Here is a 57,671-nt window from a genome sequence, read left to right as displayed (position 1 = left end):
GGGGTTGTTAAATAATTTAATCTAAAAATTATGCTAACCAATAAACTTTTATTAAATTAAGATAATCGTTATTAATTAGTTAAAAAATAATAGTATTTGTTAGATAAATTCTGATTTATTTTTCCAAGACTTTTATTCATTTGTTGCTTATTAACGAAACGAATTAATAAATTTTTTATTAGCAATAATGAATTTTAAAAGTTGTTATTTATATCAAAAAGAGGTGATTTATCACCACTAAACATTTATCAATATATCGATTTATAGACAAAATTTTTAAAATATTTTTTGATGGTTTTAATCAAAATTGCTATAAATTGGGGTTGATTATAATTATTTGTATCACCTGCTTAAAATAATGGAGCTAATAATTAAGTGTTCTGTTATTATATTTACTAATAATAATTAGCGAAAAATGTTGATATGAAAATTCTCTTTGGTGTTCAAGGAACAGGAAATGGCCATGTCAGTCGTTGTAGAACGTTAGCAAAAGCTTTAAAGATAGCTGGCGCTGATGTTGACTATATTTTCAGCGGTCGTGATCCTAAAGACTATTTTGATATGCAGGCCTTTGGCAACTATACTACCTATCGTGGTGTCTCTTTTGCGACGCTTAATGGGAAAATTAATTTTCGTAAAACAGTACAACGAATTCGAGCTTTTCGGCTAGTAAAAGATGTACGTGAACTCGATTTATCAAAATATGATTGTATCATTAGCGATTTTGAGCCAGTTAGTGCTTGGGCTGCCCACCATCAGCATCGAGACTGTTTAGGTATCAGCAATCAGGCAGTATGCCAATATCTCAAGCCTAAAGAATATGGCATGATAGCAAATGTGATTATGAAGTATTATGCACCTGTCACTAATCCTATTGGCTTACATTGGTTTCATTTTGGACATAAATTGATTCCGCCAATGATTGACACTTTTGATGTTACACCAACTGAAGATGGAAATATTATTGTTTATTTGCCATTTGAAGCATTAGATGAAATTACACAATTGTTACAACAATTCCCAGATCATCAATTTATCTGTTTTCATCCAGGTATAAAGCAACTGTCTCAACAAAAAAATATCACTTTTCAACCTCTTGGTCGCGATAATTTTACCCATGCTTTAGTGAGTTGTTCTGGTATTATTACCAATACTGGTTTTGCCTTAATTTCTGAAGCTTTAGTTTTAGGTAAAAAGATTTTGACTAAGCCTGTATCAGGGCAATTTGAGCAAATCTATAATGCACAGTGTTTACACACTTTAGATATGGCAACTGTTATGGAGAATCTGAATAGTATCAAACTTAAGTATTGGTTGGGCTTATCTTCTCCTAAACCAACAATATATCCTGATGTAGCAACTGAATTAGCAAATTGGATAGTTTCCGGACAGACAGAGCCTTTACTTTCTCTAAGCCGTAGGCTTTGGAGTCAAACCATTTTTCCAGAAAATGTGAATCAACGAATTAAATCTTTAGGGTACGTGTAATTACTATGATTTTAAGTGTTATTGTTGCTATGGCACATAATCGTGTTATTGGCCTAAATAATCAAATGCCTTGGCATTTACCTGCTGATTTGGCGTGGTTTAAAAAAAACACGCTCAATAAGCCTGTTATTATGGGGCGAAAAACGTTTGAATCAATTGGTAGACCACTTCCTAATCGTCACAACATTGTTATTTCAAGACAAATAGAGCCCACTGATAATAAAATTTCTAATGTAAGCTGGGTAAAATCGATTGATGAGGCAATATCCCTTGCCCAAGCGCAACAACCCGATGAAGTTTTTATTATCGGTGGCGGTAATATTTATCAGCAAGTCTTGCCATTAATTGATCGGCTCTATTTAACGCATATTGATGCTGAGTTGCAAGGAGATACCTATTTTCCCGATTATTTACCCGAGCAATGGCAAGTAATTTATCAACAAGATCACCAAGCCGATGAAAAAAATAGTTATCCATATCAATTTCAAATTTTACAACGAAAATAACGTGTAATGCATTATCGCCACTTAAGCGTGGCGATAAATAAATTGTTAGCTTTGAAAACGTTTGGCTTCAATAACATCAGGTAGTTGCTTAATTTTATTGAGTATACGATTTAAAGAATCTTGATCAAAGATTTCCATATCTACCTCAATGGTCGCTAATTGTTGCTTCATATCAGAACGGCTTATTAGGCCAAGCACATTAACTTTTTCGTTAGCCAATATGGTGGTGATGTCTCTTAATAAACCGCTGCGATCATTGGCAACAATTTGGGTAACCATGGTATAACCTGAGTGAGTATCATCATTCCAAACGGCGTTAGTGATGCGTTCAGGAGCATGATTTTTTAATTCTTGTAACTGTTCGCAATCTGCCCGGTGGATTGAAATGCCGCGGCCTTGCGTTACAAACCCAGCAATAGGATCACCAGGGATAGGACGACAGCAATTAGCAATGGTGTACATTAAGTTGCCGACACCTTCAATAATGACTTCACTGCCTTTTTTATTCCCCGTTTTGTTGTTATTCTTAGTTTGTATAGTTGATTTTTGGGCTATTTGTTTTAAGACGGCTTCGTCTTCTTGTTCCGCAGTCGGTTTATTAAATTGAGCATTAATAAAATTAACTAATTGATTAATTCTAATATCACCACTACCAATGCCTGCAAGCACTTCGTCAAATGAGTGGGCATTGTATTTATTGATGAGTATTTTTTCGACACTTTTTAAAGTAATATTTAACGACTCAAGTTCATTTTGTAAAATTTGTTCGCCGGCGGCAATGTTTTTATCGCGATCTTGTTTTTTAAACCAAGCTTGAATTTTAGCTCTTGCGCGACTGCTGTTAACAAATCCTGTATTTGGATTCAGCCAATCGCGACTTGGATTAGGTTGCTTTTGAGTAATGACCTCAACTTGGTCGCCCATTTTTAAATTGTAGGTAAAAGGTACAATGCGACCACCTACTTTAGCACCAATACAACGATGCCCGACATCACTGTGGATATGATAAGCAAAATCAAGCGGAGTTGAGCCGGCAGGTAAATCCACCACATCGCCTTTCGGCGTAAAAACATAGACTCGATCATCAAAAATTTGGCTACGTACGGCTTCTTGAATTTCACCACTTTCAGACATCTCTTGTTGCCAAGTTAGAAGTTTACGTAACCAAGAAATTCGCTGATCATAAGCAGTCATTTTATCGGTACTGCCTTCTTTATATTTCCAATGCGCAGCAACACCTAGCTCTGCGTCATTGTGCATTTGTTCTGTTCGGATTTGAATTTCAATCGTTTTATGTTGTGGTCCATAAACAACCGTATGAATGGATTGATAACCATTAGGTTTTGGATTAGCAACATAGTCGTCAAACTCTTTGGCGATATGTTTATAATGGCTATGAACGATACCTAAAGCGTTATAACAATCTTCAATACGATCGCAAATAATCCTTACTGCACGAATATCATAAAGATCTTCAAATTGCAGATGTTTACGCTCCATTTTGCGCCAGATACTATAAATGTGTTTAGGTCGACCATAAACTTCTGCACGAATATGATCTTTATTCATTAAATCTTGTAGATGTTCAACAAATTGATCAATATACAGCTCACGATCTAAGCGCTTTTCATGTAGCTTTTTAGCAATAAGGCGATATTCATCAGGATATAAGTAACGGAAACAAAAATCTTCAAGTTCCCATTTTAGTTGACCAATACCTAATCGATTTGCAAGTGGTGCATAGATATTAAAGCACTCTTTAGCCGCTAAAACCTGCTCTTCTTGTGGTGCCGAGATTAAATCTCGCAAATAAGTAATGCGTTCAGCTAATTTAATGACGACACTGCGAAAATCATTGACCATAGCTAATAACATGCGACGAATACTATCAATTTGTTCAGTTGTCGCACTGCCATTACGAATTGCTCGTAAATGGCGAATTTCTTTCATTCTTACGATGCTGGAAATAATATTTGAGATTTCGCGGTCGAAATCCTCTGGAATATCTTCTCGACGAATAATTTTGGTATCAACAAAAGGAAGTAATAACGCGGCACACAGACTATTAATATCCATATTGAGCGTTGATAAGATTTCGACCATTTCAATTGCATTTTGGAAGCAGTGGATCTGTTCTGGCGCACCGGCACTGTTTTCAAAACAAAAATCCCAAACTTCTTTGAACTTTTTATAAGAGGTCGGATTGGTTAATAATAATTCTTGACTGGTCCATCTTTCAATATCAAATTGTGCAAGAGAATAATGCTCTTCACTGTGTTGATGGGCTCCTCTAACTGATACCATAATTATTATCCTACTTCGTTAGTAGCAACATTGATTCAATGTGCTTGGTTTGCGGAAACATATCCAAAATAGCAACTTGAGCAATTTTATATCCTTTATCAATAAATTGCTTACAGTCTCTTGCTAGAGTAGCAGGGTTGCACGAGATGTAAACAATCTTTTCAGGTGCTATTTTCACAATTTCTGCTGCAGCATTATAAGCGCCTGCTCTTGCAGGATCTAATAATACTTTTTCAAATGTAGCATGGTTCCATGTGTTAAATTGCTGTTTATCATCTAAATTATTGATTAAAAAATTTGTTTTAGCACAAATTTCTTTGTTATTTAATTGTGCATTGAATTTGGCTTTTTTAACCAGTGCACTGATGCCTTCAATCCCAGTAACCGATTTGCTTAATGTTGCCATTGGCAATGAAAAATTACCCATTCCACAAAATAGATCTAATACATTATCTGTTGGTTTTAATGTTAACCATTCCAAAGCTTGATTAATCATTTTTTGATTAATTTTGCTGTTTACTTGAATAAAATCAAGTGGACTAAAGGTTAACTTTAAATGATTGATTAAATAATAGTGTTCTTTGTTTCCAGTGATATGGACTAACTCTTCACCATAAAAATAGAGTGAAATGTTCTGCTCTTGGGCAAACTGTTTCAATAACTCGGTATCTTGAGATGCCATTGGCAAGGTATGCCTTAATACAATAATCACACCACTATCGACGGCGATTAATTCAATGTGGCCGAGTGCTTTTTTTTGGGTAATTTTGCGTAAACAATTTTGTAATGGGGCAAGTAATAAATCTAATTGTTCAACTAATATCGGACAATGCTCAATATTGATTATTTGACTTGATTCTGCTTGACGAAATCCAATAAATAATTCACCTTTAACTAGATTAATTGCTAATCTTGCCCGCCTGCGATAATGGTAAGGTTGATCTGCAATAATTTGGGGCGAATCTTTAATAACACTTGCTAAATGTTGTCCACTCTCTTTTTGTAATAAGTTGATAAGCGCCGAGTATTTGGCTTGCTGTTGTAAATGCGATGAGATATGTTGTAGTTCACAACCGCCACATTTTTGATAATATTCACATTGAGGTTTAACCCTTTCGTTACTTTGATTGTAATATTTTATGACGGTTGCTTTAGCATAATTTTTTTTATCTTCGGTCAACTTAATATCAACGGTTTCATCAGGCAAGGCTGATTTGATAAAAATTGTTTTTCCGTTATGGCTAGCAACGCCTTGTCCAAATGCATCAAGTGACGAAACGGTAACGGTCAATTTTTGTGAGGTGTGCTTTTTTTTAGGTGGGGTGTAAAATTTAACCATAATCGTAAGTTTAAAATCTAAGTAAGTCTTTGTAACAATTCTTTTTTAACATGAACAGGCACTAAATTGGTAATATTGCCGCCATGGTAAGCCACATCTTTAACAATAGTTGATGAAATAAAGCCCATTGCAATTGATGGCATCAAAAATATAGTATCTAAATCTGGCTTTAATGCGCGATTCATTTCAGCTAATTGCCTTTCATACTCAAAATCATGCGTTGTACGCACACCACGAACAACTACAGTCGCATTATGTGTTTGAGCAAAATTAGCCATTAAATTATCGAAACCAATCACTTCAACATTTAGTAGGTGTTCAACCGCAGTCGAAGCTAAATTAACCCTTTCTTCTAATGTGAAAAGGGTATTTTTATTAGGGCTTTCTGCTACCGCAACAATTAAACGAGGAAAAAGTAATGACGCTCGGGTAATGAGATCAATATGCCCATTAGTAATTGGATCAAAAGTTCCAGGAAAGATAGCGGTTAAAGTTTTGCTTTTCATTTATTAGTTTATCCATTAGCAAAGATATGAATATCATACCTAATTTTAGCTTGGATTGTTAGTAAACTAGCCAAAAATCTTGTTTAAATTTAGCGGTAATCTAAAATAAAGTAATTGAATATTGTTAATTTTAGAAGTTATTGATTGAAATAAATGATATTGAAGTGATTGGACTAATTAAAAGGGGTATGATAATTTTGTTGTTAATTTTACCCTATACAGGTAGTGCTAGTATGATCGAAAAAAGAGACCATTTGATCGGTTCTTGCTATTTAGATGAAAATATTTTTATCAGAGAAGTTAAATTAAAGAATAATAAACATAAACAAGAACCATTGTTATTAGTTCATGGTGCTCGAGTCCCAGGTATTGGTTCGTTTGATTTACCTGTTCAAGGAGGATCGTTAGCAGAAGATTTGGCTCAGGCTGGGTTTGATGTCTATATTATTGATTTGCGAGGCTATGGTAAATCAAGTCGTCCTAAAGAGATGTCTCGACCTGCAAGTGAATCTAAACCATTAGTCCGTACGCCCGCAGCAATTGATGATTTAAAGTGCGCTGTGAATCAAATATTAAAATGGACAGATTCCCAAAAAATAAATATTTTGGGTTGGGCTACAGGTGGGCATTGGGCTGCCGCCTATGCTGAGCAACATAATGATAGTGTTAATAAGTTGATTATTTATAATTCATTATATGGTGCTGTTGACGATCATAAATTATTAGGTAAAGGCTCAGTATTTGAAGATAAATTAAATCCAAAACAATTCAATCACAGTATTGGTGGTTATCAATTAAATACTAAAGAAAGTTTGTTTCAGGCTTGGGATTTAAGTATTCCTTTGGTTGAAAAAGATTTATGGCGGGATTCTTTAGTTGCTAATGCTTATGCTCAAGAGGCGATGAATTCTGATCCTGAATCTTTTTCTCATATACCTCCTCAATTTCGCTCACCAACAGGGGCAATGGCAGATAGTTTTGAATTAGCTATTGGTCAAAAGCAGTGGCAAGCCAAACATTTATTGATGCCGATATTAGTTATTTTCTCGCAAAATGACTTTTGGAGCCGTAAAGCGGATGCTTTAGCTATTGTTAATGAAGCTAAGCAAGCACATTTGTTAGAAATACCCGATGGCACACATTTTGTGCATTTAGATCGTGCTGAAAAAGGGCGAAGTTTATTTGTTTCTTCTGTAATTGATTTTCTTAATTCAGATAAATAAATTTAAAGAGTTTGTTATTTTGTTTTAATTATAAAAATTCAATAACAATCCACCAATATATATTGTTTATAAGTATAAAAAGCCTTTACTCTATTTTTTTATGATGGATGAACACAATAATTGTTCATCCATAATTAGTTACCTCATAACTTATCTATCATAAATTGATAACAAATTTGATGATGATAAGTTTGATTCGGTTCCAAAAAACAGCTAGGTTGTGGCCAATCGGGATGATTTGGACTATCTGGTAGAAACTGCGCTTCTAATGCGATACCCGCAAAATTGTGATATTCGCCATTATGTCTATTCGGCGTATGTTGTAAAAAATTACCCGTATAAATTTGTAGTGCCGGTAAAGTCGTTGTCACATTCATCTTCACTTTTTTATCGGCGGATATTAGTTGAGCGGCAATGGGTTGTGATTTATCTAATAAATAAGCATGATCATAACCACCAGTGATTTGCCTATCTGGGCTTTGTAGTAATTTATCAGAGATTAGTCTTGGTATGCGTAAATCCATATCATTTTGGCTAACATTAACTAAATCACCGTTTGGGATGCCGTCGCGATCGACGGGTAAATAAAAGTCAGCATTCACTTGTAAAGTGTGATTAAGGATATCTTTGCTGGTTTCTCCATCCAAATTAAAATAAGCATGATTGGTTAGATTGACTGGGGTCGTTTTGGTCGTAATAGCATTAAAAGAGATAATAACTTGATTGTCATCGGTGAGTTTATAGGTTACTTCAACCTTGAGTTCACCTGGATAGCCTTGATCTCCATCAGGTGAAATCAAGGCAAATGTGACTTGCTTGTCAGATTTAGATTGAATATGCCATAGTTGTTTATCAAATCCTAATTTGCCACCATGCAGCTGGTTTACCCCTTGATTTGCGCTAAGTGAGTAACTTTTTTTATTGACCTTAATGGTTGCGTTTGCAATTCGGTTAGCATATCGACCAATAGTAGCACCTAGATAGGCATCTTGTTGTGCGTATTGTTCAAAAGTTTTGCAACCAAGTAATACTTCTCGGTTTTGTTCTGCAATGGGTAATTCACATGAAAGCCAGGTTGCTCCCCAGTTTGAGAGCTTAATTATCATACCTTGTTTATTTGAAAGTGTAACAATCTGTTTTATAGGCATAAAGCGTGCACTCCTTTGCTTGGTTTGCAGACATAAAAATCTTCTTTGATACCAAATTTTTTAAAATAATTATCATTAACCACAGCTTTGACATCGTCGACTTTATTTTTTGGAACTAGTGCGACAACACAGCCTCCAAAACCGCCTCCTGTCATGCGTACACCACCTTGCGCACCAAGGATGTTGTGGATTATTTCAACAAGATAATCAATGGCTGGCACAGTGATTTCAAAATCATCACGCATAGAATTATGACTTTGCGCCATAAGGTTTGATAACAATGTATAGTCGCTGTTTGCTAGCGCTAAAGCAGCTTTTAAGGTGCGTTCGTTTTCAGTAATTATGTGACGAGCGCGTTTAAAAACAATAGGATCAAGCTTATTTTCAATTCGTTTCAATTCATCTAAAGTTACATCGCGTAACGCTTTTACTCCTAGCGCTTTAGCTGCTGTCTCACATTGTTGGCGACGAGAGTTGTATTCGCTATCGACTAAACCACGTTTGATATTTGAATTGATAATTACTACGGCAAAATCTTTGGGTATTGAAACAGGATATGATTCTAAAGATCGGCAATCAATCAATAAGGCATGTTGTGCTTGCCCAAGAGCAGAAATCAGTTGATCCATAATACCGCAATTACAACCGACAAATTGATTTTCAGCCTCTTGACCTATCAATGCTAATTGGGTGCCATCTAATGGCAAATCATATAAAACTTGGAACATTTTTGCTACGGCAACTTCAAGGGATGCTGATGAACTTAGTCCTGCACCTTGTGGCACATCACCACTAATAGCTAGATCAACCCCTTGAATAGTATTAGTATGTTTTTTTAAATGTTTGACTACACCACGTACATAATTGGCCCATTGGTGTTTTGAATGTTTTTCAATTGGAAAATCCAATGAAAATTCGTCTTGCTCATTATCATAGTCAACTGCAATAACTCGAATCAGATTATCTGAACGTTTATGACAACTGATTACTGTTTGATAATTAATAGCACAAGGTAGGACAAATCCGTCATTATAATCAGTGTGTTCCCCAATTAAATTTACGCGGCCTGGTGCTTGTATGAATGTATCTGGTTTATAGCCAAATTTAATTTCAAATGCTTGCGAAGTTTTATTGATTAATTCTTTCATTTATCTATCCTTTATATTTTTATAATGCATATCACTTACATTACGCAGTCTTTCGGCTGCCTGTTCTGGCGTTAAATCACGTTGTACTTCGGCTAGCATTTCGTAACCGACCATAAATTTTTTGACTGTCGCTGAACGTAACAAAGGTGGATAAAAGTGAGCATGTACTTGCCAATAGTCATTTTTATTTTGCATAAATGGTGCACCATGCCAACCCATTGAATAAGGAAAAGAACAGCGAAATAAATTATCATAACGACTGGTTAATTTTTTGAGTGCAATAGCTAAATCACTTTGTTGATCGTTTGTTAATTGGGTTAATTGTGGAATATGTGTTTTAGGTAACAGTAGTGTTTCAAATGGCCATATTGCCCAAAAAGGAACCACCGCTAACCAGTATTTAGTTTCAACAACAATTCGATCACGATTTTTTAGTTCTTTTTCAACATAATCAACCAATAGATTTCGCTGATATTTTTCATAATAATTACGCATATTAAGATCTTCACGCGCAATTTCATTGGGTAAAAAACTATTTGCCCAAATTTGTCCATGCGGGTGAGGATTTGAACACCCCATTATTGAGCCTTTATTTTCAAAAATTTGTACCCAAGGATATTTTTTGCTTAATTCTTGTTGTTGACTGATCCACGTTTTGATCACACCTTCAATGGCAGATAAATCCAGTTCCGGCAAAGTTTTACTGTGATCAGGTGAAAAACAGATAACGCGACTGGTGCCTCTGGCACTTTGCATTTGAAACAGTGGATCGTTGTTATCTGGTGAAATAGGTGTATCTTCGATTAACGCAGCAAAATCATTGGTAAATACAAAAGTCCCCTTATAATCGGGATTGATATCACCCGTGACTCGCTTGTTACCTGCACATAAAAAACAAGTTGGATCGTGACTTGGTTTTTGTTCGTCATTTATCTCTTCTTGTTGTCCTTGCCAAGGGCGCTTTGCTCTATGTGGTGAAACAAGTACCCATTGATTAGTCAATGGATTATAACGACGGTGAGGATGATCAGCTGGGTTAAAAATATCCATTTTTGCCTCTTTAAGTATGATTTTGCTGCTATTATTATCGAACTTCAATTCAATCAGGGTAACCTTGTGGATTATTAGATTGCCAATTCCATGAATCTTTTACCATATCATCAAGCGTGAGTTTGGTTTTCCAGCCTAATATTTGCTCGGCTTTGTTAGCATCGGCCCAGAAAGCGGGTAAATCACCTGCTCGGCGTGGTGCAAAATGCCAATTAAGTGGTTTACCAGATGCTTTTTCAAAAGCTTTGATAACTTGTAAAACACTGTAGCCAACACCAGAACCTAAATTATAAATGTGAATTCCAGATTTATTTTGATCAGCTTTAAGAGCGGCAATATGTCCGTCAGCCAAATCTACAACGTGAATAAAATCACGTACACAAGTACCATCTTCAGTTGGATAATCATTACCAAATACAGCAAGTGAATCACGTTTACCCACCGCAACTTGAGTAATATATGGCATCAGATTATTTGGAATTCCTAGAGGATCTTCTCCCATTAAGCCACTAGGATGAGCACCAACTGGGTTAAAGTAACGTAGTAGTGTTAGTGACCAATCAGGTTCGGCAACGGCTAAATCCATCATGCATTGCTCAACCATAAGTTTACTTTTACCATATGGACTAGTAGGTAATCCTTGAGGTAGTGTTTCAACATAAGGAACGGGTGCTAATTCACCGTAAACCGTGGCTGAAGAACTGAATACCAATTGTTTAACTCCTGCATCACGCATCGCTTTCATTAAAACAATGCTGCCGTACACGTTATTTTCATAGTATTCAAGAGGTTTGTATACTGATTCACCAACAGCTTTTAAACCAGCAAAGTGAATAACGGCTTTAATATCATGCTCTTTAAAAATTGTAGCTAATAATTTTGCATCACAAACATCTCCCTGGTAGAAGATAACAGGTTTTCCTGTGATGGTTTGTATCCTTTCTAATACTGAAGCTTTGCTATTGAATAAATTATCAATAATAATTGGTGTATATCCTGATTGAATTAGTTGGACACAAGTATGACTACCTATATATCCACAACCACCAGTTACTAATATTTTCATATAAATACCTTAATTTAAGCTAATTATGTTTTTTCAAATCTGAATTAATTACCTGATTCTTCATTTTTTGTATATTTAACAACATTCCATGGTCCACGTCCTGATAATGTAAATGAAGAAAGCAGTGTAAAACTAAATGCGATGAAGCCAAGGACTAAATAAGTTCCATCAAAGCCAATTTTAACATACATTAAACCAGCAAAAGAAGACATAAACATGATAGATAATTGTTTTGCAAAACAAAATGCAATTAAGTAAACGGTTGCTGATAAGCGGATAGGGAAATGTGTAGTGATATATTTAAACGCGCCAACGAGTAATAATGGTGCTTCAAACATATGTAATGTTTTTAATATTATCACTTCAACGGCGGTACTAGCAAATGCTGAGCCAGTTATGCGAATTGACATAATAGCACCAGCAATCAATAAGGTATTTTTACTGCCGATTTTCATTACAATTATTGGTGCAAAAAACATTACTGTAGCATTTAAAAATTCACCAAGCGTTGTGACATAACCAAATGCTTCCCGACCAACTTGTTCACTAGAAAAGAATGAAGTAAAAAAGTTAGCAAACTGTTGATCAAACACATCATAAGTACATGCAACACCAACGATATAAAGCATAAAGAACCATGTTTTACGCATGCGGAGTAAATCTAAAGCCTGTTTTAGATTGAAAGGTTCTGGCTTATTTAATCCCATTTGTTCAATAACGTCAGTTGTTGAGGTTTTTGCTGGGTCGGCGATCTTGACTAAAACTAGAAGAATCAGTGCAAATCCAGAACATAACCAATAAACCGCATTGACGTTTTTTGATATCATAATCCCAACAAATGAAGCACAAATTGCCCAACCAAAACAACCAAACATACGACTGCGACCAAATTCAAAACCACTGCGACGACTGATTTTTTCAACTAATGCTTCTATAGACGGCGCTCCACCACTAAATACCATACCTAGATAAAATCCACCTACAATAGCGCCTAGTGTGACATTAAATTTGAGTAGAGGTCCAAATACAAAAATAAAGAATGGTCCAAACAATACTAATAGCAAGGTAATAATCCAAAGGAGGTGTTTTTTTAATCCCAATTTATCTGAAATCAAGCCAAAAATAGGTTGAAAAACTAAAGCAAATAGCGAGATAAATGAAAAAACGTATCCTGTACTTGCTTGATCTAGTCCAATCATTTTCAACCAAACTGGAAAAAATGGGACATATGCTCCCATAATAAAAAAGTAAAGGAAAAAATATAGGCTGAACACCCAATAATTCTTATTATGCAGTGATGACGTAATGTTTTGATTCATGATGAACTTCCTTTGTTAAGCTTTAAATGACTTAGCATCATTTAGAAATCGTTTACACTTTTATCTAAAAAGTTGTTGATTTAAATTAATGCTATCACTTTATATATCCCAAAAAAGTGATCTAGTTAACATTTTATGAAATCGATTACATTTTTGTTTTTCTGATATTTGTCAAAAAGTTTCAGGTTATGCTAACGTTTCAGTATATTTTTATATTGTTTTTATTATTATCTAAGATAATGACAATCAAAATAGTGGAATTTAATCAATAATTGCTCAAATCAAATAAATTTCTTAATTCTTTCACATTCAGATTTATATTATAAAAAAGTAATTTATGAAACCGATTACAATAATTGGTCGCAAAGGTATTCAATAGAGTGTTTTAGATTAGATTGATTTGATATCTTCTTATGACAAAGATTAAAAATAGCAATTATAAGTGAAATTAAAATTGTTATGATATGAATATACACCATTTATTATTGTGATAGTTAATAATCTGATTGAAGTAATAATTGGGCTTTTTGTATCACAATGACCAGTAAGTTTTTCTTAGTACTGTATTGAATCATAGTGAAAACCAATTTTAAATTTGTTTTTATTTTATCTGACTTTTAAAAAATTAGCTTTCAATAGATCGTTGTGTATAGTTCATCATAAGTAAGTTTTTGGGATAGGCTTATAGTTAGCCATCTTTTATTGGGATAGTTGGCTTGATATTTTATCTTAATTTTTGAAAGAAAAATTTATAAGAGTGGGCAATTATATTTTTGGTTATATATTTAGAAAAAAGATCAAGTTTTCCACCGATGAGTATCGGTGGAAACTATTTATTATATAAAAATTAAAAGACTATTCATTGATATTTAAACGTTTTGCAAAATCTGCCCAATCATAATAACCATCATTATTGACAGAAGCATTTTCTAACTGTAGTTGATAATGTTGTGGTGGATTATTAATATCAATTGCCTGTCCTGTATAAAGTTGTTCAAAACTTTGATAAACGTATTCGGCTTTAAAAAAGTATTTGTCAGAAGAAATATGGCGATAGCGTTGGAAGATAACCATTCCCCCGATTGGTGTATTTTCACATTGGTTTGGAAGTTGGTATGGAGCAAAATCTAAAGCGCCGAGCAATGCTGCAATGGTACTATCATGACCAACGAGTAAATTTACCTTATGCTGTTTATTGTGTAGTAAATCATCTATTTTATTGATTAATAGCTTACTAATGTGTTGAGCAATGGTTTTGGTGTGAAATACTAAATCAATGTAGTGGTTACGAATTTGTATTAATTGTTGCCATTGTTCTCGGCTGGTTATTTTTCCCCATGCAATTTGATCTTTTGGAAATGCAGAATAATATTGTAATAAGAAAGCATCAACTGCACAAATTCCGATAGCTAATGGACCATGTAATTCAGGCTCTTCATTTTTCTTAAAATAGAGTTCATTAGGAATATCCGCAAAATCACACCGATATAGAGCATATAATTGTGATTGTGGATACTCCAGTATATCTGATACCATTTGATAAGCTGGTGCTAAATTTTTAAAAATTGCGCCAGCTTTATCAGCTTCTTCAATATCGTTTAATACTGCTTGTTTTAATTTTGGAGATTCATCTTTTATACTTGGATCAAAAATCGGATCCATTTTTTCAATGGTATATTTGTGATGGATAGGAATGTCATAACCCGCAAAAGCGCCATTAACCAAGAACTGAGCTGTTGCTACCGTTCTTTGAAGACTATTAGCATAAACATAGATATCTGGGTTTTCAGGTTCAATATTAATATTTTTTTGCTCAAGCCATTGTGATAGATAATGTCCAAAGAAGGCTTCTAATGCGCCACCTCGTGTCGTTAAATAACCATAAGCATGATCCCAGCTAGGCCATTTTAATGGGCTGGACTTTTCTAAAAATGCTATCGTGTTTTCTAGCGGTGTACGGATACCGTGACGACTTAATATAACGACTTTGTCTAATTGGTATTGATTGTTGTTCATTTAGTTATCCATCCTTGTTTATACAAATAATTTAAAATGAAATCTCGTTGCCCTTTGATAATTGTTTCTGCAATTTTATCACTCCAACCATTCGTTTTTTGATTAGTTAGTCGATGACCATAGTATTGACGCATCTGAGTATCATATTGTGCTAATAATTGATCATTAATTGGTTGATAGTGATTTTCAAAAAAAACTAATTCTTTCGGTAATCTTGGTTTGATATCTGGATTTTGGTCAGGATAGCCAATACAAAGCCCAAAAAGCGGAAGAACATATTTAGGTAAGGCAAGTAATTGTGTTACTTTCTCAATATTATTGCGTAATCCACCAATATAAACCGTGCCTAAACCTAATGATTCCGCTGCAATAACGGTATTTTGTGCCATAAGAGCCGTATCAATGCAACCCACTAAAAGCTGTTCTGCTTTTTCAAGTGGAATGGTTGGGTCAATTTGAAAATGCCGATTAAAATCGGCACAAAACACCCAAAATTCAGCAGCTTGATTTATATAATTTTGATCTCCAGCATAATGTGCTAATTTTGAGCGATTCTCGCTATCAGTAATTCTAATTATTGTAGCGCATTGTAAAAAATTGGAGCTTGGAGCCGATTGTGCTGCTTGAACAAGTGATTCTATCTGTTCGTTGGTTAACACCGTTGATTGGTAGGACCGAATTGAACGACGATGACAAATTAAATCAATTGTTTTATTTTGCATAATGACTCCTTGTTACGCTATTTTTTTATGAACTGTAAATCCCAAACACCATGACCTAAATTTTGTCCACGTTTTTCAAATTTGGTAATAGGTCGATCTTCTGGTCTTGGAATATAGTCTTTTGTAGCTGATAAATTTTCAAAACCTTCAGCTTCGTTTAAAACCTCTAACATATGTTCAGCATAGTTTTGCCAGTCAGTAGCTAAATGTAAAATACCGTCTATTTTTAATTTTTGCCGAATTAATTGTACAAATTGTGGCTGAATAATGCGACGTTTGTTATGTCTTGCTTTATGCCATGGATCGGGAAAGAAGATTTGCACTTTATCTAACGAATGATTAGGGATCATGTTTTCTAAAACTTCTACAGCATCATGACACATTAGTTTTAAATTAGATAATTGGTTTTCTTCAATAGCCATTAAACAAGCACCAACACCTGGTTTATGAACTTCAATCCCTAGAAAGTTTTTATCCGGCGCATTTCGAGCCATTTCAACTAATGATGCTCCCATACCAAATCCAATTTCTAAAACGGCAGGTTCATTTTCATCAAAGCATATAGGTGAGTTTGAATGGTATTCAATGCCAAATTTTGGCCATAAATTATTTAATGCCTGTTCTTGACCTTTAGTTAAACGACCTTGTCGTAGTACAAAACTTCGGATGGTTCTTTTGGATTGGATTTCTGGGTTATCGCTATTTAATTTTTCGTTCATCACGTTATCTACTTAGCTTATGGAATTTTGTAAAATTGATTAATGGATTTGTACGTTAGTTTACTCGATTTTGGGGTCTCAGCCAAAGTATCTTAAAAGTAAATTTTTTTAATTAGCAATTTTGATATATATTTCAAATATTTTTGATAAATTTTTATATTGTGGTTGAGCATGATAGATAAATAATTATATAATTATGGTCCCGATTTAACCGATTACTAATAAAGTAATCATAATAACATGCTTGAGGATTTCTCGTGCCTGATATGAAGCTTTTTGCTGGTAATGCCACACCGGAACTAGCAAAACGTATAGCTAATCGTCTTTATACTTCTCTTGGTGACATTGTCGTAGGCCGTTTTAGTGATGGTGAAGTAAATGTCCAAATTAATGAAAATGTCCGTGGTGAAGATGTTTTTATTATTCAATCAACTTGCGCGCCAACCAATGACAATTTAATGGAATTACTGGTAATGATTGATGCAATGCGTCGAGCATCTGCTGGTCGTATTACTGCTGTTATTCCTTATTTTGGTTATGCGAGGCAAGATCGTCGAGTTCGTTCAGCTCGTGTGCCTATTACCGCTAAAGTGGTTGCTGACTTTTTATCAACCGTTGGTGTGGATAGAGTATTGACAGTAGATCTTCATGCTGAACAGATTCAAGGTTTCTTTGATGTGCCTGTTGATAATGTATTTGGTAGTCCAGTTATTTTAGAAGATATGTTGCAACGTGATTTTGAACGCCCAATTGTGGTATCACCTGATATTGGTGGTGTTGTGCGTGCGCGTGCGATTGCAAAACTTTTAAATGATACAGATATGGCGATCATTGACAAACGTCGTCAGCGCGCTAATGAAGCAGAAGTGATGAATATTATTGGTGATGTTGCTGATAGAGATTGTATTTTAGTTGATGATATGATTGATACAGCTGGTACGCTTTGTAAAGCGGCCGATGCCTTGAAGGCGCGCGGAGCTAAAAGGGTGTATGCTTATGCAACGCATCCAATTTTCTCAGGCAAAGCCGTCACTAACATTAAAAACAGTGCAATTGATGAAATTGTTGTTTGTGACACAATTCCATTAACCGCTGAAGTTAAGGCATTAAAAAATGTGCGTCAATTAACTTTATCAGGTATGCTTGCTGAGGCAATTCGCCGTATTAGTAATGAAGAATCAATTTCAGCAATGTTTCATTACTAATTGATTTTAACATTATGATTACTAGCCCCTTTTTGGGGCTTTTTCACTTATAGCAATACATATTATCAAATTATCATGACAACTATTAAACTTATTGTAGGACTTGCTAACCCAGGCAATGAATATGCTGCAACTCGCCATAATGCGGGTGCGTGGTTTGTTGATCAATTAGCTGAACGATATCATCAATCATTAAAAAATGAACCTAAATTCTTTGGTTACAGTTCAAGGATAACCCTTTCTGGTCAGGATGTTCGTTTGTTAGTGCCAACAACCTTTATGAACTTAAGCGGTAAAGCTGTGCAAGCTATGGCTACATTTTACCAGATTAAACCAGAAGAGATTCTTGTTGCACATGATGAACTTGATGTTAATCCTGGTATAGCCAAATTCAAGTTTGGTGGCAGTCATGGCGGGCATAATGGTTTGAAAGATATTGCCAGTAAATTAGGTAATAATTTGAATTTTTATCGCTTAAGAATCGGTATCGGTCATCCTGGTGATAAAAATAAAGTAGTAGGTTTTGTTTTAAACAAGCCATCTAAGTCTGAACAAGATTTGATTGATAAAGCGATTGACGAATCAGTATGTTGTACTGAAATTTTGCTGTCTGATGGTATTGAAGCCGCGATGAATCGACTGCATGCTTTTAAAGCCTAGTGAATAGGTTTGATGTTATCTTACCGATAACATGATATTTTTTAATAAAAAATCCACCTATAACAGAAGGTGGATTTAATATACTTTAGTCCATTGCTTTAAGAGAAAAGATGAGCTACATTTCCGCCTTTTTCTGCAATTTTTTTCATTACTGCTTTAATTAGCCATGTATTCATGGCAGCTGTATCATCAGTACTACCTGTATAATCAAGTTCTTTAGCTAATTTTTTACGAGCATCTAAACTGTTATCTAAGCCTAAAAGTTTTAAAAGATCAACAATTGATGTCTTCCAGTTGAGTTTTTCAGGAAATTTTTTAGCTAAGTCTTCAAGAATTGCCATAACATCAACATTTGATGTTGGTGTTTGATTTCCTGAATTTTGTTGATTCTGCTGGTTCTGTTGATTTTGATCTGGTTTAGCTGGTGCTGTATCTTTGTTATTACCTGTTATATTATTGACTTGATTTTTTACAGCATCAGTAACATTGCCTACTGCGGCTTGTGCACTTGGAAATATTTTAGAAAAAATACTATTTAAGATACCCATATTACACCTCTTATGTTTAAACTGCTTTTGAAAAGACTGCTTAACGATATAGATGTAGAAAATACCTTTCTAAGTATAGCGTTTTAGTATGAATTGTGTCAAAGCAACAATAATTTAATAGCATTTTTTGTGATGTTCATATTGCCTGATTCATTCTTACCTTAACTAATAAATATTTTTCAATAAATTTTGTTTTAAGTTTAGAGTAATAAATTAATAATTTTTAGAAGTTATTAATGATATTGAAAATGGTCAAGATGTTATACCAATTTTAATGATTATGTGATTAATATCACATTTTGGATTAATTTTGGAATACTACATTAAAAAATAACGGTAATATTTGGTTTACCAATTTTGGTGTCACTAATTATATTATTGAAATTTATATTACAATTAGAGGTTATTATGAGTGCAATATTGAAGTCAGGAGGATATGTCCGTTGGCTTATGATTATTTTATTTGCAACGGGAGTTATTCTCAATTACGTTGATAGAAATGCCTTAGGCATTATGGCTCAGGAAATTATTAAAGATCTAAATATTACACCTAAAGAATACTCATATATTACAGGTGCTTTCCAATTAGCCTATACTATTTTTCAACCTATTGTTGGATGGTTTGTTGATGTGATAGGCCTACGTATTGGATTTGCAATTATGGTTGTTATATGGTCCATTATGTGTGTACTTCATGCAGGCGCGGGCACATGGATACATTTGGCTATTTTACGTTTTTTTATGGGAGCCGCTGAATCAGTTGTTGCTCCTGCAAATGCAAAAGTCATTAGTTTATGGTTTCCAAAAAAAGAGCGAGCGATAGCTAATGGTTGGAGTATGGTCGGTTTTTCTTTAGGTGCAATGATCGCTCCTCCTTTGATATATACTATTCATCAATTTGGTGGATGGCAATTAGCATTCTTAATTCCAGGTTCTTTAGGAATAATTTGGGCTGGTATATGGCTTTTATTCTTTAACCAACCGTCAAAAAGTCGTTTTCTGTCTGAAGCTGAAAAGAAATATATCCTTTCAGAGCAAGATGATAGCGAAAGTCAGCAAAATAAAAATATTTTTGTTGCTATTAAACAAGTGGTTAGTAAGAAGAAATTTTATGGTATTGCTATTCCTGCATTTTTAGCTGAGCCAGCCTGGGCTGCGGTTAACTTTTGGGTACCATATTATTTGTTAACCGAACGAGGTATGCAATTGAAAGAGATGGCAATGTTTGTGTGGATTCCATTTCTTGCTGCTGATTTTGGTGGCTTATCATCTGGATATTTTTCTAGAATGTTAAATAAACATTTTGGTCTTTCTCGAATAAATGCCGCATGTACAACTTATTTAGGTGCCGCTTTTTTCATGTTATCAATGGCCTTTGCTAGTTTAACTGAAAGCCCTTATACGGCTATCGCATTAATTGCAATTGGTGCATGGGGACATCAAATGTTATCAGCGATGTTAACTATTCAAGTTATTGAAAATTTTTCAGGAAAAGAAGTATCAACAGTGAATGGATTACGAGGAAGTTCTGCTTGGATAGCTAGTTTTTTATTTACTATAATTGTTGGACAATTTGTTGAAACTATTGGTTTTAAACCATTTTTTATTACTATGGGCTTTTTAGATATTATCGGTGCTATCATAATGTGTTCTTTGTTATATCAAAGAGACCACAAAAATAATAGGTAATTTCACATGTTATTTATAGAAACACATCCTAACTATAAATATATAAGAAAAATAGCATGTATATCATGCTATTTTTATGCATAATCATAAAAATAAAAAAGCTCATGATTATGAGCTTTTAAGTACTATAATTAACTTTTACTCGAAAATTGCACGTCTAATTGCATATTCAACGCCACGAATTTCAGCTAAACCTCTTAAGCGTCCTATAGCTGAATAACCTGGATTAGTTTTCTTTTTAAGGTCATCAAGCATCTGGTGGCCATGATCTGGTCGAACTGGTATTAAGCGGTTTATACCGGCTTTTTTGCGCCGTTCTTCTTCAGCAATAAGAACTTTAATTACGCCATACATATCAACGTCACCAGCTAGGTGATCACCTTCATGGAAAGATAATGGATTATCTTCACGAACTGTTGCTCGTAGATGAATAAAATAAATTCGATCGGCAAATTTTTCAGCCATAGTAACTAAATCATTATCGTTACGAACACCATAAGAACCAGTACAAAAGCAAAAACCATTATGAGAGCTATCAATAGTCTCTTTTATCCATTGCATATCTTCAATTGTTGAAACAATGCGAGGTAAACCTAAAATTGGTCTAGGAGGATCATCTGGATGAACGGTTAATACAACACCAACTTCTTCTGCAACAGGTACAATAGCTTTTAAAAAATAAGCATAGTTTTCACGTAATTTAGCTTTATCGATGCCGTCATAAGTTGCAAGATGTGCTCGAAACTGATCAAGTGAATAGCCTTCTTCGGCACCGGGTAATCCAGCAATAATATTTGCCACAAGTTTATCTTTATCCGCTTGTGTCATTGTTTCAAAATATTTTTTTGCTAAAAGAATATCTTCTTGGGTGTAATCTTTTTCTGCATCAGGTCGTTTTAAAATATGGATATCAAATGCTGCAAAGGCAATTTGATCAAAGCGAAGTGCTTTTGAACCATCAGGTAATTGGTAACCAAGATCAGTGCGAGTCCAATCTAATACTGGCATAAAATTGTAACAAACCGTATCAATACCACAAGCAGCTAAATTACGAATTGATTGTTGGTAATTGGCGATATGTTGTTCAACATTACCTGAGTGGGTTTTTATCTCCTCATGAACCGGAATACTTTCAACAACTGACCAAGTTAATCCTTTATCTTCAATCATTTTTTTTCGTTTTTGAATTTCATCAGTTGTCCATATTTCACCATTTGGTATATGGTGCAATGCAGTAACAATTCCTGTTGCTCCTGCTTGCCTGATATCATCTAATGATACTGGGTCACTAGGTCCAAACCAACGCATTGTTTGTTCCATCTAAAATCTCCTCAATGATTCTTCATTTAGTTAAGTCATTCCAAAAGGAAGATCCAGAAACAATGCATATTTCCAGCTATTGATTAACAATAGTGACTGGAATAGAGTCAAATAAATAACCATCAAAATTTGGATCTTCACTGTCAGAAACAGTCATCAATGTTTGTTTAACATTTTCTAGGTGTTGCCACATAGCATGGCGTGCAGCCATAGCATCTTTTAACTGTAACGCTTGTAGAATTTTTTCGTGATCATATAACCACTTTTTTCGGTAGCTATGATCGGTAATTCTACTTTGTAGCTGGTCCCACATTTTACTTGTAGAGCGTTTAGCCCATAGGTCTTCCAATAAATGCTCAAGTATTGAATTTTTGGTAGCTCGAGCTATAGCAATGTGAAACATTTCATCAGCACTATAGTCATCAAGAACTTCTTGTTCTAAAATTTGTCGTTCTTGTTCTAATATCGCTCTTAATTCAACAATATCGGCTTTTACAATTTGTGAAGCTGCAAAAGCGGCAATATTGCTTTCAATTAATTGCCTAGCTTGTAATAACTCAAATGGACCTAAATCTTCTTCTTCAATTTTCCTATCTTTTTCAGATAAGACTTCATCAGGTAAACCAATTACATAAACACCAGAGCCTTTTTTTACTGCAACTAAATTTTCAAGCTCTAACATAATCAATGCTTCACGAACTACCGTTCTACTGACATTAAAGGTTTCAGCAATGTCTCTTTCTGGTGGTAGTCGATCACCGATTCTAAAGGTTCCGCTTTTTAATAATGATTTCAACTCATTACCAATTTCTTGATAAAGTCGATTGACCCTTGACATAATCTATAGTCCTCAGAATAATTTTAATTTTTATTCAGATTATTATACGCTAATTATTACAACTCTTATAAGTCTATAATAATAGAAAATTGTCATGTCCTTTAGATTGGTTTACCAATATTGTTTAGCATTATAGTGTTTTTCGCAACTTCTTCTAAAATATAAACCAAAAAATGTGATAAAAGTCACAAAAATTAAAAAATAAAGATGAAACTTTTATCAACAAGTGAAAACATGTCTTATCAATAAGTACTATCAACTAGTTAATTATGGTGTATTACATGTTAAATTTATTAAATACTTCCCTAACAATTGAACATAAACCTTTATACGATCGAGAAAAAACTATAGCGCGGATTGTACATATAGGTTTTGGTGCCTTTCATAGGGCTCATCAAGCATTATTTACTGATCGTTTGTTAAATAAAGGCAACAGTGATTGGGCTATTTGTGAGGTGAATATTGTTGGCGGTGAAGAGTTAATCAATGATATTCGAAAACAAGACCATCTCTATACAGTACTAGAAAAAGGAGCAACAACTAAACAAGCCTATATTATTGGCAGTGTAAAAGAATCATTATTGGCACCAACAGATGGCATTGAAACAATTTTAGAAAAAATGGCTGATCCTGTTGTTGAAATTGTTTCATTAACGGTAACAGAAAAAGGTTATTGTATGTTACCTGGTGGAATTGGGTTGGATTTAAATAATGAATTAATTAAAACAGACTTAGTTTCACCAAGTAAACCTATGTCAGCGCCTGGTGTTATTGTTGAAGCATTATATAGAAGAATGCAAAGAGGCTTAAAATCATTTACTGCTTTATCATGCGATAACATGCCAGAAAATGGTTTAGTATTAAGAAAAGCCATTTTAGATTTAGCTAATGCACGTGATCCCGAGTTAGCAAAATGGATTGAAACCAATACAACTTTTCCTTGTACTATGGTTGACCGTATTGTTCCAGCCGCAACTCCCGAAACCTTAAAAGAAATTCAAGAAGAGTTAGGTGGAATGTTTGATCCTTGTGGTATTGCTTGTGAACCATTTATTCAGTGGGTTATTGAAGATAATTTTGTTACTGCAAGACCTAATTGGAATGAAGTTGGAGCTCAATTTGTTGATAATGTTGTTCCATATGAAGAAATGAAACTTCGAATGTTAAATGGTAGTCATTCATTCTTAGCTTATCTAGGTTATTTAGCTGGTTATGAGTATATTAACGATTGTATGAATGACGAAAATTATAAAAAAGCAACTTTATCATTAATGATGCAACAACAAGTACCAACCTTAAATGTTCCGTCACACGTTAATTTACAGCAATATGCAGAAAAACTTATTGAAAGATTTAGTAACCCATCACTAAAACACAGAACATGGCAAATCGCTATGGATGGCACACAAAAGTTACCTCAACGCATGCTTGATTCTATCCGTTGGCATATTCAACATAATTCTGATTTTTTATTACTTGCTTTAGGTGTAGCTGGTTGGATGCGATATGTTGGTGGTGTTGATGATCATAGACAAACAATAGATATTCGTGATCCAATGGTTGATGAATTGAAACGACTTGTTGTTTCAAGTAATGATGGTATAGAGAGAGTTAACACTTTATTAAGTTTAGAAGCTGTTTTTGGAACTGATCTACCAAATAATTCATTATTTAAAGAAAAAGTAACAAAACATTATCTTTCTTTAATGGAGAAAGGCGCTAAACAGACTATTGAAGATTTATCTTTATAAATTGGGCTGAAAATAATGAAAAAATTCTTAGATGATAACTTTTTGTTACAAACTGATGTTGCACAAAAGCTTTATTTTGATTACGCTAAAGATCAACCTATATATGATTATCATTGCCATTTACCGCCAAAAGATATTGCTAAAAATAAAAATTTCCATAATTTGACTGAAATTTGGTTAGCAGGTGATCATTATAAATGGCGAGTGTTACGCACAGCAGGTATTGATGAAAAATTTATCACAGGGGATGCTTCTGACTATGAGAAATATCTTACTTGGGCGAAAGTTGTACCTTTGACGCTTGGAAACCCGATTTATCATTGGACTCACTTGGAACTAAAGAGACCATTTGGTATAAAAAACATTCTTCTTAATGAAAAAACAGCTGATAAAATTTGGGAAGAGGCTAATGCTAAATTAGCAACAGTTGAATTTTCAACTCGTGGAATTTTAACTCAAATGAATGTTAGAACAGTTGGAACAACTGATGATCCTATTGATTCACTTGAATATCATAAGCAAATTGCATTAGATACTTCATTTCATACGAAAGTAAGACCTAGTTGGCGACCTGATAAAGTTTTTAAAATAGAATTAACAGGTTTTGTCGATTATATTGCTAAATTAGGAAAAATTACTGATATTGAAATTGATAGTTTTGAAAAACTAGTTAGTGCATTAACCAAACGACTAGATCATTTCGAACAACATGGCTGTGAAGCATCAGATCACGGTATTGAAATTTTACGTTATGCTGATATTCCTTCTGAAAAACAGCTTGATCAAATAATAACAAAACGTCTTGCTAATCAAACGCTTTCTGAATTAGAAATTGCTCAATTTAGTACTGCGATACTTGTTTGGTTAGGTAAGCAATATCATAAACGTAATTGGGTAATGCAATTACATTTAGGGGCGATACGTAATAATAATCAAAGAATGTTTAAAGTGCTTGGTCCAGATGCTGGATTTGACTCGATTGGTGATAGACCAATTGCTGAACCACTTTCTTCATTATTAGGTATTTTAGACTTAACTGACGAATTGCCTAAAACTATTTTATATTGTTTAAATCCTCGTGATAATGAAGTATTAGCGACTATGGCTGGTAACTTTCAAAGTTCAGATATTGCAGGAAAAATTCAATTTGGTTCGGGGTGGTGGTTTAATGACCAGAAAGATGGAATGGAACGACAGATAATGCAACTCTCTCAAATGGGATTATTAAGTCAATTTGTTGGTATGTTAACTGATTCTCGTAGTTTTCTATCCTTTACCAGACATGAATATTTTAGACGAATTCTTTGTAATATGGTTGGAAATTGGATGGAAAATGGAGAAATTCCGGATGATTTTGACTTAGTTGGCAACATGATTAGAAATATTTGCTTTAACAATGCTCGTCACTATTTTGGTTGTAATAAATTTAATTAAATTGATTTTTATTTGATCTATTATGAGTGGGGTTCATTTAAGTTTTAGATTGCAACCAGTTGATAGTAATAAGAAAGTTATTAATTTTTAGGATCGTAAAATGAAAACATTAAAGACATGGATATTTAAGCAAGATAAAGATAATTGTATTGAGTTATTAGTTGATGGACGATTTAACTTTTGTTTATACGTCCTTGAAGAACAAATGTTCCGTGTTCTAATTAAACGTAACAATATTTTATCTTTAGATAGAACATGGAGTATTGCTCCTGATCAAGATACTCCATTGGAAGGACGAGATCGATTAAGTACGGAAGGTTTTTCTTTACCAAAATATGAATTATTGGAAAAAGATAATAAATTAATTATTACCACAAGACAGTTAAGAGTAACAATCGAGCAACCTCTATCACTAAAATGGGAATATAAAAATGAATGTGGTGATTGGCAATTGCTCGTTGAGGATAGGAGTACAAGTGCTTATTTAATAAATCCTCATGGTGATGGTATTGCTCATTATCAAAGAAGATATAAAGATGAACATTATTATGGTTTAGGTGAAAAAGCAGGTGATCTTAATCGTGCCGGCCGCCGTTTTGAAATGCGTAATCTTGATTCTATGGGCTATAATGCTAAGGATACCGATCCTCTATATAAACATATACCGTTTACAATTACCCATCGAAACGAAGTTAGTTTCGGGCTTTTTTATGATAATTTAAGCAGTTGTTGGATAGATTTGGGAACAGAACATGATAATTATCACCTTTCATACCGCCGTTACCAAGCAGAAGCCGGAGATATTGATTTCTATTTTTTCTTAGGTCCGAAAATTATTGATGTCACTAAATCTTTCATTAAGTTAACTGGTAAAACGTTTTTTGGACCAAAATGGAGTTTAGGTTACAGTGGTTCAACAATGTTTTATACCGATGCACCTAATGCCCAAGAACAGATGCAAAATTTTATTGATTTGTGTAAAGAACATGGTATTCCTTGTGATTCATTTCAATTGTCATCAGGGTATACTTCGATTAATGGTAAAAGGTATGTCTTTAATTGGAACTATGATAAGTTTCCTGACCCAAAGGCTTTCACAAAATCTTATCATGAGGCAGGTTTAAAAATTGCTGCTAATATAAAACCATGTTTGTTACAAGATCATCCTAAATATAAAGAAGCAGCGGAGAATGGTCTTTTTATCAAAGATTCAGAAAGTGATAATCCTGAACGTTCAATGTTTTGGGATGATGAAGGTTCTAATTTAGATCTTACTAATCCAGCAACATTTAATTGGTGGAAAAACAATGTAACCAAGCAACTTCTTGAAGTGGGCATTGACTCTACTTGGAATGATAATAATGAATTTGAAGTTTGGGATGGAGAAGCCCGTTGCAATGGTTTTGGTAAGGAAATAGCCATTAAACATATCAGACCAGTGATGCCATTGCTAATGTGTAGAGCGTCAATGGAAGCGCAACAAAGCTATAATCCAGATATTCGCCCTTATTTAATATCTCGTTCTGGTTGTGCCGGTATTCAACGTTATGTGCAAACATGGTCAGGAGACAATAGAACAAGTTGGCAAACGCTTCGATATAATATTCGCATGGGATTAGGAATGAGTCTATCTGGGCTATACAATGTTGGTCATGATGTAGGTGGTTTTTCTGGTGATAAACCAGAACCAGAACTTTTCGTACGGTGGGTGCAAAATGGTATTATGCACCCTCGTTTTACGATTCACTCTTGGAATGACGATCATACAGTCAATGAACCTTGGATGTACCCTGAAGTCACGCCGATAATTCGGGATACTATTTGCTTTCGTTATCAGTTACTTCCTTATTTCTATAATTTATTATGGCAAGCACATCATGATGGTGAACCAATGCTAAGACCAACTTTTTTGGATCATGAACACGATGCAAATACTTTTATAGAAACTGACGATTTTATGATTGGTAAAGATCTGTTAGTTGCGAGCATTGTTGAACCAGGTCAACGAGAGCGTGAAGTTTATTTACCAGATAATAGTACTGGATGGTATTGTTATCATTCACACCAATGGTTTAGTGGTAAACAATCGATAACTTTACCAGCTCCACTTGAATCATTTCCTTTATTAGTTAGAGCCGGTGCTATTATTCCTATGTCTAAACGCATGGCTTATGTTAATCATCAATTAGATGATTACCGAGAATTTAAAGTTTTTCCTGCTAAAGGTGTTTATTCAACAAAAGGCAGTTTCTTTGAGGATGATGGCGAAAGTTACGATTATCAAAAAGGGAAAGGCTTATGGATTGATTGGAATTTGACCTCTGAAAATCAGCGTATTGATCTTCATATACAAGTAAGAGGTGAATATCAACCCGCTTGGGATGAAATTAATATTTCGTTACCAAAAGGTGAATTACGCTCATTATTTATTAATGGACATCCAATAAATAAAATCTCTTTAAAATCCATAAAATAATTTATTACACTCTCAATTCAATATTAACAGAATTGAGAGTGTAAGATTAAATCCAGTTGACTTCAATTGACTAGTTTTTATTTATGATAATTATTTCTTTATTTGCAGGTAATTTGAAACTTACTTCTAAATAATAGTGAACATTAAAAATAAACTGTAAATACTATTTTTTTACACGACATTTTTAATTAGATAAGGTAAATTATTTATCATAAAAAGTTTATGTTTAATTTGTGTCTATTAATTTTATCAAAAAGTAAGGATAAGCCCCAATCATGCGTGATAATGAGCCAAAAGTGTTAAACTCTTTGTTGTTACAAGAGGCTTTATTATCAAAAATACAAGAAAGAATAGTCGCTTTAAGTCAATTGACTAAAGTTATTGATGAATTACTTCCATCTTCGTTAAATAAACAATATAGAGTTGCTAATTATCGTCAAGGTGTTCTTGTCCTTGAAGTAAGTTCTGCTAGTTGGTTAACTAGATTAAGATACGAACAAAGTAAGCTGTTATCTGGAATACGAAAGCAGATATTACCATCATTATCTTCAATTCAATATAAAATTAATCCAGATATTTCTAGTCAACATTCAAAAATGATTAATGATACATCAAAAAGTGTTACAATTACGCGAGTTTTAAGTTTCCAAAGCGCCACTTATTTGTCTGCTTTGGCAGAAAGTGCGCCAGATAAGCTAAAAAAACAATTGATTAAACTTGCTAACCATGCAAAGTAAGTGAATATAGTAGAATTATAGTGTATAAAGTTATACAACGAAAAGATACAAGGAGTGAAATATGGATAAACAGATGATGATTTATCTGGTTATTGGTTTAGTTATTGGTTTTGTTTTAGGTATTATTTTAACGAATATTTTTAGTTCAAAAGGGCGTAAATTTGCACAAGTAAAGCGTCAACTAGAGGAAACTGAAGAACAGTTAAAAGTCCAAAAACAGACAATTGTTAAATATTTCTCACATAGCGCTGAAATATTAGATAACATGGCTAATGACTTTCGTCGTCTTTATCAACATATGGCTGAAAATTCAGGAAAATTTACATCAGAAAATGATATGCCAGTTATGGGGTTAGATGCGAATAATGATGCTACTATAAAAAAACAATTCACTTTAAAAAAACAACCAAAAGATTACTCTGATGACCCTTCTGGTTTATTAAAAACTGATGAAAATAAATCCTAATTAATCTTAGTGTTTTAGCTAAAGTTATCAGGTGAAATGTTATGGTAAATATTAAATTTTTGAGAACGAGAGAGTTTTATGATTAATAATTCTTTATTAAAACCAAAAAAATTACTTAGTTTAATAGCGTTGGGCTTAAGTATTTCTTTAGCTACCTTACCAAATGCTTTTGCTGTCTTCCCTTCAATTCCAACAAGTGAAAATGCTCAGCAACCTAGCTTAGCGCCAATGTTAGAAACAGTATTGCCTTCAGTTGTAAGTATTAAGGTTGAAGGAACAGCTCAAATGCAAAACAACATGCCTGAAGAATTTAGACGATTTTTTGGGTATCCTGATAGTCAGTCAAGAGCTTTTTCTGGGCAAGGTTCAGGCGTGATTATTGATGGTGAGAAAGGTTATATTGTTACCAATAATCATGTTATTGAAAATGCAGATAAAATAACCGTGACCCTAAACGATGGGCATGAATATACTGCCAAATTAATAGGAAAAGATCCTCTAAGCGATATTGCATTGCTTAAAATTGAAGAGGATAAAAAATTAACAGCTATTGCTTTAGCTGATTCAGACAAATTACGTGTTGGTGATTTTGTTGTGGCAATTGGTAATCCATTTGGAATTGGTCAAACTGTTACATCGGGTATTATTTCTGCGCTAGCTCGTAGTGGGCTTAATATGAATGGTTTTGAGAATTTTATTCAAACTGATGCTTCAATCAATCGAGGTAATTCGGGTGGCGCTTTAGTTAATTTAAATGGTGAATTAGTAGGAATCAATACTGCCATTATTGCACCTAGTGGCGGTAACGTTGGTATCGGTTTTGCTATACCGAGTAACATGGTGAAAAATTTAACATCTCAATTGATTGAATATGGAGAAGTTAAACGTGGTGTACTTGGTATTAAAGGTAATGAGTTAACCTCGGATATTGCCAAAGCATTTGATTTAGATGTACAAAAAGGTGCTTTTGTTAGTGAAGTGCTTGACGATTCTGCCGCTAAAGCTGCGGGTATTAAATCTGGTGACGTGATTGTTTCAATGGATGGTAAGCCAGTTGATAGTTTTGCCGAGCTTCGTGCTAAAATTGCTACTACTGGTGCAGGTAGGACTGTGCAACTAGGTATAATTCGTGATGGTAAAACAATGACAGTTAGTGTCAAATTAAAAAATAGTGATGAATCTACTTCAGAAGCAAAATCATTACATCCAGCTCTTGAAGGTGCAACACTAAGTAATGGCAATGTCAAAGGTCAAAAGGGCGTTTTAATTGAAAGCATTACTAAAAATTCGCCAGCATCTCGATTAAGTTTACAAAAAGGTGATTTAATCACGGGTGTAAATAAACAAAGAATTACCAATATTGCTGATTTGCGTAAAATTATCGATAGTAAACCATCAGCAATTGCGTTAAATATTGTACGTGGTGATAGCCAACTTTATCTTATTTTACGCTAATTAATTGTTTAATTTCAATTCGCCGATAATTTCTATCGGCGAAAAACATCAATGTTAACCTCTAATTAGTTATGTTAAAATTATAGCTATTCTACTGCTACCATAGTACTCATACTAATGCTTAAAAAAATTCTATGGCCAATATTGATTGGTACTGTTTTAGCTATTGTATTATTGATTATTTTTCCATCATTACGTAATGGAACTCAATCAAATTTTCCAAACTCCATTTTTAATAATGATCCTATGAGTTATTCATATGCAGTTAGAACTGCAGCTCCGGCAGTAGTGAATATATATAGTCGTTCAATTAGCTCTGTACCTAATCGTTCACAAGATAGTGCAATAACGCCATTGGGATCGGGGGTTATAATGAGCAAACATGGTTACATTATAACTAATTATCATGTGGTTGATGGAGCCGAACAAATCATTGTTGCTTTACAAGATGGACGCATTTTTGAAGCTTTATCTGTTGGTTCTGATAAATTGGTTGATATTGCTGTTTTAAAAATTGAAGCGAAGAATATCCCAACCATTCACATTAACCCTAAGCGCGAACCTAAAATTGGTGATGTAGTTTTAGCAATTGGTAATCCCTATAATATTGGGCAAACCATCACTCAAGGGATCATTAGTGCAACGGGTCGAGATGGATTAAGCCCATATAGAAGACAGAATTTTATTCAAACAGACGCTTCAATTAATCATGGTAATTCAGGTGGTGCTTTGGTTAACACAAAAGGCGAATTAATGGGTATTAATACCCTTACTTTTGCAAAAAATATGGGAAATGAAATCCCAGAAGGCATTGGATTTGCAATTCCAACATCTTTGGCAGTTAAAATTATGAATAAATTAATTCAGGATGGTAAAGTTATTCGTGGTTATATTGGTATTGATGGGTTAGAATTTGCACCAACACAAAACCCAAGTGATCTACCCGTAGTGTTAGGTATTTTAGTGACCAATGCTGAAGGGCCTTCGTTACAAGCAGGTGTGCAACCTAATGATATTTTGATTATGGTCGATGGTAAGCAGGTTAAATCAATTGTTGAAACTATGGATCAAATTGCAGAGTTGAAACCAGGAATAACCGTACCCATTGTAGTATTGCGAAATGGAGAAAAGGTTGAACTGCAAGTAGTAATTGGGCAATTGCCAGTTTAATAGGTTTTTTTTACAACTTGATTATTTGCTGTTTAAGGCGTATAATTTACAACCTTATCATGTTTTTTAACACTCGTATGGTGTATAGATTTTGCCTTTATGGCCGTTTATATAGCGATACGAACAAACTTTAGAGGTTTCTTATGAAAGAAGGTATCCACCCAGAATATAAAGCAATTAAAGCAACTTGTTCTTGCGGTAATGTTATTAATACTCATTCAACAGTTGGTCATGATATTCATCTTGACGTATGTGGTGAGTGTCATCCGTTCTATACAGGTAAACAACGTGATGTTGCAACTGGCGGACGTGTAGATAAATTCAAACAACGTTTTGCTATGGTTGGCGGTAAAAAATAATTTTTTGTAATTATACGATAATTATTAGAAAAGGCGCATAATGCGCCTTTTTTGTTTTTTATCATTAATTAATGATTTTGTTTGTCAATAAACATATAAATAACATCTATTCATCAATTAAGTCGGGATTTATACCTAAATTGAGCATCATTTCCTTAGCTTGGCTTGGTATACCATCTTCACGATCTTTTTGTAAGTCTTCATCGCAAGGTAGTGGTTGACCCGTGTAAGCATGAAGAAACGCTTCACATAGTAGTTCACTATTTGTTGCATGGCGTAAATTATTTACTTGTCGACGCGTACGTTCATCAGTCAATATTTTTAATACTTTTAGCGGAATTGATACAGTAATTTTTTTTACTTGCTCACTTTTTTTACCATGCTCAGCATAGGGACTTATGTATTGGCCATTCCATTCAATCATATTTTTCACCAAATTACATCACAATTTATAAGGTTAATTTTAACTTTTTTTTTATTTTGCTGCAATCTGTACATCGAGATAGTTAGACGTCTAGACATGTTGACGTCTTAAATGGTTGTGTTATTCTTATACATGAAATTTTTGTAATAAATAAAATATTATCTAGGGATGTTATTATGGCTAGCCAATCTAAAAAATTAAGCCAAGGTACTATTGCTGTCCGAGGTGGAATCAATACTGATGATCAATATGGGAGTGTAGTCCCAGTCATTACACCGTCAACTTGTTACCGTTATCAAGAATTTGCTACACCAAGAGAGTTTGATTATGGACGTAAAGCAAATCCAAGCAGACGATTTGTTGAGGAAACTGTCGCTAAGTTGGAAGGTGGTGCTGATGCTATTCTTACTAACTGTGGTATGTCTGCTATTCATCTTGTTAGCGTAGCACTGTTAACGCCGGATGATTTGGTCGTCGCTCCTCATGATTGTTATGGTGGGAGCTATCGTCTTTTTAATAGCTTAAGTCAACGAGGTTATTTTAAAGCAATATTTGTTGATCAATCCGATCCAGTGGCATTAAAAGAAGCTTTAAGTTTACGTCCGAAATTAGTATTGATTGAAACGCCAAGTAACCCATTACTTCGAGTTGTTGATATTCAAGAAATATCACAACAAGCACATGATGTCGGGGCACTGGTTTTAGTCGATAACACATTTATGACCCCTATATTGCAAAAACCTATAGATTTAGGTGCAGATATTGTCACTCATTCATGTACTAAATTTCTTAATGGACATTCCGATCTTTTAGCTGGTATTTTAGTATTTAAAGAGCAACAGCTTGCTACAGATGTTTTATGGTGGGCCAATAATATTGGTACCCTTACTTCATCATTTGATAGTTATTTATTATTACGAGGATTAAGAACACTTGCCGCGCGAGTAACTTTACAACAAGCCAATGCACAAAAAGTCGTTGAGTTTTTAGTTAATCATCCAAAAATTGCTCGTGTATATCATCCATCACTATCGTCTAATCTTGGACATGAGATTGCTAAAAAACAACAAAAGGGTTTTGGTTCATTGCTAAGTTTTGAATTAGCTGGGGAACCTGAAATAATGCCTAAATTTTTAAAAGCACTTAATATTATTACTCTAGCTCAATCTCTAGGAGGCGTTGAAAGTCTAATCTGTCATCCAGCAACAATGACCCATTCAGGTATCAGTGCTCAAGCTCGCAAAACAGCCGGTATTTCAGATCAACTACTTCGTATCTCTGTTGGTTTAGAGGATGTCGATGATTTATTAGGTGATTTAGAGCAAGCTTTAGCTGTCATTTAAAATTTTAATAGTAATGATAAAGTTTAATGAACAATTGATATGATCTTTCGGATCAATTTTGTTTTTTCAACTTTATCATTATATTAAGATTTATTGTTTTGAAAACTTTCTATTTTTTCTTTAATAGCCACAAAAATCTCATCTAGTGAATGTCGTTTTGACCGACCACATATTTTGGCGATATCTTCACAAACTAAACATTGTCTTGGTGCATATTCAAATTGTGAGCGAGAAACACTTTTTTGGGTTATTGGATCAATCACATCTATATCCCATAGACGACCTAATGGATGTAGGCTTTCAATTTCAATGCAGTATTGTTTAAGTTTTTCAACCGCGCAATCTACCACAAGAATCGCTTCGGAACCTGTTAGTTCATGATAGTGCTGTTCTTTAATTAACGGTATATTATTTTTAATAAAAAACTGATGTAACGTAGTGATCGCTTCTTGAAATATATAATTAGCTCCACTACTGTTTTTTATTGGACCAGGGATAACTAACGTCAATGATACGATGGGTTTTTTATAGAGTGAAATAGCTAATAATTGGTTTTCTACCCGCTTTTCTTTAGCTAGTAGCATTTGCTCAAGACTAATCGGAGTGCCATCATCAAATTTAATTAACATTTTATTCATAATACAGGAATAAGAGCATGGCATTTATTTATGCCATGCTAAGTTTTGTTATGACAGATCGTTTAGTAATTAATCTTTAACTTGACGTACTACATCAATTACTGAACCATCACGGAAATGAACGATACCTACGATTTTATCTTCAAATTCGATTGGTTTTGGTTCACCAGTTAAAGAAACTGCACGTTGATAAAGTTCTTCAATGCTCATTATTGGTAAATTAGCTGCTTTTAAACGTTCAGCAATTTCTGGACGATTAGGATTCACAGCAATACCATGATCAGTAACTAATACATCAACGCTTTCGCCTGGAGTTACCAGCGTGGTTACGTTTTTAATTACAGTTGGGATACGGCTACGAATTAATGGGGCAACAATAATTGTTAAGTTTGCTCCCGCAGCTGTATCACAGTGACCGCCAGATGCTCCGCGCATTACGCCATCAGAACCCGTTAATACGTTGACATTGAAATCAAGGTCAATTTCTAAGGCACTTAAAATCACAATGTCTAATTCATCAACACTTGCTCCTTTAGATGCAGGATTCGCATAAACATTGGTTGAGACTTCAATATGATCTTTATTTCGGCCTAAGGATTGTCCTGCTGCACCGTCAAAGCTTTGGGTATCTAATAAACGTTTAACCAAACCTTTTTCGTGTAAATCAACAATACTAGCTGTAATGCCACCTAAGGCAAATGAGGCGGTTATATTTTTAGCACGCATACGATTTTCAAGGAAACGCGTTGCAGCTGTTGAAGAAGCGCCAGATCCCGTTTGAATTGAGAAGCCATCTTCAAAATAGCCAGAATGCTCAATGACATCAGCCGCGTAACGAGCAATCATAAGTTCACGAGGATTGCTTGTGATACGTGCTGCGCCCACACTGATTTTAGTTGGGTCACCGACTTCATCAACTTTAACAATATAGTCAACTTGATCTTGACGAATACTTGCAGGGTTATTTGGGTAACCGACGATATCTTCTGTGAGTAAAACTACTTTTTTGGCAAACTGTGCATCAACCATTGCATAACCAAGTGCACCACATTGTGATTTACCTGATACACCATTAGCATTACCTTGCTCATCAGCTGTTGATACGGCTAAAAATGCGATATCAATATTAATTTCACCACTTTGGATAAGTTTTACTCGTCCACCATGAGAATGGATATGCACAGGATTATCCATTAAACCGTGTGAAATCGCATCAGCTAATTTTCCACGTAATCCAGAGGTGTAAATTTTAGTGATCACCCCAGCCTCAATATGTGGGATTAATGCGGCATTACAACTTAATAATGAACTTGATGCTAAAGTTAGATTTTTAATGCCTAATTTACTAATTGTCTCTACAACTTTATTGATAACCTTATCACCTTCACGGAATGCATGATGGAAAGATATGGTCATACCGTCACGTAATTCACACTTTTTAATGGCTTGTTCAATCGAATCACATAATTTACGAGTATATTTAGACTCATCTTTTAAATATGGTGTGGTTGCATTAGCATCAATAAATGGTGTGATATTTTTAAGATCAGGATGCTGTTTTAATAAATCATCAATTTTTTGGTTTATAGAAGTTGTCATATTTCAATCCTATCAAATTTCTTTACGTACACCGGAGTATTTTGCTAGTTCAATGATTTTTTGAGCACGAGTAATAATTGGTGCATCAATCATTTTGCCATTCAAAGAAACAACTCCAAGCCCTTTTCTTTCACCTTCTTCAGCTGCTTCAACTACTTTTTTAGCATTTTCCACTTCACTAGCAGTAGGAGCATAAGCATTGTGTAATAGCTCAATTTGTCTTGGATTAATCAATGATTTACCGTTATATCCTAATTTTTTGATTAGGTTGACTTCTTTTAAGAAACCTTCGTCGTCATTAACATTTGAATAAACAACATCAAAAGCATCAATACCTGCTACACGAGCTGCATGTAGAACAGCGCAACGAGCATAAAATAGTTCGGTACCATCGCCTCTTTCTGTTTGCATATCAACAAGATAGTCAAATGCAGCAAGAGCAATACCTATTAAACGAGGAGATGATTTAGCAATTGATACGGCATTAACTACCGCTTGAGCCGATTCAATTGCTGCCATTAATTTAGTACTACCGACTTCACGCCCACATTCTTTTTCAATACGTTCAACGTGAGCTTCAAGTTCATGAATATCTTCAGCACTGTTTGTCATTGGTAAACGCACAACGTCAACGCCTGCTCGAACTACGGCTTCTAAATCTTTAAGTCCAAATGGTGTATTTAGTGCGTTAATTCTAACAACTGTTTCAATATTATGTTCTTTATAAACAGGCATTTTTAATGTTTGAGCTACTAACAAGCGTGCTGAATCTTTTTCTTTGATTGAAACAGCATCTTCAAGGTCAAACATGATTGAATCAGGTTTGTATACAAACGATGTTGATAACATTGCGGCATTAGCGCCAGGAAGAAATAACATGCTGCGACGTAATTTTTTCATAGTAATTTACTCCAATCTAAGTTCTCTTCTTCTGCACCGCGTAATACTGCACATTGAATTCTTGCTCTGATAGCACAATCTAAAGCGCCTTTATCATCAATAATAATTAACCCATCAGTTACATTCAGATCATTTAAAGTCTGATTGACAACTGCACGTATTTGATCGCCAAATTGCTTATTAACATCACTATTAATAACAATTTCAATCCCCGTATTTGGCATGACTTTAACTAACAAATCGCTCGATTCGAGAGTGCCAGCCATAGCTTCTTTTTGTATTTTCATTTTTTTACCTTTTAAAACGTATTAAATTTTAAATTTATCCAAATTAGCCGAAAGATAATCCCATGTTGTTGGAGGAACCAACGTTTTAACCTGTTCATATTGCCCAGTAGCTAGTAGCTTTCTTACTAATGAAGCTGAGACAACACAATTGCTTTCGGTTATACGTTCAACTTCAACAACCGTAATGGCTGGTAGACTACTTACCGTATTATCTTCAAGCCAATATCGCATTGCTTCGTTATAGGCTTTAGTTACTTCATCAATAGGCTCAGTCCCTACAAATCGGTGAGTGATATTGAGTGCTGGAGCAATATAATTTCGGAAAATCAACAGATCGATACCCATATAGGCCTGATCAATCTTTGTCTTATCTTTTAGGAAATAAGTAGGAAATGTTGCTCTAGAAATAATATAGGGTGAGCTTGCATGCACAGTGACATTGTTTATCTGATTTGTGCCATCTTTAACTAGTTTTAAACGTGTATCAAATGAAAATTGCGAGGCATTTTCATTGACAACAAATACATGTAACCAGTCACATTGACTTGCTGCATATTGTACTAAGTATTGATGACCTTTAGTAAAAGGATTGGCATTCATGACAATGCTGCCAATTTTTTTTCCTTCTTTTTTCTGTGCATTGAGTTGTTTACAATATTGCTTTATTCCGACTGGATTGTTTTCCATTAAAACAACTAAATCGGTTATTTCAACAATAGGGTAAAAACCGCATCCTTTAAAGAAATCTATATTTTCAGGTTTAGTGTATAAAAAAAGGTGAAAATAGCCGTTTTCATTGGCATATTTTATGGTTTGATCCATTAAAGTCAGATTTAGTTGATTACCGCGATATTGAGGATCAATAGCAACACATTTAATAATATTGCGATCCATTCCCGCACAAGCAATAATTTTATCGTGAATTTTTGCTACCATAAAAAGAGTAACTTGCGAGTCTAAATCAAGATCAGATCGAGACAATAATAGTTTTATTTCTTGATAGTATTGTTCTGATTTAGAAATATCAACGATGGTATAATCAACTAAATCATACATAAAATTACCCTCTTTCTGCTACTACATAATTGGTTAAACGACCAATTCCTGTAATTTCGACTTCAATCTTATCGCCATCTTTCATAAATACTGGAGGGTTACGTTTTTTACCAACGCCACCAGGTGAACCAGTAAGGATGACATCTCCAGGCGATAAACGAGTAAATGTACTAATGTAAGAAATAAGTTCTGGTACAGTGTGCACAAGATTTTTAATACAATCGTGTTGCATCTCCTGACCATTTAAATAAGTGGTTAAAGATAAAACTGTTGGATCAGGGATTTCATCACTGGTTGTGATGCATGGACCGAATGCACCAGTACTTGGCCAGTTTTTACCTGCTGTAAACCAAGTATATTGCCAGTCACGAATAGACCCATCCATATAGCAGCTGTAGCCAGCTACATGTGATAATGCCTCTTCTGGTTTAATACGAAATCCTTCTTTACCAATAATGATCGCTAATTCACCTTCGTAATCTAACTCGTTAGTGATAGCCGGTTTGATAATATTAGTTTTGTGACCTGTTTGTGAATCAGGAAAACGAACGAATAACGTTGGCGCTGAGCTAGTTTCGTTAAATTCTGCGCGTTTTTCCGCATAATTCATACCAACACATAAAATTTTGTTTGGATTTGGAATAACGGGTAGATAAGTAATGTCTTGTTCATCAATGTCACTTGGTGCATCAAGATAAGTTTTGGCGACAGTAAGTCCTTCAGAATCAGCAAGTAAAGATTTTAAATCGGCATATTTATTGCCTAATTTTTCTTTTAAATCAACAATACCATTATGATTAAGAAGACCAAAACTTGCTCGACCAGAGACAAGATAACTGACAAGCTTCATGAAAACTCCTTAAAAGCTGTTTTATGCTAAATTTAACTATAAATAAAAGGGAACAACCCTAGTTAAACTAAGGTTGCTCTTTAAAATTTTAATCTAAACTAAGAAATTGCCGAGAATGAGTAATGACACTGATACATTTATTGCACCACCTATACGGGTTGCAATTTGAGCAAATGGCATTAACTCCATACGTTCTGCGGCAGTTAAGATTGCAACGTCACCTGTTCCGCCTTGACCACTTTGACAGCACGAAATAACAGCAGCATCAATCGGATACATACCTAATTTTTTAGCGACAAAGAAACCAGTGGTGACTAAGCTAACAACAGTACAAACAATAACGATTAAATTTGTAATAGTGAAAGCTGCAACGATTTTATCCCATGGAGTGATTGCTACACCTACCGCAAATAGAATTGGATAGGTAACAGACGTTTGGAAAAATTTGTAAACGACTTGTGAACCACTTAATACTTTCGGTGAAACACCTGATACTAACTTAACAAAAACTGCAGCAAATAACATTCCTACCGGAGCTGGAATACCTGTTAATTTATGACCGATCATGCCAATCATATAAAGAATTGCTGCTAATAATACACCTGAAGCAAATGTTGTTACGTCGATAACAGGTTCAGCTTTAGCTGCTTTTTTATCACCCATTAACTCATCATCTTCTGAAGCCGGTAGTAATCGACCATTACCAGTTAAATGTGGGTAAGCTTTACCAAGACGGTTAAGAACGCCACCACAAATAATACCTGTTAAACCACCTAACATAACGATTGGTAATACACGACCAAGTGCTTCACCTTGTTCCATACCTAATATTGATGCATATCCGATTGAAAGAGGAATCGCACCTTCACCAACACCGCCTGCCATGATAGGTAATACTAAGAAGAAGAATGTTTCAAATGGAGATAAACCTAGTAAATAACCAACACCAACACCAACTAACATTCCAACGATTTCACCACATACCATTGGTCCGAATATTTTTAAGAATCCCTGAATAAGCGTTCTCTTATCCATATTCATAATACTACCAACGATAATACAACAAATGTATAGATACAAAATGTGTGTATCTTTATAGAATTTTGTTGTTGCTTGGACGACCGGAGTAGGTAAAATACCATAATAAACTAGCGCCGATGGAATAAAGGTCGCACAGATCGCTGCTGCCCCCATTTTTCCAACGATTGGTAAACGCTTACCAATTTCACCACATAGGAAGCCAAAGAAGGCACAAGTTACCACCATCACAACAATTTCGCTAGGTAATTTACCAGTTACTAACACTTCAGCGAAAATTAGGATACCAGCAATGATAAATAATGGAAGCGGGATTACACCAATTTTATAATTGTCCATAAGTCGCCACCAATTGTATGGCCATCCCGTTGGTTGTTGTTTCACATTGTAAGGCCATTTATCATGTTGTTTTTCATCAGAGCTTGATACTGATTCTTCTTCAGTCCGCATTTTTCCGATTGAGTTAAGATCCGCCATATTTTATTTTTCTCCAAAAAAAATTTGAATTTGTTAAATTGGCGCATATGGTTACAAAATTTTAACTCCAATTTTGTGATTTAAATCATACTTTAAGTGTGGTTTTTATGGTTTTAAAGGCTCTATGTTTTTTAATGCTGTGATAAACTCAATGTCAATAGTTAATTTTTAGTGTGAGCGTTATTATGCGAAAAAAAGTACAATTATCTTTTGCGACGAAGTTATTTCTGTCTCTTTTGCTTTTTTCTTTAATAATTCTCGCACTTTTACAAAGCTATATATGGAATGCAACTAAAACTACGTTGTATAAAAGTTTGGGTGAAAAAGCGCAAATTCAAGCGAAAGAATTGTCCGTTATACCGAGTTTAATAAAATATGTTAAAGAAAGAGATACCACCAATTTAGCCAATTTAGTTAATGATATTTTTGAACAAAGTGATGCGAATTATATCGTTATTGGTGATGAACAAGCTTATCGTTTATATCATACCTCGAATAACAAGTTACATTCTCCAATGGTAGGTGGAGACAATCAGGAAGTACTGAGCGGAAATAGCAGTATTACTATTAGCGAAGGCTCTTTAGGTTTAGCACTACGAGGTAAAGCTCCTATTATGGATCAAGGTAAAATAATAGGTATCGTATCTGTTGGTTATATGATTGATGATATTTATGTATTACATATTAACCAATTTATACCCATTATCATTTTTTGTTCCTTACTCTTTTTTGCTTTGTTTGTATTTTCGTTCTTTTTTTCAAAAGCAGTAAAAAAACAGATGTTTAACTTAGAGCCAAAAGCGATTGCTTTGTTGGTTAAAAGTCAAAAATCAATAATGGAATCTATTTTTGAGGGCATTATTGCCATTGATCTTAATTATAAAATTATCAATATCAATCAATCGGCTCGAAACATGTTAGATATTATTGCGAGTGATCAGGAATTACTTAACCATGATTTACGTAATTTTATCAAATCAACTGATTTTCTTTACGGAAATGAAAATCAGACAAAAGATGTACACGATCATATTTGTTACTTTAATAATATTATTGTTATTGCTAACCGCATTCGAGTGATTGTAGATGATCAAATTCAAGGTTGGGTGATCACTTTTCGTAATTATGATGATATCAATTTATTAAGTATGAAATTAACGCAAGTAACTCAATACATTGATAATTTGCGAGCTTTACGACATGAGCACCTTAATTGGATGGCGACTTTGTCAGGGCTTATCTATATGAAACGTTATGAAGAAGCACAATCTTTTATTACCCTACATTCGGCGGATAATCAAAATTGTTTAGATTTTATTTCTGAGCATTTCAAAATACCGGCTATATGTGGATTATTAATAGGTAAATATTCAAAGTCACATGAAATTGGCTTGAATTTAGTCTTTGACCCTGCATGTCAATTAAGTGCATTACCAGCATTAATTACTGAAACCGAATTTATGTCAGTGTTAGGTAATTTACTTGATAACGCCTTTAATGCATGTTTAAAAAATAACCAGGGTGATAAAACGATTTATTTGTATCTGAGTGATGCAACGGATGAAATTGTATTAGAAGTTAGCGATCAAGGATGTGGTATAGATGCAAGTATTCGAGAATCAATATTCGAACCAGGCGTAACCTCTCAAGATGCTAAAGAGCATGGTATCGGTTTGCATCTTGTTTCAACCTACATAAAAAAGGCCAATGGTTATATTACATTTGAAGACAATACACCATATGGAACAATTTTTTCAGTTTTTATACCAAAATAATAAAAAGAGGTAAATGCATGAGTGAACTTAACGAGTATAAAGAAGATACCATAAAAGTTCTTATTGTAGAAGATGAACCTATTTTAGCAGAATTAAATGCTGAATTTATTCAAAGGGATACTAAAGTAAAAGTCGTCGGAATTGCGTCGAATTTGCAAGAAGCTAAAATAATGGTTGAAAAGTTAAGACCAACATTAATTTTATTAGATAATTATTTACCTGATGGTAAAGGTATTGAATTATTTGAATACATTATTAATAACAAACTAGATTCTTATGTTATTTTTATCACTGCAGCAAGTGATATGGATACGTGTAGTAAAGCTATACGGTTTGGTGCTTTTGATTATTTAATTAAACCAGTATCTTACCAACGTTTAAAACATTCACTTGAGCGTTTTGAACTTTTTTTATATCGTCAAAGTTTACAAAAACATGTCAATCAAAGACGCATTGATGAACTGTTTAATTTGCAAACTAAAGATTTTGTTGATATCAATCGCCATTCTAAAGGGATTGAAGAGATTACTTTACAAAAAGTTAAAGATCTATTTATGCAGACAAATGAACCGCAAACGGTCGATCAAATTGTCGAAAAAGCAAATATTAGCAAAACTACAGCCAGACGATATTTAGAATATTGTGTCCAAACTAAATTATTAATCGTTGAACTTAATCACGGTAAAATAGGTCGTCCTGAAAGGCTCTATAAACGATTAGGAAAGTAATTATTTCTGCACAGTTAATAGGTTAATCCTGTTTTATATAATTTATGATTATATAAATATGCTTATTCGTTATTTTAACCGCTAAATATTTGATGCTAGATTGAATAAATCCAACTGTTAGAAAGTTTCAATTGCAGTACCAAATATTAGGAGTAAGCGTATGTCTATAGGAAAAGTAGTCACTTCAGAAAATAATGAAATAAACCAAGATGGCGCCTTTGTACGTCAAACTAACCGATTCGACACTCCATTTGGTAATGAACTAGGTTTATTACCAGTAGAATCAGGTCGTTATCGTTTAATTTGGGCGGCAATTTGCCCATGGGCTCATCGTCAGATGATCGCCATTAAATTATTGGGTTTAGAGGATGTCATTAGTGTTGGTAAAGTTTCCCCTATCCGCACACCCCATGGCTGGGAATTTTCGCTCGATCCTAATGGTGTTGATCCTGTATTAGGTATTCGTTATTTACCAGAGATTTACGCTAAAACAGATCCAGAATATAGTGGACGAGCAACAGTTCCTACCGTAGTTGATGTAAAAACGGGCAAAGTGGTTAACAATGATTATTTTAGATTGACCAACTATTGGGAAACCGTATTTAAACCTTTTCACAAAGCCGGCGCGCCCGATCTTTATCCTGAACATTTACGTACTGAAATTGATGAATTGAATGATGTCATATTTCATGAAGTAAATAATGGTGTATATAAAGCTGGATTTGCCCGGACACAAAAAGCCTATGAAGATGCTTACCATCTTGTATTTAACCAATTAGATAAATTAGAACAACGATTAAGTCAATCTCGTTATCTTTTTGGCGATAAAATTACTGATTCTGATATTCGCTTATATGTTACGTTAGCACGATTTGATGTAGCCTATTATTCTGCTTTTAATACCAATCGAAATAGAATTATCGACTATCCTAATTTATGGGGATATGCGCGAGATCTCTATCAAATACCTGCATTTGGTGAGACCACTGATTTTGATGCGATAAAAAAAGGCTATTTCTTAGGTAATAATGCTCACAATCCTTATGATATCTTGCCGTTAGGGCCAGATACGAGTAATTGGAAAACGCCACATAATCGAGATAAACAATTTAGTTCAGTTAACTAACTTTAATATTGGGATAGATGCGGATGCCAAATATAATTGATTTTGGATTGATTTTTACCCAAATACCCACATTGCTCGCTTATTTGCCAGTAACGCTTTTTATTACGATTTTTTCGATGTTACTTGGCGTAATATTGGGGTTAATTATTGCAGTAATTAAAATGAATAAAATACCAGTTTTAACACAAATTGCTGCGGTATTTGTTTCATTTATAAGAGGAACACCATTGTTAGTACAGCTTTATCTAAGCTTTTATGGGATTCCAATTTTATTACGTTATATTAATTATTTTTATGATACAAATTTCAATATGAATGGATTACCACCTATGTTATTTGTATTGATTGCTTTCTCTTTTAACGAAGCTGCCTATAATTCTGAAACAATTCGCGCTGCATTACAATCGGTAAATAAAGGGCAAATTGAAGCGGCACAATCATTAGGTATGACCTATAGTCAGTTATTACGTCGAATTGTTATTCCAGAAGCTTTTATTGTGGCGCTGCCTAATTTAGGAAATACTTTAATTGGCTTACTCAAAGGCACTTCACTTGCTTTTGTTTGTTCCGTTACCGAAATGACGGGTAGAGGTAAAACGTTAGCGGGTCATAGCTATCGCTATTTTGAGGTTTATATCTCACTTGCATTAATTTATTGGGCATTAACCATATTAATTGAGTTACTTGTTAAATATTTAGAAAAGCGATTGACGATAAGCGACAATAAAAATACGCCCAGTTACCGAAAAGGAAAATGGTTATGATTCATGTTAATAATTTAACGTTATCTTTTCACGGTAATTGTATTTTGGACAGCATCAATCTTCATATTCAACCTCATGAAATTGTTGCCATTATCGGGTCATCTGGAGCAGGAAAATCAACATTTCTTCGTTGTCTTAATTTATTAGAAAAACCACAATCAGGTAATATTAGTATTGATAAGCTATCGTTTGATGTAAGCAAATTTAAACGAGATCAAATTGTTAAATTTCGCCAGCAAACCGCTATGGTTTTTCAGCAATTTAACCTTTTTCCTCAGAAAAATGCATTAGAAAATGTGATGGAAGGATTAGTAATTGTAAAAAAATATCCTAAAGAAAAAGCCAAACAGATTGCGTATGAAAAATTAGTTGAAGTTGGTCTTGCTGATAGAGTTGATCACTATCCTAAACAACTTTCAGGCGGCCAACAACAACGAGTGGCTATTGCTAGGGCATTAGCGATGAACCCTAAAGTTTTATTACTTGATGAACCAACTTCAGCATTAGATCCTGAGCTAGTTGGTGAAGTATTAGCAACAATAAAAATGGCTGCTAAATCAGGTATAACGATGATTCTAGTTTCTCATGAAATGAGTTTTGTACATGATATTGCAACGCGAGTTTTATTTTTAGATAAAGGACAGATTATTGAAGATGGCTCGCCTGATAAAGTATTTCTAAATCCTGTTCAACAAAGAACGAGAGATTTTTTATCCAGATATTATTCTGCTATGCAAATGGATTATGAAATTTAATCAGTTAAGAGGTCGTAATGGATATTACTATTCAACAACACTGTGAGGATATAAATTGGCAGGAAGTTGCTGATTTACTAAAATTTTATGGATTAAGCACCTTAGATGCTAAAACACAAGAACAGGTATTTCGAAATAGTTATGCAGTGGTATTTTTATTAGATAATAATCATGTCGTCGGTGTGGGGCGAGCATTATCAGATGGTATTTGTCAGGCGGCAATATATAACATTGCCTTAGCTAAATACTTACATGGACAGCAATACGGTAGGTTAATTGTCGATAAACTTATCGAGCAAGTTAAGGATTGTAATATTATTCTTTATACCCATCCTCAAACAGTTGAGTTTTATAAAAATTTAGGTTTTGACCTGATGAAAACAGGCATGGCGATATATCAAAAAGATCATCGTCATGAAATGAAAGAAATGGGATTTATTTAATATTACCCACTTAATTATAGGTTTAACAATATCAAACTAAAGAGGATTTGTGTTATGAATTTAAACAAATGGTATAGTTTTTTGTTTTTAGCAACTTTGTGTTTAACAGGTTGTGATGATCAAAATAACAATACTGAAAGTTCTAAAAAACAACAGATAACTATTGCAACATCAGGCGCACCAAGTCCTTTTACAACAATAAATGATGAGGGTGATTTAACGGGTTATGATATAGATGTTGTTAAGGCTATATTTGCAAAATTACCACAATATGAAATTAATTTCGAAATAACTGAGTTTCCATCGGTGCTTGCTGGACTTGATTCACAACGTTATCAAGTTGGTGCCAATAATTATGCAATGAATGAGAAACGTAAGGAAAAGTATTTTTATTCAGATCCCATTTTTAAAAATCAATATGTTATCGCTGTAGCTAAAAACAATAATAACATCAATAGTTTTCATGATCTAAATGGTATGTCAACAGAGGTAACACCAGGACTAAATTATGCCACTGCTTTAGAAACTTATAATCAGCAAAACGCTAATAATCCTGTAAAAATCGTTTATAGTGAGGCCGACTTATTACCTGTTTTACAGCATGTTGAAAGTGGCCAATATGATTTTCAATTAATTGATAAAGTGATGCTTTCTCAATTTATAAGTGAACATCATCTTAATCTTAAAATAATTGAACTCAGTAAAGAAGATGAAGATCGCATTGCTTCACCATTTAGTTATCTTTTAATTAGTAAAAGTGCGAAAGGTGAACAATTGACTCAGGATATTAATGACGGTATTCAAAAAATTATTAGCAGTGGTGAACTTTCACAAATTAGTCAACGTTATTTTGGTGCAGATTATTCACCTAACTAATTAATACGTTATAAGTATTATTTATCTAACAAAGGTAAATAAACATCCGTTATCATCTGTTCAGATTTTACAGTTGGTCCAACATTAACATAATGAAAAATTGGGGGAAAATCTCCCAAGTTTTCGCTGCTGTTTGGTAACCATTTTTCAAGTAAATAAATAATTGCTTGATTATGATATCTCGAACCTATATTTCTGGCTTTGGCACAGCGAAATTGTGGAATCGTTTTATTTATCACTCCATAAATGTTTTTAGTAATAAGTTCATCAACAGAGATACCGAAATCAACATGATGTTTTTCAGGTGGCGTAGTATTAGGGTTAGTATAATGAATGCCGTAGTTTCTATATTTATCATCTAAAAGTTGATTTTCTTGTCACCATTTTATGAGTTTGTTTACTGATTCATGTTCTAACTCGGGTGCGCTATAATGTTCAATAATGGCTAAATACGTCATTGGGAATAGAACGATTTTGACCTTCATATAACCCTCCACAATTTATCAATGGTAATCATCTTTTTGAATCTTAACACTTATTGCGTGTATAAAAAATCCAATTTTACTTGACAATATATCCGCTTAAAATGATAATGGCGCCGTTTTTTTAGTCTAATCTTTAATTTTTTTATGAGGTGGCAAAATGCCTGTATTCAATACTTTATCTTAATGCCGACATGGTATCTTCTATTATATTGTCTTTTAGCTTTTTCTAAAGCTCCTACGTTGCAGTTCAATCTATAGATCTTCGCCTTGTCGGTTTTCCCTAATTTTTCGGAGAAAACAAAATGACAATGGAAACTTATATTCAAAACTTAGAATTAATTAAATACCCACGTACTCCACATTTGGAAAGTTCGCGCTTGCAATTGGGTGATAGTGAGCATGGCCAGCTACCCTATAATCAATTAATAGGGCAATATATTGTGGTTGAAGAAAAACTTGATGGCGCTAACTGTGCAATCAGTTTTTCAGAGAGTGGTGAGCTATTATTACAATCACGCGGTCATTACTTAATAGGGGGCAGTCGAGAACGTCAGTTTAATCTATTTAAACATTGGGCAACCGTCCATGAAAGCTGGTTAATTGAACGTTTAGAAGATCGCTATATTATGTATGGTGAATGGTTACATAAAAAACACTCTATTTTTTATGATGCATTACCACACTATTTTTGTGAATTTGATATTTGGGATAGACATAATAACTGTTTTTTATCAACCCAAAAACGTCATCAATTATTGGCTAATGGTCCTATTTTATCTGTTCCCGTATTGTATTCGGGAATCGCACCGAAAAGATTGGGTGACTTATTAGCATTAGTTAAATATTCTTTAGCTAAAACAAACGATTGGAAAAGTTGTTTTGAGAAAATTGTTGCTCAAGAAAAAATTGATTTGAATAAGGCTTGGCAACAGTGTGATAACTCGGATTTGATGGAAGGTTTATATTTGAAAATTGAATCAGAGTATACCACAACGGGACGTTTAAAATGGGTAAGACAAGATTTTGTTCAATCTATTTTAGATGCGGGTCAACACCATTTACAGCAACCGTTTATTCCTAATCAATTAGCTAAAAATGCCGAGCTTTATACGCCACAAATAACGATAAATTGGAATGATGGCATAATATTTGGAGGTGATTTATGAGTTATTCGCAGTTACAACAAGAGATCGCCTACAGTATCAGCAAAGATAACTTTGACCAGTGGTTGGAATGTATACCTGCGTTGAATAAATTGATGACGACACCACAAGATCCTACTTATCATGGTGAGGGAAATGTCTGGATTCATACTCAAATGGTATTAAGATCCTTGATAGCTCAAGATGAGTTTGTAAAATCTTCCGATGATGAAAAGTTTGTGCTATTTATGACTGCTTTGTTACATGATATTGCCAAACCAGAAACGACCATCATTGATGAGTTAAGTGGTCGAATTTCACAACCAAGACATTCCCAAAAAGGAGCGATTAGTAGTCGAATACTATTATGGCGATTGGGCATTGATTTTGAGTTAAGAGAAAAGATTTGTCGGATTATTGATGTGCATCAGGTTCCATTTTATGCATTAAGTGATAATAGTAATAATAAATCACCGCAATGGTTAATTCATCGGCTTTCATGGGAATTACCTGTCTGGATGTTATGCATGCAGGCTAAAGCCGATATACTCGGTCGTATTAGTGCTGATAAAGCTCGAATGGTTGATGAAGTTGAACTCTTTAAACAATTAGCTTTGGAAGAAGGGTGTTTATATCAATCTCGGCAATTTATAGATGATTACACCAGAGTACACTATTTTCGAGGAGACAATGTTTTGCCTGATTATGCTTTATATCCTCAAAAAGGGTCTAAAGTCATATTATTGTCGGGTTTACCTGCATCAGGTAAAAATAGTTGGATAAGTAAACATTATCAGCAATTACCGGTTACCTCATATGATGATGCAAGGAGTGAATTGAAATTAAAGCATGGTCAAAATGAAGGATTAGTGATTCAATTTGTATTAGCTAAAGTGAAACAATATTTAAGAGACAATCAACCATTCATTTGGAATGCTACTCATTTATCGCGAGATATGCGCCAAAAAGCATTGGATTTGCTTTATGCTTATCATGCAGAGGTTGAAATTGTTTACCTTGAGCAGCCAGAAAAAACATTATATCAACGCAATTCAAGCCGAGATACTAGCTTACCAAATAAGAAAATTACACAAATGCTTTCTAAATGGCAAGTGCCATTACCGACCGAGGCGCATAAAGTGACATATTTAGTAAGTTAATGATATTTAATATGAGTTATGATGGGCTTTTTTAAAGCCCATCTTTATATTGTGTATTAACTATTCTTTAATGCCATTGTCTTTGATGACTTGCTGATACCAATAAAAACTATCTTTTTTTATTCGATTAAGGTTTTTTAAGTCATGGTCATCACGATCAACATAAACGAAACCATAACGCTTTTTAAAACCTTGATGTGAGCTTAATAAATCAATGACTGACCATGGACAGTATCCAAATAGTTCAACACCATCTTCAATTGCATCATGACAAGCTGAAATATGGGATTTGATATAATCGATTCGATAATCATCATGTACTTTATTGTCAGCAGTTAATGTATCGGGAGTACCTAAGCCATTTTCAGTAATAATTAATGGTAAACGATATTGGCGATAATATTCATTTAGTACAAGGCGTAATCCCATAGGGTCAATTTGTGCACCATAAGTTGAGGCAACTAAATTTGGATTTTTCTCGATTTTGAAGTAACCGTAAAGGTCAAAATCGATATCTTTTTCTTTGGTACCAAATGGATGTGCATCATCCTCTGGTAAATAACTAGCAACCAAAGTTCGATAATAATTTACAGCAATAAAATCAGGTTTTGCTTGTTTTAATATTTCAGCATCTTCAGGATGGGTATTAGGATAGATTCCGCACCGAGTTAGATAGCTTTTATAATAGTTAGGATAATCACCAAAACAGTACATTTCCAGCGCGTAATTCGTTTTGAAATTATCGTTCATTTTCGCAGCCCATACATCCATTGGTTTGTTACTTGCAGGATAGGTCATCGTGGATGAAACTGCAGGCCCAACTTTACTGTCGGAAATTAAAGCATGACAATCGTTGGTTGCCATTGCATGGGCAACAAACATATGATAATCCATTTGTGCACGAACTTTTTCAATATCTTCTGGCGCAACTTGATACATATTCATTCTTTCATTGACACGAATCATCAGATTTTGTTCATTATTAATCTGCCAATGCTTAACTAGATCGCCAAATGCTTTATAACAGACTTGAGCATAACGTCTGAATGCATCAACACAGCGACGATCTTGCCAACCATTATATTTATCAACCAAGGCAAAGGGTAAGTCAAAATGATAGAGCGTAATAAAAGGTATAATATCGTTTTTAATTAATTCGTTAATAACTCGATTGTAAAAATCGATTCCGGCTTGATTTATTTCACCATCGCCATCAGGAATAATTCTTGCCCAAGAAAGTGAAAAGCGATAGGTTTTTAATCCTAACTCTTTAAATAAAGCAATATCACTTTCAACATGATGATAAAAGTCACTGGCTACTTTACTATCGGCTTGTATAGCAGAGCGTTGAAATGAATTATAATCAGCAACGGTCATTCCTTTGCCATCTGCATCCCATCCACCCTCTATCTGAAAAGCCGACGATGATGCTCCCCACCAGAAATCCTTAGCAAAAGCTTTCATATCTAAACCTCTAAACGTGAATAACTAATAAATTGTCTGTAATACTCACTTGAGCTTGTTGACAATATTCTATATTTTTATATTGTTCGGAATTAACAATAATAATTGACGTGGTTAAATCAAATTGTTGTTTTATTTTATCAATATCAAATGAAACTAATTTGGTACCTTTAGTAATATGTTGGCCTGCATGGACATAAGATTGGAAGTATTTACCTTGTAAGTTAACCGTATCAATACCAATATGAATTAATAATTCAATACCATTATCTAATTTTATCCCCATTGCATGTAAAGTAGGGTAGAGTGCCGTAACGGTACAATCTTCAGGGGCAACGATTTCACCCACTCTAGGATAAACTGCAATTCCTTTCCCCATTGCGCCTGAGGCGAATGCTTCATCTTTGACTTGATCTAAAGCAATCACCTCGCCAGCAACTGGCGATACAATAGCGGTATCCGATGTTAATTGTGTACTGGACGTTGTTTCAACTGTTTTTGACGCTTCCTCATTTGGTATATCATTAAATCCAACAATCATCGTCATAATGCATGAACCAAAAAAAGCAAAACCTATACCAATTAAATAACATAAGAAAGCTTTTGTACCTGCTTCTGCATAAACGGGGATCGTTAATACTCCTTGATTAGCAAATGCATTACCATAGGAGCCTCCCCAACCCATCAATCCACCGGCGATAGCGCCACAAATTACGGCACAGATCATCGGTCTTTTTAATCTTAAATTTGCACCATAAATTGCTGGCTCAGTAATGCCAAATAGCGCAGTAACCGTTGCCGATGCAGCCACCGTTTTAAGATTTTTATTTTTGGTTTTGAAAAATACGCCAAAAGCCGCACCAGCTTGCGCAAAGTTAGCGGCACCTGCAAATGCAAGAAGATTTTGCCTGCCTGTTTGCGCTACATCATTGATTCCAATTGGCACAATTGCACGGTGAGCGCCAAATATAACTAAAATGCACCATACACCACCAATAAAAGCACCTAATAAGATAGGGCTAACTCCCATAATGTAGTAATAGATCCAGTTTATAAATTCGCCAATATAGATTCCGATTGGCCCGAAAATAAGTAATGTCGCGGGGATCATGATGAGTAGTGAAAATGTAGGCACCATGATAATTTTTAAAACTTCAGGAATGATTTTTTCTAAAAACCTTTGTATATAACTTAAAATAAAAACGGCAATAATGATTGGAATAACACTTGATGTATAATTGGCTTTGGTCAGTTCAATTGCAAAAAAGGTGACTTCACTTTTACTTGTCATTAAACTCACCATGGAGGGATAACATAGGGTCGCGCCAATAATCATTGATATAAATTCATGTGCTTTAAATACTTTGGCTGCGGTATATCCTAAAATTATAGGCATAAAGTAAAACACCGCATCCGATGCAGCATGTAAAATAATATAAGTATTATAAGTTTTAATATCAGTTGAGTAGTAATTACCAATTATAACCGCAATTGCTAAGATACCTTTTAGCATACCTGATGCTGCTATCGCTGGAATAATCGGGGTGAAAATGGCGGCAAAAGCATTGAGTATTTTAATGCCTATTGAAACTTTTGGTTGTTCTTGTTTTATTGAGTTTATTTCGCCAATAAGTGGTAAAAGTGCGTCATAAATTTTTGTGACTTTATTACCCAATACTACCTGATATTGCCCACTGCTTTCTACAACAGAAATGACGCCTTCAGTTTGTAATAATTTTTCACGATTTGCTTTGTTATTATCTTTTAGTTGGAACCGTAATCGAGTAAAGCAATGGTTCACACTGATAATATTTTGCTTATTTCCGACCAACTGTAATATTTGCTGTGCAATTTTCTCATAGTCCATTATTTTCTCCATTACGTTAACAATGGTTAATTTTCGGTAAAAAAAAGATCAAACATACTAGAGTTGTTGTTAATACTAAAACAACAATCATCATGCATATTTGATCGTATTAATATTGGTGATAACACTTTTTTTACCATTGAGTTAACTTTTCTCAAGCTAACACAGTTTAAAAAGTTAAACAAGATTGAATTGAATTGTTGCTAAATATTTTATTTAGATATATTTTTAACCTTAAGGATTGTAAGGATTAAAATTATAATTAATGAAAGCAGCGAAAAAAAAATCGTATTTATTACTTTGTATTGTGTTTTTCTTTTGGTATGCACAATACGTTTATATCCCTTATCAAACACCTTATCTTGCAGCCATAAATCTTTCAACTAATTTTATTGGTATGGTTGTGAGTGCTTATGGTATTTCACAATTACTGTTACGTTTACCCGTTGGTTTAATTGCGAATGTGAAAGAAAAGCATAAAGTATTTATAGTATTGGGATCTTTTTTAGCTGGTTTTGCATCTGTTATTCGCATAATCCAACCTGATGGATGGGGATTTTTTATTGGTAATATTATTTCTGGTATTGCTAGTTCAACCTGGATCTCATTTATGGTGTTATTTTTAGGTTTTTATCCTAAATCTAAAAAAAGCTATGCAACAAGTCTTATTATTATGGTGAATAATATGGGGGTATTTTTAGCTTTTTTATCCAGTACGTTACTCTTTGAATCTTTTGGTATGAAGCTTATTTGTCTTTTAAGTTGCTTAAGTGGATTCATCGCTTTTATTTTAGCGATTAGGCTTAAATATCCTGAAAGAATTCATCATCAGTTTAGCTTTCAAAACTTATTTAAGGTTTTTTTAGATCCTAAACTGCTATTTTTTTCTTTTCTGGCCTTAATTCAGCAGGGCATACAAATGTCGACGACCATGTCTTTTACAAACCAAATACTCAGTGAACTTGGTGCTAACTCTGCTATAATTGGTGTATCTTCAATTGTATATATGCTGTCATCTGTATTGTTTGCAAAAGTTGGAGCAAGTAGCTGGATAACCAAATTAAGCACTTCATCTTGGATTATCCTCTCTTTTCTTATGCTTGCCCTTTATTGTGTTTTAATACCTAAATTATCATCAAGTTATCTCATATTATTATTGCAAATTATTCCTGGGATGGGGACAGGTATACTATTTTCACTATTAACTTTTGAAGCAATTTCTGATATTCCTTCTTATGCTCGTTCAGCCGCAATGGGTCTGTTTCAAGCTATTTATGCATTAGGTATGACGGTTTTTCCAATCATTGTTGGTTATGTTAGTCTGCTATATTCAATGACGACGGCATATTTTTGTTTAGCGATTGTAGCAGTTTTGGGGGCAATTTTTTATTACTTTTATTGCTCAAACAGAACAATAAAATCATAGTAATAATAAATATCTCTTAATAACCATATTATGTTTTTCGGAATAGAAAATTTAATACTATGAATTAGTCGAATACTTAACTCTATATATAGGTAATATTCAATTAATATTGAGATAAAAACCAAGTAATCGCAATTAAATCGGCAGTGCCACCTGGGCTTAGGTTACGTTTTATAAATTTTTCATCTAACTGGTTTAAAAGTTCAAGACCATTAGCATGAGTCATTCCTCCTTGTTTAATGATTTTTCTTGCCTCTTGTTGAGCGAAAGTCAATCCCTCTAAGCCGCCTCTAGATACTAAATTAGTATCTTGATTATAGGCAAGTAGATGTAACATTGCTTGCAGTAAACATGTTTCCTCATCATAACCATTATGTTTCATTGTTTGATAGATAGGCAGTGAGATAGTACGAACCGTTATATAGCCTGATTCTGCTTCTCCTCTGGCTCCAGGCAAATTGTGAAGTTTAAAAAGTTTTTCACCTATTGAACTAGTTGTATTATTTTGTTTTAGTTCATTGGTAACTATTCCTTGGCAAATGGCAGAAACTTCATCACAAATATTTTGCGTATTGATTGTTAAGCCTAGTTGCTCTAATCTGCCGATTGCACCTAGTAGTAGTCCAAAAGCAAAAATACCACCTTTGTGAGTATTGACTTGATTTGTCGCTTGGTACATTGCTTGCTCGCACTCAATACCAATCGGCCTAATTCCTGCTAAAAATTGTTGGTTATCCTGTAAAGCCGATGTTTTACCATATTGATAAAAACGTTCGAACCATATACTGATTGCTTTGATACTTTGAACAAAAGTTTGGAAGTCCATATCACGATGTGCTCCACTGTTATTCATATCAACCAATCCAGGTTTTGGCGACAAACAAACCTCTTTTATTAATGCTTTTGTTGCTAATTGTGCGGGTATACATTGATTATTATCACTATTAAGATCAAGTTCTAATTGTGCTATTTGCTGTGAATAATCACTCATTATCAATTCTTACCTGTACGAAATGATGTAATATTCGGATATCGCCAACTCATTGACTAAAATGGTTGGCGGCTTTTGATTTATTAAAATCAATAATTATTGTGAGATCGTGCAGCAAGTACTTCACGAGTCCCATTGTGGCTAGGAGGACTAATAATGCCTTCAGCTTCCATTTGTTCAACAATTCGGGCGGCTTTATTATAACCAATACGGAATTTTCGTTGTACGCTAGATATTGATGCTCTTTGTGTTTCAACGACAAAATCCACCACTTGGTCAAATAGTGGATCGCGTTCTTCCTGAAACATATTTGAACTACCGTTTTCACCATCATCGGTTGCTACGGTCACATTCTCAATATATTTTGGTGTACCACGTGCTTTCCAATCTTGCACCACAGCGTGTACTTCTTCATCACGGACAAATGCGCCGTGAACACGAATTGGAATAGAACTATTCGGTGCTAAATAAAGCATATCGCCCATACCAAGCAATGATTCAGCTCCCATCTGATCTAAAATGGTGCGCGAATCAATTTTACTTGATACAGTAAAAGCAATACGGGTAGGAATGTTAGCTTTAATTAAGCCCGTAATCACATCTACCGATGGGCGCTGGGTGGCTAATACCAAGTGGATACCTGCAGCTCTTGCTTTTTGTGCTAGTCTAGCGATTAACTCTTCCACTTTTTTACCAACAGCCATAATAAGATCAGCAAATTCATCGACCATAACGACAATGTAAGGCAGTTTTTCTAGCATTGGCATTTCAAGATCCATACTGTCAGTTGGTTTCCAAAGTGGATCTGGGATCGGTCTACCCATATTTTCTGCTTGCTTAATTTTATCGTTATAACCTGCAATATTGCGTACACCAAGCGCCGACATAAGACGATAACGGCGCTCCATTTCATTGACACACCAATTAAGTGCATTAGCTGCATCTTTCATATCAGTAACGACTTGAGTCAATAGATGTGGAATGCCTTCATAAATGGATAACTCAAGCATTTTAGGATCTATCATTATAAATTTTACATCTTCTGGTTTTGATTTATATAAAATACTTAAGATCATCGCATTAACACCAACTGATTTACCTGATCCAGTAGTACCTGCAACAAGTAAATGAGGCATTTTAGCTAAATCAGCAACCACAGATTGTCCCGAGATATCTTTACCTAGAACAACAGTAAGTGGTGATTGTGCATTTCTAAATTGAGGGCTATCAAGCACATCTCTAAAATAGACTGTTTGGCGATTTTTATTAGGTAACTCAATTCCTACATAGGGCTTACCTGGAATCACTTCTACCACACGTACAGATGGCATGGATAATGAACGTGCTAAATCACGATCTAATGTTGAAATGCGAGCAGCTTTTATGCCAGGTGCA

At 34.3% G+C, this 57,671-nt stretch carries 49 protein-coding genes and 3 pseudogenes (1 of these 52 running past the window's edge); 25 read left to right on the top strand and 27 right to left on the bottom strand.

Translation table 11 applies throughout. The annotated features are described in order from the left end of the window. Positions 1-423 precede the first annotated feature (423 nt). On the top strand, positions 424-1,488 hold the full coding sequence (locus tag GAPWK_RS11130; protein ID WP_025316304.1) for an MJ1255/VC2487 family glycosyltransferase: 1,065 nt from the start codon (positions 424-426) through the stop codon (positions 1,486-1,488). Between the two features lie 5 nt (positions 1,489-1,493). After that, on the top strand, positions 1,494-1,994 hold the full coding sequence (folA, locus tag GAPWK_RS11125; protein ID WP_025316303.1) for a type 3 dihydrofolate reductase: 501 nt from the start codon (positions 1,494-1,496) through the stop codon (positions 1,992-1,994). Positions 1,995-2,039: 45 nt separating this feature from the next. On the opposite strand, the gene relA is transcribed toward folA, so the two are convergent. Genes relA through coaD form a run of 3 tightly spaced genes read right to left on the bottom strand, consistent with a single transcriptional unit; the run spans position 2,040 to position 6,143 of the window. Further along, positions 2,040-4,298 carry a GTP diphosphokinase gene (gene relA / locus GAPWK_RS11120; RefSeq protein ID WP_025316302.1) on the bottom strand — a complete coding sequence of 753 codons (2,259 nt, stop codon included), beginning with the start codon at positions 4,296-4,298 and terminating at the stop codon, positions 2,040-2,042. Between the two features lie 10 nt (positions 4,299-4,308). Beyond that, positions 4,309-5,637: a 23S rRNA (uracil(1939)-C(5))-methyltransferase RlmD gene (gene rlmD / locus GAPWK_RS11115; protein ID WP_025316301.1), complete on the bottom strand. Its 1,329-nt coding sequence runs from the start codon at positions 5,635-5,637 to the stop codon at positions 4,309-4,311. Positions 5,638-5,654: 17 nt separating this feature from the next. Continuing rightward, on the bottom strand, positions 5,655-6,143 hold the full coding sequence (coaD, locus tag GAPWK_RS11110; RefSeq protein WP_025316300.1) for a pantetheine-phosphate adenylyltransferase: 489 nt from the start codon (positions 6,141-6,143) through the stop codon (positions 5,655-5,657). A gap of 233 nt (positions 6,144-6,376) precedes the next feature. On the opposite strand from coaD, the gene GAPWK_RS11105 reads away from it, so the two are divergent. After that, positions 6,377-7,366, top strand: a complete 990-nt coding sequence (locus tag GAPWK_RS11105) for an alpha/beta fold hydrolase (RefSeq protein ID WP_038518449.1) — start codon at positions 6,377-6,379, stop codon at positions 7,364-7,366. 143 nt (positions 7,367-7,509) lie between these two features. Here GAPWK_RS11105 and galM read toward each other — a convergent pair whose 3' ends face one another. The 8 genes from galM to trmB all read right to left on the bottom strand — a co-directional run bounded on the left by galM (position 7,510) and on the right by trmB (position 16,554). Then, positions 7,510-8,514 (bottom strand): galactose-1-epimerase, encoded by a 1,005-nt coding sequence (gene galM, locus GAPWK_RS11100; protein ID WP_025316298.1) that lies wholly within the window; start codon positions 8,512-8,514, stop codon positions 7,510-7,512. After that, a complete protein-coding gene (galK, locus tag GAPWK_RS11095) occupies positions 8,505-9,662 on the bottom strand; it encodes a galactokinase (protein ID WP_025316297.1) in 1,158 nt (385 codons plus the stop codon). The genes galM and galK overlap by 10 nt, the downstream gene beginning before the upstream one ends. After that, complete coding sequence (gene galT, locus GAPWK_RS11090; protein ID WP_025316296.1) at positions 9,663-10,712, bottom strand: galactose-1-phosphate uridylyltransferase; 1,050 nt, start codon at positions 10,710-10,712, stop codon at positions 9,663-9,665. A 49-nt stretch (positions 10,713-10,761) separates the two neighbouring features. Continuing rightward, positions 10,762-11,778, bottom strand: a complete 1,017-nt coding sequence (gene galE / locus GAPWK_RS11085; RefSeq protein ID WP_025316295.1) for a UDP-glucose 4-epimerase GalE — start codon at positions 11,776-11,778, stop codon at positions 10,762-10,764. A gap of 44 nt (positions 11,779-11,822) precedes the next feature. Further along, on the bottom strand, positions 11,823-13,097 hold the full coding sequence (locus tag GAPWK_RS11080; protein WP_025316294.1) for an MFS transporter: 1,275 nt from the start codon (positions 13,095-13,097) through the stop codon (positions 11,823-11,825). 855 nt (positions 13,098-13,952) lie between these two features. Then, the gene (locus GAPWK_RS11075; protein WP_025316293.1) at positions 13,953-15,113 is read right to left on the bottom strand and encodes a histidine-type phosphatase; all 1,161 of its coding nucleotides are present in this window, start codon (positions 15,111-15,113) and stop codon (positions 13,953-13,955) included. Continuing rightward, on the bottom strand, positions 15,110-15,835 hold the full coding sequence (gene nfsA / locus GAPWK_RS11070) for an oxygen-insensitive NADPH nitroreductase (RefSeq protein ID WP_025316292.1): 726 nt from the start codon (positions 15,833-15,835) through the stop codon (positions 15,110-15,112). The genes GAPWK_RS11075 and nfsA overlap by 4 nt, the downstream gene beginning before the upstream one ends. 17 nt (positions 15,836-15,852) lie before the next feature. Next, positions 15,853-16,554, bottom strand: coding sequence for a tRNA (guanosine(46)-N7)-methyltransferase TrmB (gene trmB / locus GAPWK_RS11065; RefSeq protein ID WP_202961651.1), 702 nt, complete (start codon positions 16,552-16,554; stop codon positions 15,853-15,855). A gap of 257 nt (positions 16,555-16,811) precedes the next feature. On the opposite strand from trmB, the gene GAPWK_RS11060 reads away from it, so the two are divergent. Continuing rightward, complete coding sequence (locus tag GAPWK_RS11060; protein WP_025316290.1) at positions 16,812-17,759, top strand: ribose-phosphate pyrophosphokinase; 948 nt, start codon at positions 16,812-16,814, stop codon at positions 17,757-17,759. A 75-nt stretch (positions 17,760-17,834) separates the two neighbouring features. Beyond that, the gene (pth, locus tag GAPWK_RS11055) at positions 17,835-18,419 is read left to right on the top strand and encodes an aminoacyl-tRNA hydrolase (RefSeq protein WP_025316289.1); all 585 of its coding nucleotides are present in this window, start codon (positions 17,835-17,837) and stop codon (positions 18,417-18,419) included. Positions 18,420-18,517: 98 nt separating this feature from the next. On the opposite strand, the gene GAPWK_RS11050 is transcribed toward pth, so the two are convergent. Then, a complete protein-coding gene (locus GAPWK_RS11050) occupies positions 18,518-18,967 on the bottom strand; it encodes a DUF3597 domain-containing protein (RefSeq protein ID WP_025316288.1) in 450 nt (149 codons plus the stop codon). A gap of 408 nt (positions 18,968-19,375) precedes the next feature. On the opposite strand from GAPWK_RS11050, the gene GAPWK_RS11045 reads away from it, so the two are divergent. After that, a complete protein-coding gene (locus GAPWK_RS11045) occupies positions 19,376-20,656 on the top strand; it encodes an MFS transporter (RefSeq protein WP_025316287.1) in 1,281 nt (426 codons plus the stop codon). Between the two features lie 138 nt (positions 20,657-20,794). Here GAPWK_RS11045 and uxuA read toward each other — a convergent pair whose 3' ends face one another. Further along, positions 20,795-21,976: a mannonate dehydratase gene (gene uxuA, locus GAPWK_RS11040; protein WP_025316286.1), complete on the bottom strand. Its 1,182-nt coding sequence runs from the start codon at positions 21,974-21,976 to the stop codon at positions 20,795-20,797. Between the two features lie 76 nt (positions 21,977-22,052). After that, positions 22,053-22,814 carry a GntR family transcriptional regulator gene (locus GAPWK_RS11035; RefSeq protein ID WP_025316285.1) on the bottom strand — a complete coding sequence of 254 codons (762 nt, stop codon included), beginning with the start codon at positions 22,812-22,814 and terminating at the stop codon, positions 22,053-22,055. A gap of 281 nt (positions 22,815-23,095) precedes the next feature. Between GAPWK_RS11035 and GAPWK_RS11030 the strand changes: the two genes are divergently transcribed. The 8 genes from GAPWK_RS11030 (at position 23,096) to rpmE (ending at position 32,662) form a co-directional block, all read left to right on the top strand. Further along, complete coding sequence (locus tag GAPWK_RS11030) at positions 23,096-24,565, top strand: mannitol dehydrogenase family protein (protein WP_025316284.1); 1,470 nt, start codon at positions 23,096-23,098, stop codon at positions 24,563-24,565. A 15-nt stretch (positions 24,566-24,580) separates the two neighbouring features. Further along, positions 24,581-25,999 (top strand): glucuronate isomerase, encoded by a 1,419-nt coding sequence (uxaC, locus tag GAPWK_RS11025; protein ID WP_025316283.1) that lies wholly within the window; start codon positions 24,581-24,583, stop codon positions 25,997-25,999. A gap of 100 nt (positions 26,000-26,099) precedes the next feature. After that, positions 26,100-28,475, top strand: coding sequence for a glycoside hydrolase family 31 protein (locus GAPWK_RS11020; protein ID WP_025316282.1), 2,376 nt, complete (start codon positions 26,100-26,102; stop codon positions 28,473-28,475). 275 nt (positions 28,476-28,750) lie between these two features. Beyond that, the gene (locus tag GAPWK_RS11015) at positions 28,751-29,212 is read left to right on the top strand and encodes a DUF721 domain-containing protein (protein ID WP_025316281.1); all 462 of its coding nucleotides are present in this window, start codon (positions 28,751-28,753) and stop codon (positions 29,210-29,212) included. Between the two features lie 61 nt (positions 29,213-29,273). After that, positions 29,274-29,678, top strand: coding sequence for a YhcB family protein (locus GAPWK_RS11010; RefSeq protein ID WP_025316280.1), 405 nt, complete (start codon positions 29,274-29,276; stop codon positions 29,676-29,678). A 78-nt stretch (positions 29,679-29,756) separates the two neighbouring features. Continuing rightward, positions 29,757-31,133 (top strand): Do family serine endopeptidase, encoded by a 1,377-nt coding sequence (locus GAPWK_RS11005; protein WP_038517495.1) that lies wholly within the window; start codon positions 29,757-29,759, stop codon positions 31,131-31,133. A gap of 117 nt (positions 31,134-31,250) precedes the next feature. After that, positions 31,251-32,303, top strand: a complete 1,053-nt coding sequence (degS, locus tag GAPWK_RS11000; protein ID WP_025316278.1) for an outer membrane-stress sensor serine endopeptidase DegS — start codon at positions 31,251-31,253, stop codon at positions 32,301-32,303. Between the two features lie 143 nt (positions 32,304-32,446). After that, the gene (rpmE, locus tag GAPWK_RS10995; protein ID WP_025316277.1) at positions 32,447-32,662 is read left to right on the top strand and encodes a 50S ribosomal protein L31; all 216 of its coding nucleotides are present in this window, start codon (positions 32,447-32,449) and stop codon (positions 32,660-32,662) included. Between the two features lie 106 nt (positions 32,663-32,768). Here rpmE and metJ read toward each other — a convergent pair whose 3' ends face one another. Continuing rightward, positions 32,769-33,086: a met regulon transcriptional regulator MetJ gene (metJ, locus tag GAPWK_RS10990; RefSeq protein ID WP_025316276.1), complete on the bottom strand. Its 318-nt coding sequence runs from the start codon at positions 33,084-33,086 to the stop codon at positions 32,769-32,771. Between the two features lie 176 nt (positions 33,087-33,262). Between metJ and metB the strand changes: the two genes are divergently transcribed. Continuing rightward, on the top strand, positions 33,263-34,429 hold the full coding sequence (gene metB, locus GAPWK_RS10985) for a cystathionine gamma-synthase (protein WP_025316275.1): 1,167 nt from the start codon (positions 33,263-33,265) through the stop codon (positions 34,427-34,429). 83 nt (positions 34,430-34,512) lie between these two features. Here metB and citX read toward each other — a convergent pair whose 3' ends face one another. From citX to GAPWK_RS10950, 7 genes and pseudogenes are all read right to left on the bottom strand, one after another. Beyond that, complete coding sequence (gene citX / locus GAPWK_RS10980) at positions 34,513-35,067, bottom strand: citrate lyase holo-[acyl-carrier protein] synthase (RefSeq protein ID WP_051516283.1); 555 nt, start codon at positions 35,065-35,067, stop codon at positions 34,513-34,515. Between the two features lie 69 nt (positions 35,068-35,136). Next, entirely contained in the window at positions 35,137-36,666 is a 1,530-nt protein-coding gene (gene citF / locus GAPWK_RS10975; protein ID WP_080692493.1) for a citrate lyase subunit alpha, read from the bottom strand. Between the two features lie 12 nt (positions 36,667-36,678). Then, complete coding sequence (citE, locus tag GAPWK_RS10970) at positions 36,679-37,566, bottom strand: citrate (pro-3S)-lyase subunit beta (RefSeq protein ID WP_025316272.1); 888 nt, start codon at positions 37,564-37,566, stop codon at positions 36,679-36,681. Continuing rightward, a complete protein-coding gene (gene citD / locus GAPWK_RS10965; RefSeq protein WP_025316271.1) occupies positions 37,563-37,853 on the bottom strand; it encodes a citrate lyase acyl carrier protein in 291 nt (96 codons plus the stop codon). The genes citE and citD overlap by 4 nt, the downstream gene beginning before the upstream one ends. Before the next feature lie 21 nt (positions 37,854-37,874). Next, entirely contained in the window at positions 37,875-38,909 is a 1,035-nt protein-coding gene (gene citC / locus GAPWK_RS10960) for a [citrate (pro-3S)-lyase] ligase (RefSeq protein WP_025316270.1), read from the bottom strand. A 4-nt stretch (positions 38,910-38,913) separates the two neighbouring features. Further along, positions 38,914-39,759 (bottom strand): fumarylacetoacetate hydrolase family protein, encoded by an 846-nt coding sequence (locus tag GAPWK_RS10955; RefSeq protein WP_025316269.1) that lies wholly within the window; start codon positions 39,757-39,759, stop codon positions 38,914-38,916. 93 nt (positions 39,760-39,852) lie between these two features. Beyond that, positions 39,853-41,148: pseudogene (locus GAPWK_RS10950) on the bottom strand (2-hydroxycarboxylate transporter family protein); the annotation flags it as partial. A gap of 311 nt (positions 41,149-41,459) precedes the next feature. Between GAPWK_RS10950 and GAPWK_RS10945 the strand changes: the two are divergent. From GAPWK_RS10945 to GAPWK_RS10915, 7 genes are all read left to right on the top strand, one after another. Then, on the top strand, positions 41,460-43,049 hold the full coding sequence (locus GAPWK_RS10945; RefSeq protein ID WP_025316267.1) for an ATP-binding protein: 1,590 nt from the start codon (positions 41,460-41,462) through the stop codon (positions 43,047-43,049). Positions 43,050-43,066: 17 nt separating this feature from the next. Then, on the top strand, positions 43,067-43,777 hold the full coding sequence (locus GAPWK_RS10940; RefSeq protein WP_025316266.1) for a response regulator: 711 nt from the start codon (positions 43,067-43,069) through the stop codon (positions 43,775-43,777). Positions 43,778-43,937: 160 nt separating this feature from the next. Then, positions 43,938-44,903: a glutathione S-transferase family protein gene (locus tag GAPWK_RS10935; RefSeq protein WP_025316265.1), complete on the top strand. Its 966-nt coding sequence runs from the start codon at positions 43,938-43,940 to the stop codon at positions 44,901-44,903. Positions 44,904-44,926: 23 nt separating this feature from the next. After that, a complete protein-coding gene (locus GAPWK_RS10930; RefSeq protein ID WP_025316264.1) occupies positions 44,927-45,667 on the top strand; it encodes an amino acid ABC transporter permease in 741 nt (246 codons plus the stop codon). Then, positions 45,664-46,422: an amino acid ABC transporter ATP-binding protein gene (locus GAPWK_RS10925; protein WP_025316263.1), complete on the top strand. Its 759-nt coding sequence runs from the start codon at positions 45,664-45,666 to the stop codon at positions 46,420-46,422. The genes GAPWK_RS10930 and GAPWK_RS10925 overlap by 4 nt, the downstream gene beginning before the upstream one ends. A 17-nt stretch (positions 46,423-46,439) precedes the next feature. After that, positions 46,440-46,865, top strand: a complete 426-nt coding sequence (locus GAPWK_RS10920; protein ID WP_025316262.1) for a GNAT family N-acetyltransferase — start codon at positions 46,440-46,442, stop codon at positions 46,863-46,865. Between the two features lie 54 nt (positions 46,866-46,919). Next, complete coding sequence (locus GAPWK_RS10915; protein ID WP_025316261.1) at positions 46,920-47,741, top strand: transporter substrate-binding domain-containing protein; 822 nt, start codon at positions 46,920-46,922, stop codon at positions 47,739-47,741. Positions 47,742-47,758: 17 nt separating this feature from the next. Here the strand turns inward: GAPWK_RS10915 and GAPWK_RS14320 are convergent. After that, a pseudogene (locus tag GAPWK_RS14320) lies at positions 47,759-48,085 on the bottom strand (AraC family transcriptional regulator); the annotation flags it as partial. 443 nt (positions 48,086-48,528) lie between these two features. Between GAPWK_RS14320 and GAPWK_RS10905 the strand changes: the two are divergent. Beyond that, on the top strand, positions 48,529-49,392 hold the full coding sequence (locus GAPWK_RS10905; RefSeq protein WP_025316259.1) for an RNA ligase family protein: 864 nt from the start codon (positions 48,529-48,531) through the stop codon (positions 49,390-49,392). Continuing rightward, positions 49,389-50,528 carry an AAA family ATPase gene (locus GAPWK_RS10900; protein WP_025316258.1) on the top strand — a complete coding sequence of 380 codons (1,140 nt, stop codon included), beginning with the start codon at positions 49,389-49,391 and terminating at the stop codon, positions 50,526-50,528. Before GAPWK_RS10905 ends, GAPWK_RS10900 begins: the two co-directional genes overlap by 4 nt. Before the next feature lie 60 nt (positions 50,529-50,588). Here GAPWK_RS10900 and GAPWK_RS10895 read toward each other — a convergent pair whose 3' ends face one another. Next, positions 50,589-51,992 (bottom strand): glycoside hydrolase family 1 protein, encoded by a 1,404-nt coding sequence (locus GAPWK_RS10895; protein WP_025316257.1) that lies wholly within the window; start codon positions 51,990-51,992, stop codon positions 50,589-50,591. 10 nt (positions 51,993-52,002) lie between these two features. Further along, positions 52,003-53,859 carry a beta-glucoside-specific PTS transporter subunit IIABC gene (locus GAPWK_RS10890; protein WP_025316256.1) on the bottom strand — a complete coding sequence of 619 codons (1,857 nt, stop codon included), beginning with the start codon at positions 53,857-53,859 and terminating at the stop codon, positions 52,003-52,005. Positions 53,860-54,124: 265 nt separating this feature from the next. On the opposite strand from GAPWK_RS10890, the gene GAPWK_RS10885 reads away from it, so the two are divergent. Then, positions 54,125-55,285 (top strand): MFS transporter, encoded by a 1,161-nt coding sequence (locus GAPWK_RS10885; RefSeq protein ID WP_025316255.1) that lies wholly within the window; start codon positions 54,125-54,127, stop codon positions 55,283-55,285. 103 nt (positions 55,286-55,388) lie between these two features. On the opposite strand, the gene citG is transcribed toward GAPWK_RS10885, so the two are convergent. Further along, positions 55,389-56,276 carry a triphosphoribosyl-dephospho-CoA synthase CitG gene (citG, locus tag GAPWK_RS10880; protein WP_080692491.1) on the bottom strand — a complete coding sequence of 296 codons (888 nt, stop codon included), beginning with the start codon at positions 56,274-56,276 and terminating at the stop codon, positions 55,389-55,391. An 89-nt stretch (positions 56,277-56,365) separates the two neighbouring features. After that, positions 56,366-57,671, bottom strand: a pseudogene (locus GAPWK_RS15625) (DNA translocase FtsK 4TM domain-containing protein); its annotated part runs 1,625 nt beyond the window's last position; the annotation flags it as partial.

Origin of the sequence: Gilliamella apicola (genome assembly GCF_000599985.1) — a bacterium.
GTDB classification, from domain to species: domain Bacteria; phylum Pseudomonadota; class Gammaproteobacteria; order Enterobacterales; family Orbaceae; genus Gilliamella; species Gilliamella apicola.
Note: the sequence above shows the minus strand (reverse complement) of the source record. Positions and strands in the feature narration are given on the sequence as shown.

Coding starts and splice junctions, on each gene's coding strand:
- GAPWK_RS11130 (WP_025316304.1), top strand. CDS start 424: ATGAAAATTCTCTTTGGTGTTCAAGGAACAGGAAATGGCCATGTCAGT.
- folA (WP_025316303.1), top strand. CDS start 1,494: ATGATTTTAAGTGTTATTGTTGCTATGGCACATAATCGTGTTATTGGC.
- relA (WP_025316302.1), bottom strand. CDS start 4,298: ATGGTATCAGTTAGAGGAGCCCATCAACACAGTGAAGAGCATTATTCT.
- rlmD (WP_025316301.1), bottom strand. CDS start 5,637: ATGGTTAAATTTTACACCCCACCTAAAAAAAAGCACACCTCACAAAAA.
- coaD (WP_025316300.1), bottom strand. CDS start 6,143: ATGAAAAGCAAAACTTTAACCGCTATCTTTCCTGGAACTTTTGATCCA.
- GAPWK_RS11105 (WP_038518449.1), top strand. CDS start 6,377: ATGATCGAAAAAAGAGACCATTTGATCGGTTCTTGCTATTTAGATGAA.
- galM (WP_025316298.1), bottom strand. CDS start 8,514: ATGCCTATAAAACAGATTGTTACACTTTCAAATAAACAAGGTATGATA.
- galK (WP_025316297.1), bottom strand. CDS start 9,662: ATGAAAGAATTAATCAATAAAACTTCGCAAGCATTTGAAATTAAATTT.
- galT (WP_025316296.1), bottom strand. CDS start 10,712: ATGGATATTTTTAACCCAGCTGATCATCCTCACCGTCGTTATAATCCA.
- galE (WP_025316295.1), bottom strand. CDS start 11,778: ATGAAAATATTAGTAACTGGTGGTTGTGGATATATAGGTAGTCATACT.
- GAPWK_RS11080 (WP_025316294.1), bottom strand. CDS start 13,097: ATGAATCAAAACATTACGTCATCACTGCATAATAAGAATTATTGGGTG.
- GAPWK_RS11075 (WP_025316293.1), bottom strand. CDS start 15,113: ATGAACAACAATCAATACCAATTAGACAAAGTCGTTATATTAAGTCGT.
- nfsA (WP_025316292.1), bottom strand. CDS start 15,835: ATGCAAAATAAAACAATTGATTTAATTTGTCATCGTCGTTCAATTCGG.
- trmB (WP_202961651.1), bottom strand. CDS start 16,554: ATGAACGAAAAATTAAATAGCGATAACCCAGAAATCCAATCCAAAAGA.
- pth (WP_025316289.1), top strand. CDS start 17,835: ATGACAACTATTAAACTTATTGTAGGACTTGCTAACCCAGGCAATGAA.
- GAPWK_RS11050 (WP_025316288.1), bottom strand. CDS start 18,967: ATGGGTATCTTAAATAGTATTTTTTCTAAAATATTTCCAAGTGCACAA.
- GAPWK_RS11045 (WP_025316287.1), top strand. CDS start 19,376: ATGAGTGCAATATTGAAGTCAGGAGGATATGTCCGTTGGCTTATGATT.
- uxuA (WP_025316286.1), bottom strand. CDS start 21,976: ATGGAACAAACAATGCGTTGGTTTGGACCTAGTGACCCAGTATCATTA.
- GAPWK_RS11035 (WP_025316285.1), bottom strand. CDS start 22,814: ATGTCAAGGGTCAATCGACTTTATCAAGAAATTGGTAATGAGTTGAAA.
- GAPWK_RS11030 (WP_025316284.1), top strand. CDS start 23,096: ATGTTAAATTTATTAAATACTTCCCTAACAATTGAACATAAACCTTTA.
- uxaC (WP_025316283.1), top strand. CDS start 24,581: ATGAAAAAATTCTTAGATGATAACTTTTTGTTACAAACTGATGTTGCA.
- GAPWK_RS11020 (WP_025316282.1), top strand. CDS start 26,100: ATGAAAACATTAAAGACATGGATATTTAAGCAAGATAAAGATAATTGT.
- GAPWK_RS11015 (WP_025316281.1), top strand. CDS start 28,751: ATGCGTGATAATGAGCCAAAAGTGTTAAACTCTTTGTTGTTACAAGAG.
- GAPWK_RS11010 (WP_025316280.1), top strand. CDS start 29,274: ATGGATAAACAGATGATGATTTATCTGGTTATTGGTTTAGTTATTGGT.
- GAPWK_RS11005 (WP_038517495.1), top strand. CDS start 29,757: ATGATTAATAATTCTTTATTAAAACCAAAAAAATTACTTAGTTTAATA.
- degS (WP_025316278.1), top strand. CDS start 31,251: ATGCTTAAAAAAATTCTATGGCCAATATTGATTGGTACTGTTTTAGCT.
- rpmE (WP_025316277.1), top strand. CDS start 32,447: ATGAAAGAAGGTATCCACCCAGAATATAAAGCAATTAAAGCAACTTGT.
- metJ (WP_025316276.1), bottom strand. CDS start 33,086: ATGATTGAATGGAATGGCCAATACATAAGTCCCTATGCTGAGCATGGT.
- metB (WP_025316275.1), top strand. CDS start 33,263: ATGGCTAGCCAATCTAAAAAATTAAGCCAAGGTACTATTGCTGTCCGA.
- citX (WP_051516283.1), bottom strand. CDS start 35,067: ATGAATAAAATGTTAATTAAATTTGATGATGGCACTCCGATTAGTCTT.
- citF (WP_080692493.1), bottom strand. CDS start 36,666: ATGACAACTTCTATAAACCAAAAAATTGATGATTTATTAAAACAGCAT.
- citE (WP_025316272.1), bottom strand. CDS start 37,566: ATGAAAAAATTACGTCGCAGCATGTTATTTCTTCCTGGCGCTAATGCC.
- citD (WP_025316271.1), bottom strand. CDS start 37,853: ATGAAAATACAAAAAGAAGCTATGGCTGGCACTCTCGAATCGAGCGAT.
- citC (WP_025316270.1), bottom strand. CDS start 38,909: ATGTATGATTTAGTTGATTATACCATCGTTGATATTTCTAAATCAGAA.
- GAPWK_RS10955 (WP_025316269.1), bottom strand. CDS start 39,759: ATGAAGCTTGTCAGTTATCTTGTCTCTGGTCGAGCAAGTTTTGGTCTT.
- GAPWK_RS10945 (WP_025316267.1), top strand. CDS start 41,460: ATGCGAAAAAAAGTACAATTATCTTTTGCGACGAAGTTATTTCTGTCT.
- GAPWK_RS10940 (WP_025316266.1), top strand. CDS start 43,067: ATGAGTGAACTTAACGAGTATAAAGAAGATACCATAAAAGTTCTTATT.
- GAPWK_RS10935 (WP_025316265.1), top strand. CDS start 43,938: ATGTCTATAGGAAAAGTAGTCACTTCAGAAAATAATGAAATAAACCAA.
- GAPWK_RS10930 (WP_025316264.1), top strand. CDS start 44,927: ATGCCAAATATAATTGATTTTGGATTGATTTTTACCCAAATACCCACA.
- GAPWK_RS10925 (WP_025316263.1), top strand. CDS start 45,664: ATGATTCATGTTAATAATTTAACGTTATCTTTTCACGGTAATTGTATT.
- GAPWK_RS10920 (WP_025316262.1), top strand. CDS start 46,440: ATGGATATTACTATTCAACAACACTGTGAGGATATAAATTGGCAGGAA.
- GAPWK_RS10915 (WP_025316261.1), top strand. CDS start 46,920: ATGAATTTAAACAAATGGTATAGTTTTTTGTTTTTAGCAACTTTGTGT.
- GAPWK_RS10905 (WP_025316259.1), top strand. CDS start 48,529: ATGACAATGGAAACTTATATTCAAAACTTAGAATTAATTAAATACCCA.
- GAPWK_RS10900 (WP_025316258.1), top strand. CDS start 49,389: ATGAGTTATTCGCAGTTACAACAAGAGATCGCCTACAGTATCAGCAAA.
- GAPWK_RS10895 (WP_025316257.1), bottom strand. CDS start 51,992: ATGAAAGCTTTTGCTAAGGATTTCTGGTGGGGAGCATCATCGTCGGCT.
- GAPWK_RS10890 (WP_025316256.1), bottom strand. CDS start 53,859: ATGGACTATGAGAAAATTGCACAGCAAATATTACAGTTGGTCGGAAAT.
- GAPWK_RS10885 (WP_025316255.1), top strand. CDS start 54,125: ATGAAAGCAGCGAAAAAAAAATCGTATTTATTACTTTGTATTGTGTTT.
- citG (WP_080692491.1), bottom strand. CDS start 56,276: ATGAGTGATTATTCACAGCAAATAGCACAATTAGAACTTGATCTTAAT.